At 26.9% G+C, this 54,032-nt stretch carries 70 protein-coding genes; 54 read left to right on the top strand and 16 right to left on the bottom strand.

The window, feature by feature from the left end; all coding sequences use genetic code 11:
- The first annotated feature begins 1,217 nt into the window (after nucleotides 1-1,217).
- The 3 genes from IC213_RS17950 to IC213_RS17940 all read left to right on the top strand — a co-directional run bounded on the left by IC213_RS17950 (nucleotide 1,218) and on the right by IC213_RS17940 (nucleotide 4,115).
- Nucleotides 1,218-1,865 (top strand): hypothetical protein, encoded by a 648-nt coding sequence (locus IC213_RS17950; RefSeq protein ID WP_227863352.1) that lies wholly within the window; start codon nucleotides 1,218-1,220, stop codon nucleotides 1,863-1,865.
- Between the two features lie 420 nt (nucleotides 1,866-2,285).
- Complete coding sequence (locus IC213_RS17945; protein ID WP_227863351.1) at nucleotides 2,286-2,933, top strand: hypothetical protein; 648 nt, start codon at nucleotides 2,286-2,288, stop codon at nucleotides 2,931-2,933.
- 132 nt (nucleotides 2,934-3,065) lie between these two features.
- Nucleotides 3,066-4,115 carry a toxic anion resistance protein gene (locus tag IC213_RS17940; RefSeq protein WP_227836456.1) on the top strand — a complete coding sequence of 350 codons (1,050 nt, stop codon included), beginning with the start codon at nucleotides 3,066-3,068 and terminating at the stop codon, nucleotides 4,113-4,115.
- A gap of 473 nt (nucleotides 4,116-4,588) precedes the next feature.
- Here IC213_RS17940 and IC213_RS17935 read toward each other — a convergent pair whose 3' ends face one another.
- The 3 genes from IC213_RS17935 to IC213_RS17925 all read right to left on the bottom strand — a co-directional run bounded on the left by IC213_RS17935 (nucleotide 4,589) and on the right by IC213_RS17925 (nucleotide 9,415).
- The gene (locus IC213_RS17935) at nucleotides 4,589-6,730 is read right to left on the bottom strand and encodes a diguanylate cyclase (protein ID WP_227863350.1); all 2,142 of its coding nucleotides are present in this window, start codon (nucleotides 6,728-6,730) and stop codon (nucleotides 4,589-4,591) included.
- A 2-nt stretch (nucleotides 6,731-6,732) separates the two neighbouring features.
- Entirely contained in the window at nucleotides 6,733-8,886 is a 2,154-nt protein-coding gene (locus IC213_RS17930; protein ID WP_227863349.1) for a response regulator, read from the bottom strand.
- A 139-nt stretch (nucleotides 8,887-9,025) separates the two neighbouring features.
- The gene (locus IC213_RS17925) at nucleotides 9,026-9,415 is read right to left on the bottom strand and encodes an Hpt domain-containing protein (RefSeq protein ID WP_227863348.1); all 390 of its coding nucleotides are present in this window, start codon (nucleotides 9,413-9,415) and stop codon (nucleotides 9,026-9,028) included.
- 396 nt (nucleotides 9,416-9,811) lie between these two features.
- Between IC213_RS17925 and IC213_RS17920 the strand changes: the two genes are divergently transcribed.
- Nucleotides 9,812-10,435 carry a TetR/AcrR family transcriptional regulator gene (locus IC213_RS17920; protein ID WP_227845764.1) on the top strand — a complete coding sequence of 208 codons (624 nt, stop codon included), beginning with the start codon at nucleotides 9,812-9,814 and terminating at the stop codon, nucleotides 10,433-10,435.
- 6 nt (nucleotides 10,436-10,441) lie between these two features.
- Nucleotides 10,442-10,810, top strand: coding sequence for a hypothetical protein (locus tag IC213_RS17915; RefSeq protein ID WP_227845763.1), 369 nt, complete (start codon nucleotides 10,442-10,444; stop codon nucleotides 10,808-10,810).
- Between the two features lie 152 nt (nucleotides 10,811-10,962).
- Here the strand turns inward: IC213_RS17915 and IC213_RS17910 are convergent, their stop codons facing one another.
- Together IC213_RS17910 and IC213_RS17905 are read right to left on the bottom strand one after the other, a co-directional pair.
- Nucleotides 10,963-11,169: a helix-turn-helix transcriptional regulator gene (locus tag IC213_RS17910; protein WP_227836451.1), complete on the bottom strand. Its 207-nt coding sequence runs from the start codon at nucleotides 11,167-11,169 to the stop codon at nucleotides 10,963-10,965.
- A gap of 4 nt (nucleotides 11,170-11,173) precedes the next feature.
- Complete coding sequence (locus tag IC213_RS17905; protein ID WP_227863347.1) at nucleotides 11,174-11,482, bottom strand: DUF6442 family protein; 309 nt, start codon at nucleotides 11,480-11,482, stop codon at nucleotides 11,174-11,176.
- A gap of 237 nt (nucleotides 11,483-11,719) precedes the next feature.
- Here IC213_RS17905 and IC213_RS17900 point away from each other — a divergent pair, with 237 nt between their 5' ends.
- Complete coding sequence (locus IC213_RS17900; protein WP_227845762.1) at nucleotides 11,720-12,115, top strand: hypothetical protein; 396 nt, start codon at nucleotides 11,720-11,722, stop codon at nucleotides 12,113-12,115.
- 740 nt (nucleotides 12,116-12,855) lie between these two features.
- Nucleotides 12,856-13,011: a hypothetical protein gene (locus IC213_RS17895; protein WP_227845761.1), complete on the top strand. Its 156-nt coding sequence runs from the start codon at nucleotides 12,856-12,858 to the stop codon at nucleotides 13,009-13,011.
- Between the two features lie 23 nt (nucleotides 13,012-13,034).
- Here IC213_RS17895 and IC213_RS17890 read toward each other — a convergent pair whose 3' ends face one another.
- Nucleotides 13,035-13,403, bottom strand: a complete 369-nt coding sequence (locus tag IC213_RS17890; RefSeq protein WP_227855907.1) for a helix-turn-helix domain-containing protein — start codon at nucleotides 13,401-13,403, stop codon at nucleotides 13,035-13,037.
- A gap of 170 nt (nucleotides 13,404-13,573) precedes the next feature.
- Between IC213_RS17890 and IC213_RS17885 the strand changes: the two genes are divergently transcribed.
- From IC213_RS17885 to IC213_RS17815, 15 genes are all read left to right on the top strand, one after another.
- Entirely contained in the window at nucleotides 13,574-13,735 is a 162-nt protein-coding gene (locus tag IC213_RS17885; RefSeq protein ID WP_227863346.1) for a hypothetical protein, read from the top strand.
- 35 nt (nucleotides 13,736-13,770) lie between these two features.
- Complete coding sequence (locus IC213_RS17880; RefSeq protein WP_227863345.1) at nucleotides 13,771-13,986, top strand: hypothetical protein; 216 nt, start codon at nucleotides 13,771-13,773, stop codon at nucleotides 13,984-13,986.
- Nucleotides 13,987-14,016: 30 nt separating this feature from the next.
- Nucleotides 14,017-14,748 carry a helix-turn-helix domain-containing protein gene (locus tag IC213_RS17875; RefSeq protein ID WP_227845757.1) on the top strand — a complete coding sequence of 244 codons (732 nt, stop codon included), beginning with the start codon at nucleotides 14,017-14,019 and terminating at the stop codon, nucleotides 14,746-14,748.
- Between the two features lie 20 nt (nucleotides 14,749-14,768).
- Nucleotides 14,769-14,906 (top strand): hypothetical protein, encoded by a 138-nt coding sequence (locus IC213_RS17870; RefSeq protein ID WP_227855906.1) that lies wholly within the window; start codon nucleotides 14,769-14,771, stop codon nucleotides 14,904-14,906.
- Between the two features lie 19 nt (nucleotides 14,907-14,925).
- Nucleotides 14,926-15,123: a hypothetical protein gene (locus IC213_RS17865; RefSeq protein ID WP_227845756.1), complete on the top strand. Its 198-nt coding sequence runs from the start codon at nucleotides 14,926-14,928 to the stop codon at nucleotides 15,121-15,123.
- Between the two features lie 12 nt (nucleotides 15,124-15,135).
- On the top strand, nucleotides 15,136-15,450 hold the full coding sequence (locus IC213_RS17860) for a DnaB-like helicase N-terminal domain-containing protein (protein WP_227863344.1): 315 nt from the start codon (nucleotides 15,136-15,138) through the stop codon (nucleotides 15,448-15,450).
- Nucleotides 15,451-15,517: 67 nt separating this feature from the next.
- Entirely contained in the window at nucleotides 15,518-16,468 is a 951-nt protein-coding gene (locus tag IC213_RS17855; protein ID WP_227863343.1) for a DnaB-like helicase C-terminal domain-containing protein, read from the top strand.
- A 381-nt stretch (nucleotides 16,469-16,849) separates the two neighbouring features.
- On the top strand, nucleotides 16,850-17,236 hold the full coding sequence (locus IC213_RS17850) for a hypothetical protein (protein ID WP_227863342.1): 387 nt from the start codon (nucleotides 16,850-16,852) through the stop codon (nucleotides 17,234-17,236).
- Between the two features lie 50 nt (nucleotides 17,237-17,286).
- Nucleotides 17,287-17,991 carry a hypothetical protein gene (locus IC213_RS17845; protein WP_227845860.1) on the top strand — a complete coding sequence of 235 codons (705 nt, stop codon included), beginning with the start codon at nucleotides 17,287-17,289 and terminating at the stop codon, nucleotides 17,989-17,991.
- Nucleotides 17,992-18,048: 57 nt separating this feature from the next.
- Nucleotides 18,049-18,234 (top strand): hypothetical protein, encoded by a 186-nt coding sequence (locus tag IC213_RS17840; RefSeq protein ID WP_227825439.1) that lies wholly within the window; start codon nucleotides 18,049-18,051, stop codon nucleotides 18,232-18,234.
- Nucleotides 18,231-18,608: a single-stranded DNA-binding protein gene (locus IC213_RS17835; protein WP_227845859.1), complete on the top strand. Its 378-nt coding sequence runs from the start codon at nucleotides 18,231-18,233 to the stop codon at nucleotides 18,606-18,608. Before IC213_RS17840 ends, IC213_RS17835 begins: the two co-directional genes overlap by 4 nt.
- Entirely contained in the window at nucleotides 18,586-19,173 is a 588-nt protein-coding gene (locus IC213_RS17830; RefSeq protein WP_227863341.1) for a sigma-70 family RNA polymerase sigma factor, read from the top strand. The genes IC213_RS17835 and IC213_RS17830 overlap by 23 nt, the downstream gene beginning before the upstream one ends.
- Nucleotides 19,174-19,202: 29 nt before the next feature.
- Nucleotides 19,203-19,349: a hypothetical protein gene (locus IC213_RS17825; RefSeq protein ID WP_227855902.1), complete on the top strand. Its 147-nt coding sequence runs from the start codon at nucleotides 19,203-19,205 to the stop codon at nucleotides 19,347-19,349.
- Nucleotides 19,350-19,359: 10 nt separating this feature from the next.
- Nucleotides 19,360-19,599, top strand: a complete 240-nt coding sequence (locus tag IC213_RS17820) for a hypothetical protein (RefSeq protein ID WP_227855901.1) — start codon at nucleotides 19,360-19,362, stop codon at nucleotides 19,597-19,599.
- A 107-nt stretch (nucleotides 19,600-19,706) separates the two neighbouring features.
- Nucleotides 19,707-20,147, top strand: a complete 441-nt coding sequence (locus IC213_RS17815; RefSeq protein ID WP_227831813.1) for an RNA polymerase subunit sigma — start codon at nucleotides 19,707-19,709, stop codon at nucleotides 20,145-20,147.
- A gap of 300 nt (nucleotides 20,148-20,447) precedes the next feature.
- Here IC213_RS17815 and IC213_RS17810 read toward each other — a convergent pair whose 3' ends face one another.
- Nucleotides 20,448-21,179, bottom strand: a complete 732-nt coding sequence (locus tag IC213_RS17810; protein WP_227437222.1) for a hypothetical protein — start codon at nucleotides 21,177-21,179, stop codon at nucleotides 20,448-20,450.
- Between the two features lie 214 nt (nucleotides 21,180-21,393).
- Between IC213_RS17810 and IC213_RS17805 the strand changes: the two genes are divergently transcribed.
- From IC213_RS17805 to IC213_RS17665, 29 genes are all read left to right on the top strand, one after another.
- The gene (locus IC213_RS17805) at nucleotides 21,394-22,530 is read left to right on the top strand and encodes a Fic family protein (RefSeq protein ID WP_227855899.1); all 1,137 of its coding nucleotides are present in this window, start codon (nucleotides 21,394-21,396) and stop codon (nucleotides 22,528-22,530) included.
- A 201-nt stretch (nucleotides 22,531-22,731) separates the two neighbouring features.
- A complete protein-coding gene (locus IC213_RS17800) occupies nucleotides 22,732-22,920 on the top strand; it encodes a hypothetical protein (protein WP_227845852.1) in 189 nt (62 codons plus the stop codon).
- 251 nt (nucleotides 22,921-23,171) lie between these two features.
- A complete protein-coding gene (locus IC213_RS17795; RefSeq protein WP_227863340.1) occupies nucleotides 23,172-23,849 on the top strand; it encodes a Bro-N domain-containing protein in 678 nt (225 codons plus the stop codon).
- 14 nt (nucleotides 23,850-23,863) lie between these two features.
- The gene (locus tag IC213_RS17790) at nucleotides 23,864-24,406 is read left to right on the top strand and encodes a hypothetical protein (protein WP_227863339.1); all 543 of its coding nucleotides are present in this window, start codon (nucleotides 23,864-23,866) and stop codon (nucleotides 24,404-24,406) included.
- 3 nt (nucleotides 24,407-24,409) lie between these two features.
- Complete coding sequence (locus IC213_RS17785) at nucleotides 24,410-25,054, top strand: tyrosine-type recombinase/integrase (RefSeq protein ID WP_227863338.1); 645 nt, start codon at nucleotides 24,410-24,412, stop codon at nucleotides 25,052-25,054.
- Between the two features lie 203 nt (nucleotides 25,055-25,257).
- The gene (locus IC213_RS17780; protein ID WP_227863337.1) at nucleotides 25,258-25,710 is read left to right on the top strand and encodes a helix-turn-helix domain-containing protein; all 453 of its coding nucleotides are present in this window, start codon (nucleotides 25,258-25,260) and stop codon (nucleotides 25,708-25,710) included.
- Nucleotides 25,711-25,930: 220 nt separating this feature from the next.
- A complete protein-coding gene (locus IC213_RS17775; protein WP_227863336.1) occupies nucleotides 25,931-26,488 on the top strand; it encodes a recombinase family protein in 558 nt (185 codons plus the stop codon).
- A gap of 282 nt (nucleotides 26,489-26,770) precedes the next feature.
- On the top strand, nucleotides 26,771-28,510 hold the full coding sequence (locus IC213_RS17770; RefSeq protein WP_227831811.1) for a hypothetical protein: 1,740 nt from the start codon (nucleotides 26,771-26,773) through the stop codon (nucleotides 28,508-28,510).
- A gap of 22 nt (nucleotides 28,511-28,532) precedes the next feature.
- Complete coding sequence (locus IC213_RS17765) at nucleotides 28,533-29,810, top strand: phage portal protein (protein ID WP_227863335.1); 1,278 nt, start codon at nucleotides 28,533-28,535, stop codon at nucleotides 29,808-29,810.
- A complete protein-coding gene (locus IC213_RS17760) occupies nucleotides 29,788-30,543 on the top strand; it encodes a minor capsid protein (protein ID WP_227437242.1) in 756 nt (251 codons plus the stop codon). The genes IC213_RS17765 and IC213_RS17760 overlap by 23 nt, the downstream gene beginning before the upstream one ends.
- A gap of 58 nt (nucleotides 30,544-30,601) precedes the next feature.
- The gene (locus IC213_RS17755; RefSeq protein ID WP_227831809.1) at nucleotides 30,602-31,204 is read left to right on the top strand and encodes a DUF4355 domain-containing protein; all 603 of its coding nucleotides are present in this window, start codon (nucleotides 30,602-30,604) and stop codon (nucleotides 31,202-31,204) included.
- 24 nt (nucleotides 31,205-31,228) lie between these two features.
- Nucleotides 31,229-31,990, top strand: coding sequence for a hypothetical protein (locus IC213_RS17750; protein WP_227863334.1), 762 nt, complete (start codon nucleotides 31,229-31,231; stop codon nucleotides 31,988-31,990).
- A 486-nt stretch (nucleotides 31,991-32,476) separates the two neighbouring features.
- Nucleotides 32,477-33,688: a cell wall hydrolase gene (locus IC213_RS17740; RefSeq protein ID WP_227863333.1), complete on the top strand. Its 1,212-nt coding sequence runs from the start codon at nucleotides 32,477-32,479 to the stop codon at nucleotides 33,686-33,688.
- Nucleotides 33,689-33,744: 56 nt separating this feature from the next.
- Nucleotides 33,745-34,005 (top strand): C40 family peptidase, encoded by a 261-nt coding sequence (locus tag IC213_RS17735; RefSeq protein WP_227863332.1) that lies wholly within the window; start codon nucleotides 33,745-33,747, stop codon nucleotides 34,003-34,005.
- Nucleotides 34,006-34,019: 14 nt separating this feature from the next.
- A complete protein-coding gene (locus IC213_RS17730; RefSeq protein ID WP_227863331.1) occupies nucleotides 34,020-34,346 on the top strand; it encodes a DUF2577 family protein in 327 nt (108 codons plus the stop codon).
- A complete protein-coding gene (locus IC213_RS17725) occupies nucleotides 34,346-34,777 on the top strand; it encodes a DUF2634 domain-containing protein (protein WP_227825467.1) in 432 nt (143 codons plus the stop codon). Before IC213_RS17730 ends, IC213_RS17725 begins: the two co-directional genes overlap by 1 nt.
- Complete coding sequence (locus IC213_RS17720; protein WP_227863330.1) at nucleotides 34,770-35,822, top strand: baseplate J/gp47 family protein; 1,053 nt, start codon at nucleotides 34,770-34,772, stop codon at nucleotides 35,820-35,822. The genes IC213_RS17725 and IC213_RS17720 overlap by 8 nt, the downstream gene beginning before the upstream one ends.
- 1 nt (nucleotide 35,823) lies before the next feature.
- Entirely contained in the window at nucleotides 35,824-36,441 is a 618-nt protein-coding gene (locus IC213_RS17715; RefSeq protein ID WP_227863329.1) for a putative phage tail protein, read from the top strand.
- Nucleotides 36,442-37,527, top strand: coding sequence for a phage tail protein (locus tag IC213_RS17710; protein WP_227863328.1), 1,086 nt, complete (start codon nucleotides 36,442-36,444; stop codon nucleotides 37,525-37,527). It begins immediately after the preceding gene.
- A gap of 13 nt (nucleotides 37,528-37,540) precedes the next feature.
- Nucleotides 37,541-38,179, top strand: coding sequence for a hypothetical protein (locus tag IC213_RS17705; protein ID WP_227863327.1), 639 nt, complete (start codon nucleotides 37,541-37,543; stop codon nucleotides 38,177-38,179).
- 9 nt (nucleotides 38,180-38,188) lie between these two features.
- On the top strand, nucleotides 38,189-38,401 hold the full coding sequence (locus tag IC213_RS17700) for a hypothetical protein (RefSeq protein ID WP_227863326.1): 213 nt from the start codon (nucleotides 38,189-38,191) through the stop codon (nucleotides 38,399-38,401).
- Nucleotides 38,401-38,535: a hypothetical protein gene (locus tag IC213_RS21085; protein ID WP_255619097.1), complete on the top strand. Its 135-nt coding sequence runs from the start codon at nucleotides 38,401-38,403 to the stop codon at nucleotides 38,533-38,535. Before IC213_RS17700 ends, IC213_RS21085 begins: the two co-directional genes overlap by 1 nt.
- Before the next feature lie 107 nt (nucleotides 38,536-38,642).
- Nucleotides 38,643-39,257, top strand: coding sequence for a hypothetical protein (locus IC213_RS17695; protein WP_227863325.1), 615 nt, complete (start codon nucleotides 38,643-38,645; stop codon nucleotides 39,255-39,257).
- A complete protein-coding gene (locus IC213_RS17690) occupies nucleotides 39,258-39,581 on the top strand; it encodes a hypothetical protein (RefSeq protein WP_227829920.1) in 324 nt (107 codons plus the stop codon).
- A 1-nt stretch (nucleotide 39,582) separates the two neighbouring features.
- The gene (locus IC213_RS17685; protein ID WP_227829919.1) at nucleotides 39,583-39,720 is read left to right on the top strand and encodes an XkdX family protein; all 138 of its coding nucleotides are present in this window, start codon (nucleotides 39,583-39,585) and stop codon (nucleotides 39,718-39,720) included.
- A 128-nt stretch (nucleotides 39,721-39,848) separates the two neighbouring features.
- Nucleotides 39,849-41,501 (top strand): glycine rich domain-containing protein, encoded by a 1,653-nt coding sequence (locus IC213_RS17680; RefSeq protein ID WP_227863324.1) that lies wholly within the window; start codon nucleotides 39,849-39,851, stop codon nucleotides 41,499-41,501.
- A 327-nt stretch (nucleotides 41,502-41,828) separates the two neighbouring features.
- Nucleotides 41,829-43,622, top strand: coding sequence for a hypothetical protein (locus IC213_RS17675; protein WP_227863323.1), 1,794 nt, complete (start codon nucleotides 41,829-41,831; stop codon nucleotides 43,620-43,622).
- A gap of 121 nt (nucleotides 43,623-43,743) precedes the next feature.
- The gene (locus IC213_RS17670) at nucleotides 43,744-44,010 is read left to right on the top strand and encodes a hypothetical protein (protein ID WP_021382756.1); all 267 of its coding nucleotides are present in this window, start codon (nucleotides 43,744-43,746) and stop codon (nucleotides 44,008-44,010) included.
- Nucleotides 44,010-44,807 (top strand): N-acetylmuramoyl-L-alanine amidase, encoded by a 798-nt coding sequence (locus IC213_RS17665; protein WP_227863322.1) that lies wholly within the window; start codon nucleotides 44,010-44,012, stop codon nucleotides 44,805-44,807. The genes IC213_RS17670 and IC213_RS17665 overlap by 1 nt, the downstream gene beginning before the upstream one ends.
- A 118-nt stretch (nucleotides 44,808-44,925) precedes the next feature.
- Here the strand turns inward: IC213_RS17665 and IC213_RS17660 are convergent, their stop codons facing one another.
- From IC213_RS17660 to IC213_RS17640, 5 genes are all read right to left on the bottom strand, one after another.
- A complete protein-coding gene (locus IC213_RS17660; RefSeq protein WP_227437158.1) occupies nucleotides 44,926-45,291 on the bottom strand; it encodes a hypothetical protein in 366 nt (121 codons plus the stop codon).
- On the bottom strand, nucleotides 45,291-46,097 hold the full coding sequence (locus tag IC213_RS17655; protein ID WP_021382772.1) for a ParA family protein: 807 nt from the start codon (nucleotides 46,095-46,097) through the stop codon (nucleotides 45,291-45,293). The genes IC213_RS17660 and IC213_RS17655 overlap by 1 nt, the downstream gene beginning before the upstream one ends.
- 366 nt (nucleotides 46,098-46,463) lie before the next feature.
- The gene (locus IC213_RS17650) at nucleotides 46,464-46,907 is read right to left on the bottom strand and encodes a hypothetical protein (protein WP_227437160.1); all 444 of its coding nucleotides are present in this window, start codon (nucleotides 46,905-46,907) and stop codon (nucleotides 46,464-46,466) included.
- Nucleotides 46,908-47,359: 452 nt separating this feature from the next.
- A complete protein-coding gene (locus IC213_RS17645) occupies nucleotides 47,360-48,064 on the bottom strand; it encodes a DUF4367 domain-containing protein (protein ID WP_227863321.1) in 705 nt (234 codons plus the stop codon).
- Nucleotides 48,057-48,599, bottom strand: a complete 543-nt coding sequence (locus IC213_RS17640; protein ID WP_227437164.1) for an RNA polymerase sigma factor — start codon at nucleotides 48,597-48,599, stop codon at nucleotides 48,057-48,059. Before IC213_RS17640 ends, IC213_RS17645 begins: the two co-directional genes overlap by 8 nt.
- A 291-nt stretch (nucleotides 48,600-48,890) precedes the next feature.
- Between IC213_RS17640 and IC213_RS17635 the strand changes: the two genes are divergently transcribed.
- Complete coding sequence (locus IC213_RS17635) at nucleotides 48,891-49,403, top strand: nitroreductase family protein (protein ID WP_227437166.1); 513 nt, start codon at nucleotides 48,891-48,893, stop codon at nucleotides 49,401-49,403.
- Nucleotides 49,404-49,566: 163 nt separating this feature from the next.
- Here IC213_RS17635 and IC213_RS17630 read toward each other — a convergent pair whose 3' ends face one another.
- Together IC213_RS17630 and IC213_RS17625 are read right to left on the bottom strand one after the other, a co-directional pair.
- On the bottom strand, nucleotides 49,567-49,749 hold the full coding sequence (locus IC213_RS17630) for a hypothetical protein (protein WP_227437169.1): 183 nt from the start codon (nucleotides 49,747-49,749) through the stop codon (nucleotides 49,567-49,569).
- A gap of 27 nt (nucleotides 49,750-49,776) precedes the next feature.
- Complete coding sequence (locus tag IC213_RS17625; RefSeq protein ID WP_227437171.1) at nucleotides 49,777-50,388, bottom strand: hypothetical protein; 612 nt, start codon at nucleotides 50,386-50,388, stop codon at nucleotides 49,777-49,779.
- 153 nt (nucleotides 50,389-50,541) lie between these two features.
- Here IC213_RS17625 and IC213_RS17620 point away from each other — a divergent pair, with 153 nt between their 5' ends.
- Both IC213_RS17620 and IC213_RS17615 read left to right on the top strand, forming a co-directional pair.
- Nucleotides 50,542-50,787 (top strand): nitroreductase family protein, encoded by a 246-nt coding sequence (locus IC213_RS17620; protein ID WP_227437256.1) that lies wholly within the window; start codon nucleotides 50,542-50,544, stop codon nucleotides 50,785-50,787.
- A gap of 92 nt (nucleotides 50,788-50,879) precedes the next feature.
- Complete coding sequence (locus tag IC213_RS17615) at nucleotides 50,880-51,191, top strand: hypothetical protein (protein ID WP_227437173.1); 312 nt, start codon at nucleotides 50,880-50,882, stop codon at nucleotides 51,189-51,191.
- A 1,324-nt stretch (nucleotides 51,192-52,515) separates the two neighbouring features.
- Here the strand turns inward: IC213_RS17615 and IC213_RS17610 are convergent.
- Both IC213_RS17610 and IC213_RS17605 read right to left on the bottom strand, forming a co-directional pair.
- Nucleotides 52,516-52,665 (bottom strand): type I toxin-antitoxin system toxin, encoded by a 150-nt coding sequence (locus IC213_RS17610; RefSeq protein WP_227437175.1) that lies wholly within the window; start codon nucleotides 52,663-52,665, stop codon nucleotides 52,516-52,518.
- A 204-nt stretch (nucleotides 52,666-52,869) separates the two neighbouring features.
- The coding region (locus tag IC213_RS17605; protein ID WP_227863320.1) for a replication initiation protein at nucleotides 52,870-54,032 on the bottom strand (1,163 nt) is incomplete at its 5' end.

Here is a 54,032-nt window from a genome sequence, read left to right as displayed (position 1 = left end):
CTTGAAGAATAATTCCTCTTTTGAATTATTTCAAAAAGCTTATAAACAAATTTCTGTTCAGAAGCAGAAAGAGTATATTTTCCTTGTATAAGATTATTGTGTTTTACAAGACTATTGTAGTCTTTAAATATTTCTTTTTTATCATATTTATTATAAATGACTCTTTTTACATTACCCATATATCTTAATGTATTAAGCTAAAAGTTAATACATTCCTCCTTCTTTAGTTTCTAATAAAACAATAATACATTTTTAGTTACAGTTATATATTAACCTATTTTTCACGAAAAATATATTATTTTTCGTTTTTAGTCTCCCAAATACTCGTTTCTTCATTTTTTGAAATAATTTCTTTGAAATTAATTATTAAAAATTTTTCTTTAAATATGCCAAAATATTGAAATTTAAAGGTTTTATAAGACTTTTTATTTTTTATATCTACAAAGATTTTATTTTTTACACTTTTATTTTAAATTCATAAATTCCCAAACACTCGTCATTAAAAACTCCCAAATGCTCGTTGTTAAATTCCCAAACACTCGTCGTTAAACTCCCAAATACTCGTCGTTAAACTCCCAAATACTCGTCGTTAAACTCCCAAATACTCGTCGTTAAATTCCCAAATACTCGTCGTTAATTCCCAAATACTCGTCGTTAAATTCCCAAACACTCGTCGTTAATTCCCAAACACTCGTCGTTCAACCTCTGTACATAAGTAATTTCAATGCTTCCAAATCGCCTAAAATAATAAAATATAAAATAAATAAAATGTTTTTAAAATAGAATAGAATAGTAAAAGGGAAAACGTGAATACTTTTCTATTCTGTACTGCTTATAAAAAATACAAATACCTTTCTTTTATAAATTATCAAGTTATATAAATAATATATAAATTCTTATTACTTATAAAAATATTTTAGATAAAAGATGCATCTCTTGAATAAATTTAAAAGGGCTTTTTAAAGAGTTTAAAAACGGCTGTAACGCTTTTAAATAATAAATACAATAATTTACTTTATGATAAGGACAAACTACCTTAAAATGGCAATAAAATGGAATACATAATCTATTAGAAAATTCAAAGCTATATTTAATTAATTTAATTAGTCTATTAATGAAATAGTTAATAATTTTAAAAAAGGATATGTAATTGAAAAATATTAAAAGATATAATAGTATTTTATCTAAGGATAATTTGAAAAGAGAGGGGAAAAGTAATGCATGGATTATTTGGGGGATTCATTAAGATATATAAATATCAAATGATTTTGGTTATTTTAGTTTATATTTTATTTTTTATACAAAGTAGATTTAAGTTTAAAAATAAATCTTTAAGATTTCTAAAAGATAATAATAATGTATTAAGTTTGATGAATTCATGGGAATGTTTTTTTACATTTTGTATCCCATTTATAGGATATTTAGGTTTTGCATTAGCTATTTTAGGAATGCTTCTTAACTTAGGAGGAGATTTTGAAAAAGAACATGCTAAATATTTGTTAGATGTAATTAAATCTATTTATGATAAAGAAGAAGATATTAATAAGCAATACAAGAGAGAATTTAAGAGAATAGAAAATATTTTATCTGATATTAAAAATCCCTACCACAAGATAGTGGTAGAAAATGCAGTTGTTCTTGATTCTTTTATAAATGAATACAACAATATAAAAGACTATCTTAAAACTGAAAAAGAAAAGATTGATATGTATAATGAAATAAAAACATCTTTAATTAATTTTCTAAAATTTACTGATAATATGGTTAATAATCCTGAAAAAAAAATAGCTTTAGATGAAAAGGAAATATTATTAAAAGATATTAAGAAATATACTAATATGTTAAAAGAATATATGAAGATATAATATATATAATTAATACTTAAGATTTAATAACTTTAAGGTAATAAAAATAACAGTAGAAGAAAAGATTGGAATATATTAATAAAAAATTTTAATTATATTTTATGCTAATTAAGTGAGTAACAGAGTAGTTCTAACTACTCTGTTTTTTGTAATTTAAATTTTAAAATAAATTATTTTTAAAATTAATATATAATTTAAAAAATAATTTAAAAAATAATTTAAAAAAAAGTTTGTTTATAATGTTTAAAGAACTTAAAAAACAATAAAATGGAATAACTAATCTATTTAAAAATTCAAAACTATATTTAATTATATTAATGGAATGGCTGATACTTTTAAAAAAAGATATGTCATTGAAAAATATTAAAAGATATAATAGTATTTTATCTAAGAATAACTTGAAAAGAGAGGGGAAAAGTAATGCATGAATTACTTGAGGCATTAATTAAGGTATATAAATATCAAATGTTTTTTGTTGTTTTAGTTTTTTTTCTAGCTTTTATACAAAGTAAATTTAAGTTCAAAAATAAATCTTCAAACTTTCTAAAAGATAATATTAATGTATTAGATATAGTAGGTTCATGGACATACTTTTTTGTATTTTGCATACCATTGCTGGGGTATTTGGCTTCTGCATTAGCTATTTTAGGAGTGCTTCTTAACTTAGGAGGAGATTTTGAAAAGGATCATGCTAAATATTTATTAAATGTAATTAAATCTATTTATGATAAAGAAGTAGATATTAATAGACAATATAAGAATGAGTTTAAAACAATAGAAAGTATTTTATCTGACATTAAAAATCCTTACCACAGAATAGTCGTAGAAAATGCAGTTATCCTTGACTCATTTGTGAATGAATACAACAATATAAAAGACTATTTTAAAACTGAAAAAGAAGAACTTGATATATATAACGAAATAAAAATATCTTTAATTAATCTTTTAAAATTTACTGATAATATGGCTAATCGCTCTAAAAGAGAAATGGTTTTAGATGAAAAAGAAATATTATTAAAAGATATTAAAAAATACAATAGTATGTTAAAAGAATATACAAAGCTATAATATATATAAGTGGATATTTTAAACTTGAATAGTATTAAGGTTTCAAAGAATGTTAAACAAACATATAAAAAATAGTATCAGTAATGAAGATTTTTTCTCATTTAAAGAGATTATTAAGGGGTTGTTATTTTAGTGGATTGTTTAGAAAAAATAAAAGAAGAGTATGATTATATATCTATAAAAGGCAAGGATAAAATAAATTTTAATGATAAATATGAAATTGATTTAAGAGAAAGTGAAGAAGTAAAAAGTATATTAGAAGAAATAAATATAAACAATATAGATAATATACTTAAATTTGGAAGTACATCTTCAAAGAGTGTTACAGAAATATCTGATGGACTGTTATATTCATTGAAAAATTATTATGAAATTGATATAAATGAAGTATTAAATAAATTAGACAAAGTAATAAATGAATTTGATTTTGATGAACTAAAAGAATCTAAGAAATCAAATTTTTTTAAGCAAATATTTAAAAAAAATAAATATAAATTAGATAAACAAATAAGTAAATATACAGTGATAGTAGATGAAGTTGATAAAATCTATTTTATATTAAAAAAATATGAAATAGATTTAAGAGATCAATTAAAAAAAATGAACATGTTATACGAATCAAACTTTGAATATTGTAGTAGCTTGGAAAATTATATAGCAGCAAGTGGAATTGTTTTAGAGAATTTAGACAAAGAATTGTCCATAGAATTAGAAAAAACACAGTCTTATGAAAAAGTGGGATTTTTAAAGGAGAATAAAGAAATCTTAGAACAAAGAATTTATGATTTAAAGATAGCTCGAAATATATCTTTGCAGAATATAGCATTAATGGAGCAAATTCAAAATTATAATTTTGATTTAATAAATTTAATAAAATCTTCTCTTATAATTACACTACCTATTTTTAAGCGATGTTTAACAAACTCAATAATATTAAAAAAACAGGAAATTTTGTCAATAGGAATAAATAGCGTGCAAAAGTCAACAAACAAATTTTTTATGAAGAATAAAGTAAGCACATCTAAAAATAATTTGAAAATAATTGAGAATCAAACTGACTTATATTCACTATATAAAAAAATAATGTGTGGCATAGAAGAATATAAGAAAATAAAAGTGGAAAATAATATTGAAGATAGTTTTTTAAAATTAGAAAATTTAAAAGAAGAAATGAAATATTAATAATTTTAAATCAATAAAAATAATGGGAGAATAAAAAAATAGTTATGTATCAAGATAGGAGTTTAAATTATATTTTATATTAACTAGGTGGTATGTAAATAAAAAAGAAAAATATGAAATAGTTGGAGATATAGCAACTTTATATTAACTAAGTGGAAAACAGAACAGTTTGAAACTGCTCTGTTTTTTATTTGAATTAAAAATAGAAACATAACTTAAATAAAAAATATATAAATAATTTATAAAATAACTTATATATATAATTATTTATAATGTCTAAATTTAAAAACGAGTAAAAATAATTTTCTTTGATTATTTCTATTACTATATTAAAAATTTGTATTGACTTGTAATTAATTGCACAAGAAAGTTAGAAGTAATCAGAATTGATTTACTTCTATTTTTCTTTTCTTATAATTGATACGAAGTGTTTACTCATATTATATGCAATAACTTAGTATCAATGTTTTTTATTATTCTGTAATATTATTTACCATTAGTTCACTTTCAATAACTGATATTGTTGAAAATATATCTTTCATTGAATCATCATAAAGACGAAAAATACCTCTTCCAGCAGATTTTGCTACATAAAGAGCTTGGTCTGATTGTTCAAAGAGTATATCATATTGATTGTTTGCTTTTTCAGTAGTAGATATACCCATACTTACAGAGATTGAAAAACCCTCATACTCCCCACAAATAGATTGGAAAATCTGTTCAACAAATTCAAGAAGGTTGTCATTATATTTAAAAAAAACAAGGAATTCATCTCCTCCTACTCTTGCGATAATACCATTATTACTCAAGCAATTTTTCAGACATTCTGCTGTATAGCAAAGTATTTTATCTCCAAACATATGCCCTCTACTATCATTAACCTGTTTAAAATTATCTAAGTCAAGTATAATCAAAGCAAATTTACTGTCTGGCTCATCTATAAAGCTCTTTTGTATCTGCTCTTTTGCACAAGAATGAGTTAAAAGCTGAGTTAGAGAATCATGTTGTACCAGATGTTGAAGTTTTATAAGCTGACTATGCTCCTCATTAATGTCAATTACTTTTCCAACTGCTCCCATATACTGAGGAGTATCTTCAAGTAGCCATGTGGCATGACAAATAAAATGATACCATCTCTGCTCATCACCTATCTGAATCTGAAAATCATGATGGATGTCTGGAGATTCAGGAGTTGTATTACGTAGTAATCTATCTAACACTCTTAAATTGTTTATACCTATAATATGTTGAAGTTCAGAACTATGATATGGATCTATTGCGCACTTTGTTAAACCCAGTTGTTTGGTACCCCAGTCTGAAAAAGTTACTATATGCGTTGCTTCTATGTATTCAAATTGAATTTCTCTAGACATCAAAGCTAAAAACTGATACTTAGTACGCTCATTTTCTAGTAGTTGCAATGTACGCTCAGATGCCAAAAATTCCTTATGTTGTAGTATATTTGAAGAAATATTGTGATGTTTTATTGGATCGGTAGTCGCTAAAGGATCATTTTTTAACTTATCTTGAATATGGTCAGAAATATCTATCAGACACTCTAGTAGAAGTGGATTAAATGCTCCACATTCACCATTCAAAATCATTTCGATTGCCTCTTCATGGGGAATTGCTTTTTTATAAACCCTATCACTTATTAATGCATCATATACATCTGCTAGAGCAACTATTTGTGCAGAGATTGGAATTTCATCTCCTTTAAGAGCATCTGGATACCCTCTTCCATCATAACGCTCATGATGCCAATGACAAATTTCATAGCTAACTTTGACAATTGGTTCATTTTTGTAAAAGGGTAATGTCTTCAGCATAGATGCTCCTGCCACAGAATGCGTTTTTATCACTTCAAATTCTTCTGGTGTAAGCTTGCCAGGTTTGTTTAGAATTTCATCTGGAATAGTGAGTTTTCCAATGTCATGAAGAGAGGACGCTGTGCTGATAAGTGAAATATCTGAATATGTTAAATCATATTGATCTGTTTTTTCCACTAAACGATTAAGTAGCATATTTGTCAACGTATAAATATGCAGTACATGCAGTCCACTTTCTCCATTACGAAATTCAACAATGTTACTTAAGATATTTATCATAATCTTGCTTTGCTTTTCATTTTCATAAATCTGATCTGTTACCATCTGAGCTAATTTTTTTTGCTTTCCATAAAGCATAAGAGTATTTACAACACGTCTGCGCACTATTGTTTCATCAAAAGGACGATTGATGTAATCCGTAACTCCAAGTCCATAAGCTTGATTTACATAAGAAGAGGCATTTTCAGCTGAAATCATAATAACTGGTACATCTTCAATCCAATGGTATTGGTTCATTATAGTTAATACTTCAAATCCATCCATTCTAGGCATCATTATATCCAATAGAATAAGGTCAATTTCTGTATCAGTATGCAATATATCTATAGCATGAATTCCGTCTTCTGCTTCTATGATGATATATTCATCTTCTAACATATCAGTAAGGATTGCACGATTAATTTCAGTATCATCAACAATTAATATTTTTTGTTTTCTTTTCATTTGAGTTTCTTTAAATTCATTATTTATCATCATATATCGCCCCCTTTGTGACAACACAATCATTTTTATAATGTTGATTTTAGATATTTTTTAAAACAAGTGTTAAGTTTTTCAAGTTCAATAGGTTTGGTAATATAGTTATCCATACCACAAGCATAGCCTTTGTTAACTTCTTCAATGAAAGCATTTGCGGACATAGCCACAATAGGGAGGTGGTTCATATTATTTTCTTTTTCTAACTTACGGATTTGTTGAGTTGCCTCATAACCATCCATTTTTGGCATCTGTATGTCCATAAAAACTAAGTCATAATATCCTGGCTCAACTGTTTTAATACGATCAACAGCTTCTAATCCATTCCATACCTTTTCTGTGGTTACACCAAAATAACTAATAAATTCTTCTGCAATATCCATATTTATTTCATTATCTTCAACTATAAGGACACGACCTGAATAAGTTTTCTTACTTTCAGCTACATTCACATTGGCTGCTTCCTTTGTTTTTTCACTTGATGTTAAGTTACTCATGATGTGATATAAACGGGATTTGAACACTGGTTTTGATAAAAATGCATTAATGCCAGCTGCCTTTGCTTCTTCCTCAATATCAGCCCAATCATATGCAGTAAGAACAATAATTGGTAATTCATCACCAACTATCTTACGTATCTGACGCGTTGTTTGTAGACCATCCATGACTGGCATTTTCCAATCTATAATAACTACATGATAATCTTGGTTAATTTCATGGGCCATTTTTGTTTTCTCCACGGCTTCAATACCACTAAGTACCCATTCACAATTCATGCCAATTTCCTGTATAATTCTTACTGTGTTTTCACATGCAATTTCGTCATCATCTACAACTAGCGAACGCAAATCGTATAATTTACTATAATCAAATGTTTCTTCTTCACAGGTCTGTAATTTAATAGGAATAGTTACTATAAATGTGGTACCTTTACCAAGTTCACTTTCAATCTGAATTTGACCACTCATCATATCTACAATATTCTTTGTAATGGCCATACCAAGTCCTGTACCTTCTACTCTACTTTTTGTGGAAGTCTCTGCACGCTCAAAAGGTTGGAATATCTTTTTTATAAAATCTTCAGACATACCAATTCCTGTATCACGCATTATAAACTGATAACTGCCATAACCTTTTGTAGTTGGTGGCAACTCTCGAATAGTTAAACCAATTTTACCACCAGGTTGTGTAAACTTCAATGAGTTACCTATAATATTTGTCATAATACGATTAATTTGTAAAGCATCTCCAATCACTTTTTCATGGGAGATATCACTAACATTGATTTCCATTTGTATATCTTTCTCAATAGCTTGTGGATATGTAATACTAATGAAATCATCAATTAGCTCAGGGAGTTTAAAATCTTCGTCATTTAGTGAAACTTTTCCACTTTCAATTCTACTCATATCTAAAACATCATTAATTAGTCCTAACATATGACGTGAAGATGACAATATTTTGGTTAGACAGTCTTTTACTTTATCCTTCTTATCAATATCCATGGCTGCAATTACAGTAAGACCAATAATCGCATTCATTGGAGTACGAATATCATGAGACATATTAAATAAAAATTGAGATTTTGCCAAATTTGCACGTTGTTCTACTTCAAGTTCAGCTAGAGCAGAATTCATTTCTTCTTCAGACTTGTATTTAAGTCTTAGTATGTATTGATAAAAAATAATAGCAATTAAAACTGATACACTAAGAATACTACCCATTATGACCATTACTCTTTTAGAACTGGTAACCAATTCGGAATATTCATTAAGTTTTCTTCCTGCACCTTCTGTGATAGTAACAGATAATGCATCCAGCTTATCTAGTTTTGGTTGTATTTCTTTTGAAAAGTATGCTTCTATATCCTCCTGCGTATTGTTCTGTGATTCCGCCATTTTCAACATCTTTATCTGGTCATTATACAGTTGAGAATAAAGTGAACGCATTGCTGGCACACTTTGTTTATCAGCTAGGTAACGATCATCTAAAAGATTAATTAATTCTGTCATTGACTTATCAATAGAACTGTAATGTGTTTTTATCCCAGTTATTACATCAGAAGTTTGGGAGTAAGATAAACGTTCTGGTAATGCACGCAACAATGTCAGATTAGCTTTGACATCACCTATTGCAACAGACACAGTATATGGATGTTCGCTGACTATGTTCATTTGTTCATTCATAGTATTAGAACTATATATAGTTATTACATAGTATATAATAACTATCACAAATATGATGCCTGACATTATTTTTGATAATAGGTTTATATTCGTTTTTATTAGTTTATGAAACATATATTATCTGTTCCTTTCTTAAAGTTTAAGCTCTATTAGTAGAACCTTGATATTCCTTGATAGAAGCAACTACTGTATTGTAATCTTCACTTACCTGTAAAAATAATGAAGTAGCTTTAATAATGTCTTCTGTACGAAGTGCTTCTGTAATCAAATGAGATGATTCTTCTAATATGTTGAATCCAAGATTTTGAGAAACTCCTTTCAATGTATGTGCAGACCTGAAAGCATCTTCAATATTACCTGTTTCTAATGATAATTTAAGTGTCTGAAAAGACTGATCCTGTAAAAACTTATTAATATATTTTTCTATGCGTTCTTCTGAGCGAAAACGGTTAAATATATCCTGATAAGCTCCACCAAAAGATTGATAACATTCTTTAATTGTCATAATTTCACCCCCCTCTATATTCATATTACTTTATATAATATTATAATCGAATCTAGGCGACAAAAGTATTATATTTAGTTAATAAATCGAAATTTTCATTAGATAATTTATCTTATAATAAATATATAAATTTTCAGTGTACAATATTTTAAAAAGAAATAATGGAATGCTTGAAACAACTAGGTTACAAGGTGTTCCCTAAAAACATAAAAAGCACTACTTGTCGTTTAATGAAATTATTAAAAATACCCAATTTATTTTGGGATTTTATATTAACTAAGTGGGATGTAAATCAAAGTTCAGAAATGCTCATAAATAATAGTGTGAGAATATAATTTAGTCCCCTTCTTGACAAGTGAACAGTTGTTAACTATCATTATAGTTAACAACTGTTCACTATATTTATTAATGGAGGTTATTATGCAAAAAAAAGAAGTGCGAGATACAAAGAAAGTTATTTTAAAAGTTGCACTAAAATTATTTTCTGAACGAGGCTATGATGGGGTTGGTATCCGCGACATATCAAAAGAAATCGGAATAAGGGAAAGTGCACTTTATAAGCATTACAGTGGAAAGCAAGATATTTTTGACTCAATTCTCAAAGACATTGAGCATCGTTATCAAGAAGAATTTTCTACTATTCTCCCTGAAAACATGACCAATATTTTCTCAGAAGAAAATGATGTAAGAGAGGAATTATTCCGTATTAGCATTACAATGTTTAATTTCTATCTCAAAACGGAGTATGGTTCTCAACTGCGTAGAATGTTGACATTAGAACAGTATAGAACTTCTGAAGCAGGTAAGTTTTTTAGGGAATTGATAATAGATAAAGGTTTAGATTATATATCAGGTGTGTTCACTAGTTTAATAAATGATGGAGTTTATATTGATGCTGACCCAATGGTAATGGCCTTGCAGTTTTATTCACCTTTATATTTGTTGTTATCAAAATACGACAATCAGCCTGAAAAACACGAGGAAGCTATATCCTTTTTAGAAAAACATATTACGATATTCAATAAAATCTATTTGAAGGGGTGATAAACGATGAAAGGAATTGGAATATTGATAGCAGAGTGGTTTATAACTGGCCTAATTGTTTATGCAGGACTATCTGGTAAGCAAATATTATTCATTAATGGTTCAAGATCAGCTGTCATCATTTTGGGCGTAATAGGATTTGCAATCTGTATGATTATGCCAACAATCGGTAAACTTATCAGCAGTTCACCTGCTCATCCCCTTACAATTATGGGGTACATCTTTGGTACAATCGCATTACTAACTACAATGACACAAATATTTAAATGGAATATTCCTATCATCTATGACCCTAAAACTGCACTTTTTGTAGTTGCTGGTTGCATTGTCATAAAGTCAATCATTGCCAGGTTTGCACTGTTGATAGTTAAATAAAAAGTGTATATATAATTTATATAATAAGTTTAATAAAAATGTAGACACAAGTTTAAATCTTTATGGCTTAAAACAGAACAACGTAAAACTCCTATATAATTATCTTCTAAATTATATAGGAGTTTTAAAATACTGTAAAAACTTTAAATTCATTAAAAGTAGAATAAATCTTCAAATTTTTTGTCTAGAGCAATACACAAAATAAGTGCTAATTTTGCAGTCGGATTAAACTGACCTGTTTCTATTGAACTTATAGTGTTTCTTGATACTCCAACCATTTCAGCTAATTGAGTTTGTGATAACTTTTTCTCTGCTCTTGCTGTCTTTAAGTGATTTTTTAAAATTAGTTCATCATTCATATATTTACCTCAATGATGCTGAAACAAAATTAATTAATGAAGTAATTGTTACAATTAAACTGAAGGTTGCAACAAAAATATATTGTTTTTTACGTGTAAATTGATATTTTGCAATACTCTCAGCAACTATAAATGTCCAAAATAAGGCTGCTACTGTATAGCTTTTTTGGCCAATAAAGGCGTTAAATATTACAATGAAACAAAATACACATGTAAAAGCAATATAGCCTATTTTTCGACCCTTATTTTCAACATACTCTAATCCTTCATCTTTCGATTGGCGACTTTTATTTAGAATTTCCTCTTTATTCATTCGGAGCACCTCCTATTTAGATGCAAAGTTTACTTGGTATCTTTATTATATCATGCCAAGTTTTATTGTCAATAATTTTGAAAAGAAAACTTGGCAAAAATATGCTATAATGAATGTATAATATGTAATGTGCAACATTAAAAAAATAGTTAGAATGGTTGAAAATACAGATTCTAATTTAGGGATTTATATTAACTAAGTGGTATATAAATAAGGTAATTATAGGAGTGGTTTTCAATGTTAATAAATTATTACGATAGAGGTTATTTCAAACAAATTTATATTACAAGTATTCTTGTAATAATATTTTCGATAATATGTGCATTCAAGGCAACATTTCTATTCTTATTACTCGCAGGTTTTTATCTTGAACAAACATATAAATTTTTAATAAAGTATAAAAATAAGCTTTATATTTCAATTACTGATGATGATATTTTGATTGATAATAAATATATTTTTAGAGGTAAAAATACTAAAAATCATATCAACTTTAAAGATATAGTAGGTATAAATAAACAAGATAATATTATCGAAATTTTTACTAATGAAAACTCTTATTGTATATATCTAAAAGCCTTAAGCATTGAGAGCGAAGAATATCTAATAAGTAGACTAAAATCATTTTGTTGATTTCATATATCTTATAAGTAGAAAACAGAGTAGTTAAAACTGCTCTGTTTTTGCAATTAAAATTTAAAAATACACTATAGATAAAATGCATATATACATTATGAAATAACTTATAAATAAAATTATTAATAATGTTTAAAAAAAGTTGTTTTCTATATCTAATTTAATTAGCAAACTGAGATTCTTATTAGATGAATTATGCTATAATATGCAGTGTGCAACATTTTGAAAAAGGATGTTGTAAGGATTGTAAATACTGAGTTGCAACGTGTTTTTAAAAAATACCAAAAAACACTATTTGTGACTCACTGCAATTTTTAATATTTTATATGACTGAAAGTATTGAAAATGCCCGATTTATTTTGGGGTTTTATATTAACTAAGTGGTAAACAGAGTAGTTCTAACTACTCTGTTTTTTATTTGTAAATTTAATAAAATTAAATAAACGGTAAAAATTGGAAATTGATTATTGCAAAAATAGGTACTATGCTTGTAGTATAAAGAATATATATATCGAAATGATATATATAAAACTACGTATAAAAAATACTTTTAAAATAATCACAATCTTTACTTTAATATTAAACTCATATTAGGATATGACATATTAAAGCAAAAAATATAGATTATATTAGTTTTAAAAAACTTAAAAATCGAAGAGGAGAGTCTGTTATTATTCAGAAGTTGGGTAATTACAAAAATATAAATCAGAATATTTTGAAAATGAGGGGGCGATTTTATGGGAGAATTAAAATTTGAATCAAAAGTGAATTACATTAAGAATAAGAAAAGAGTTGCTACATCTATACATCAAGTGAAAGAAATCTCTAAAAAAGATTATGACTTTTTGACAGATTGCATAGAAACATTTTATATAAAAATAAAAGAGGTTTGATAAAGTTCAAGCCTCTTTTATTTTTACTTATTTTTCTTTTGTAGGAGTTCTATCATTTTTAAGATAGCATCTCTATCTTCTTGTTCTAATTCATAAAGCTTGTTAGTTATTTCTTTCACATCATCATCAATTTCTAAGTCAGCTAGACAATCTTTATAAATTTCACCCTTTCCATTTCTTAGCCATTCTTCGTTTACTTCAAATTCTCTACATATGTCATTAATACTTCTTTCTGTCAAAACTCTTTTTCCTTTTTCTAGCAAAGAAATTTGATCTTGTGATAAGTAAATTCTTTCTCCAAAAGATCTTTGAGAAAGTCTTTCAAGAGTTCTTAGTTCATTTAACCTTTTTCCAATTTCTTTAGATTTTAATTCTTTTGAAACTTCTTCCATTTTTACAATCCTCCCTTGTAATTATTATACTATAAAACCACGACTTTGTCATTGAAATAATAATAATAACGACAAAATAATAATAAAAATAAAAAAATATTAATTTTTGACGATAAAGTAGTTATAATTAAAATAAGTCGGACGACAAAGTAAGCATAGGGGGATGAAAAATGATTTGTTCAAACAAAGAAAAAGTAAAAACAGCTTTGATGATAGACTATTTAAAGAAAAATGAACCCAACAAATGGAGAAGCATAGAAATTTTAATTTCTAGTACATACACATTGAGTAATTTTAAAAAAGGAAATAAGAATGTTATACATCAGAAATAACAATTAACAGTGAATATTTAAAAGGAGTGACAAACTTGAAAATTTCAGATTTTAATAAAGAACATGTAAGCAAAGCAATTCAACTGCAAGAAACAAGATTTAATACCAGCATAGATTTTATTATTACAAAAGTAGAAAAGAATGAAATACTAGTCATGTATTATGAAAAAGAAACAGAAGAAATAACATATAAAACCCTAACTAAAGAAGACCTAATGTTTAATGATTATAAGCTTAAACTATTATCTTAAAAAGGGGCTTCACGAAAGGGGGTGATAAATTTGGAACTCTTAAAGGATGCAAGAAAAAAAGAGTGGTTTTGGTTAGAAAATGACTTGATTGATAGAGAAGATTTGACCATTTATGAAAAAATGATTTATATAGTGCTCGCAAGATATTCTGATGATAATAGTTGTTGCTTTCCAAGTTACAGGACAATTTCGTTAAAATGTGGGTGCAGTGAAAGACAAGCTAAGAATGTAATAAAAATCTTAGAAGAAAAAAGGCTGATTAAAAAAGAAAATAGAATAAAAAGTAACTCAAATGAAAAAGAGAGTAATATATATTTTATTTTAACAGCTAAGTTAGGTAGTGAATATGATGCACAACAGGTAGTGAATATGATGCACAACCCTAGTGCACCTCATGCACAACAGGTGGTGCATGAGGTGCACAGTAAAAAGACTTATAATAAAAAGACTTATATAAAAAGTAATACCACTCCACAAAAAGAACCTAAAACTGATTATTTAGACTTATCATTCTTGGACCTAGATATAGAAAAAGTAAAACTAACTAAAGAGGAATATGACAAACTTATAAGCAAGTTTGGGAAGAAATACATACATGATAAAATTGTTAGTTTAGAAAACTATATCGTTAATGGGAAAGGGAGTAGGTATAAGAGCCACTACAGGGCTTTGTTAACTTGGGGAAATGGAGATGTTAGCAAAGGTATAGTATCAGAGGTTACAAAGGCTAAGAATCCACTTGCTGGCTTCAAAGAACTTTAAAAACTAAATAGACAGGAGAATTGATTATAAAAGATGAAAAGTTAGAACTTACTGAAAAAGACTTGCACTGTATTGCAAGGTATTTGCAAAATGAGGTAATGCAAGTAGCATTTAAAGGAGATAGAGAAGCCCTTAATTGTAACATTTTAAAAATATAGGTTTAGAGGTGAAGTTTGCATGCATGAAAAAACTAAAAGAGTAAAAAGAAAATTATCTGATATTCTGCTTATTTTAATGATAATGAGCCTCTTTGGTGACATTTACTTTATTCATGAAGTTAAAAGTAGAATTAAAGAAATAGAAGAGGTAAAAGAAATTATGCTTGAGGATCTCCAGACAATAGAGAAATATATGGATAAGTTAGAAATAGATTAGGAGGGTGATTAAGTGAATTACTCTTTAGAAGCAGAGCAAAACATTTTAGGAAGTTTTCTTATAAATGACTCAATAACATACAAAATAAGGGAACTAAAAGAAAATGATTTTTACTTTGAATCACATAAAATTATTTTATCTTGCATGAAGAAAATAATTGATTCAAATAAACCTTTAGATATTTTGCTTTTAAAAAATGAATTAGAAAAAATAGATAAATTAGTAGATGTTGGAGGAGTTAGTTACATTACCAGTTTAACAACTATAGTCATAACTACTTCAAACATAGATCACTATATAAAAATCATAAATAGAGAAGTTACTTAAAAGACAAATTTCAGAGTTAGCAAATGAATTAATTAATAATTCAAATTCAGATACAAGTATAAACGAATTGATTGTTGATATAAACGATTTAAAAACACTTGTGACGACGAGCAGTAGCGCAAATGATAATTATATTGATGCATCAAAAATAAAACGTGAAAAAGGCGTACACAAGTCCATAGATACAGGTTTTAATAAATTAAATAATGCTCTAGATGGATTTAGGTATGGAACTCTTACAATTCTGACTGGTAAACCTGCATCTGGAAAATCGACTATAGTTAATCAGTTTATAGCAGAAGCAATTGCGAATAAAGAAAAAGCCTTTTTATATTCTGGAGAATTACCTGCTTTTATGGCTATGGATTGGTTTAGAAAAACTGTGGCTAATGATTATCATATAAAAGAATATCAAAGCGTTTATGGAGGCGCATACACAGATATTCCAAACTATGCAGTTGATTTGATTGCAGACTGGATAAAAGATAAATTTTTTCTCTATGATGAAGATGCAATAAGCGATGAAGTAAACCTATTAAACACCATAGAACACTTGTATTTAAAAAAAGGGGTTAGACTCTTTGTTCTTGATAATCTAATGACAATAAAAACTGGCAATAAGGCAGAGAAATATGATAGACAAGAACAGATAGTAGGCAACTTAAAAAATCTCGCTAAAAAATACAACTTAGTAATAATTTTAGTTGCACATCCTAGGAAAAATATGGGTGACATGAAGCCAACTATGTATGATGTATCTGGAGCAAGTGAGATTGTCAATTATGCAGATTATATTTTATCAACTTACAGAGTTATTGATGAAGAAGAAAAGACAGACGACACTTATTTATTAATTTTAAAAAATAGAATAACAGGAAAACAGAATATAAGTTTTAAAATGAATTTTTCAGAAAGAAGAAAAAGACTTTACACAACCAGTGAGGAGTTAAATAGAGATTACAAATATGATTTAGATAAACAATATGTCCAAGCAGAAATTCCAGAAGATTTATTTTAAAAAGAAAAGAAATTAAGGAGAAAAAATAGGAAATTTAATGAAGTAATAAATTTGAGTAAAATTCAATGTTGAAAAATTTAAAAAGTCAATATTGAAAAAATACCATTTTTCAATATTGAAATTAAAATTTGACAAAGTATTGAAAACCAATATTGAAAAAATTTAAAGAATATAGTAATTGCAATAACTGTAGAATGTGATTGCATTACGCAAAAAACACAGGTTTAAAGAAGTTGTCAAAAACTATTAAAAGATGGTAATGATAGAGAGGAAAAATAAAATTAAAAATTTTGCCAAAAGTGTTATTAAATTATTGCTAAAATTTGTTAATTAATTTCCTCGTAGAAAAATATTATTTCAAATAAATAAAGGAGTGATTTTATGATAGCATTAGAAAAATTTGCAGGTGGAGTTCTGAAAGAAAAGTTTAATACAGAGTTACAAAAAGTTTTAGATAATATTGCAGATCCAAATACAGATTTTAAAAAAACAAGAAAGATTAGTTTAGAGATAGTGTTTAAAGCAAATGAAGATAGAGATCTTGCAGAAGTAGATATAAAATCCAAGGCGACTATAGTAGAGGCAAAAGCAACGACAACTAAAGTTTTAATAGGAAAAGACTTGGAAACAGGAAGAGTTGAGGCATCTGAATTTAAAAATCAACTAGCTGGTCAGTTGTCTCTGGATGTTTCAGACAGTAATGAAACTGAAGAAACAGAAGAAAATAGTGCTGGCATAATTGATTTTAGAAATGTAAGTTCAAAGTAATTTAAGAGAAGTAATAAAATATAAATTTAAATAAAAAGGAGAATAAAAAAATGATAAAAAATGCAATGGAATATTTAGTTAAGTTAGGAAAAAGAGAAACAGTATGCGTAGATGGATTTAACTACACAACAGATAGATTAGAAATAATAGAAGAGCCAAGGGCTAATGATTTAGAAATAACTACATTAAGTGGGCTAGTGGACTATATAAAAAGTGGCATAGATCATAAAGAGGATGAGCTTTTATTAATACAAGTTCTAACTCCAAAAAAAGTTCTTTTAAGATCTGCTTTAAGAAAAAATAGAGATAGAGAAACATACATTGAGTGTGTTGCGCTACTTCCAGATAAAAGATTTGATAGACCTTTAGATTTAGACACTTTTAACATAATGCTACAATCAGCATTTATAAAAAATAGTGATAGAGATACGCTTTTGAAAATTGCAGGTAATATTCAAGAATCTACAGTAAAAAATGTTGGAGATGATGGAGTTTCTCAATCTGTAACAATAAAAACAGGTGTTGCTAGTGTATCAGAAGCAATAGTTCCAAATAGAGTAAAGTTAATTCCTTATCGTACTTTCCAAGAGATAGAGCAGCCAGAAAGTGAATTTATTTTTAGAATGAGTACTGGACCAGCAGCAGGATTATATGAAGCAGATGGTGGAGCATGGAAAAATCAAGCAATATTAAATATTAAAGCGTACTTACAAGAAGAATTAAAAGATTTTAAAAATGTAAATATAATTGCTTAATTGAAAGTCTAAGAGGGCTTATTATAAGTCCTCTTAGTAAACAAGGGAGGGGATTAGATGAAAAGGATTTGTCATATGAGTATTTTAGAGAGAGCTGAATTTACAGATAAAATAGCCAATGCAATCATGTATACAGATGAAAGTATTGGAAAGGGAGATGCTTTTGTTGATGCAATTGAGGTTGTAAAGCAGATGGAGAGAAGAGAAAACGAAACATATGAGAAAGGAGACATTGCTATATGAATAATACGGTTTTAGTTGGAAGATTAGCAAGAGATCCAGAGTTGAGATATATTCCAGGCTATGGCACTCCAGTTGCCACTTTTGCATTAGCAGTTGATAGGGGCTATGTAAAAAAAGATGGAACTAGGGAAGTTGATTTTATACCAATTGAAGTTATGGGAGGATCAGCAGAATTTTGTGCTAATTATCTAGCGAAAGGAAGAATGGTTTCAGTTCAAGGTCAAATAAGGATAGAGAAATATGAAAAAGATGGAGAGAAAAAAACTTTCACAAAAGTAAGAACAAAAATTGTTAATGCACTTGATCATAAGCCAAAGGATGAAGAAAAAGAAATTGGTTTTCAAGTTCTAGATGATGAAGATATTCCATTTTAAATTGGATGGTGATTATATGAGAAGTTTAGAGGAGAGAAATAAGTTAGTTGAAGAAAATATAAATTTCGTATGGTTTATTATAAGAAGATATTTCAGAGTATTTATTTCAAAATATCCATATCTTCAAGATGATACATTTTCAGAAGGATGTATTGGATTATGTAAAGCAGCGGATTATTTTGATAGTGAAAAACGTATTGAGTTTACCACTTTTGCAGCTGTATGTATAAAAGGTCAAATATTTAAATTCGTAGGTAGATATGTTAAAAAACATTACAGAACAGATATAGATAGTTTTGAAAAATGTATCTATAAAAATACTCATGGTGAAGAAATAAGGATAGAAGATAGGTTGGCTGGTAATGACAATGTAGATATAGAAAATGTTCATGTTATTAGATCTTGTATAAAAAGAAGTAAAATAGAAGATATAGAAAAAATAACGTACTTAAGAGAAAAAGGATATAGTCAAAAAGAAATAGGCGAAATGCTTGGGACTAACCAAATGGCAATATGCAGGAGACTTGGAAAATTAAAAGCTGAAATTAATATACTAGGAAAATAATATAAGTATTTAAGTTTATTGGAGGTAAAATGAAGATTAAAATAGTTGGTGGTAGGGAAAATGAGTGCCCAATATGTGGTGGCAATGTATTTAAACTTGAAACTAATATTGGAATAGTTTGGCAATGTAAAGACTGTGGATGTATGTATCAAGACTTTGAATGTAAGAAAAATTAAAGGAGAAACAATGTTAGATTTATTAAAAAAATTAATAATTGAAGAATTGATAAAATCAAATATAAAGATGGATATTTTAGATACAAAAGAATTTGAAAAAGAAGTAAAGGAATTGGACATAGGAATATTAATGAGATTGTATGAGCCAATGGTGCACTTACATTGTATGAGAAATGGGAATAAGGAACTTGAAAAAATGAAGGTAGAAGATTTTTTAAGAAATGCTGGTGCAGACATAGAGGAAAAGTAATCTTATTCAAAAAGAAAAGAGGAGCCTTACTTCACGCTCCCGTTTGTCAAAACTCTAAAACTGTCATCACAAAATCATTATAACATAAATGGGAGTGTGAAGTAACATTGGCCAATAAAAAAGATACTTTGTTCAGTAGTACAGAGGGCAAATTATATAGTTATAAAAAAGCAAAAGCAGAAATAGAGAAAATAGGTATCGATATAGAAATAATAAAAAATGACTATAGAGGATGCAGTAGTATTGAAATTAAAGAGAAATCAAGTAGAACATATAACACTAAAAGTGTAGTTGAGATAGAAGTTGAAGAGAAAGAAAGGAAAGTACTATTAAAAGAAAAAGAGAAAAGACATAAGGAATTATTAGTTGAAAAAATAGATAATGCAATGAAGATATTAAGTGAAGAAGAAAAGAAAATAGTCCAATATAAGTATTTTTCAAATAATAGGACATCTTGGGAATATGTCGGTAGAATGATTGGATTTTCAACAAGTAAGTGTAAACAGATGAGAATAGAGATTATAGATAAGATAAAAGGATTACTTTGAAATACATTATTTATAATTAGTAAAAATAAAATTTATAATATAGATAATTAAAAATAATATAAAAATTTATTATTGCTAGTTATGATTTTATATCAGTTGAAGGATAAGAAAAATGCTCAAGATTTATGTAAATAAGATACTTTTGTAAATCTTGAGCATTTTAATGTTTATAAATTAAATGGAAGAAGCTATTTATAGTGACTATATTGTGTAAATAGTCTTAAGATTACTAGAAGAAGTAAAGAAATACATCTTATATGTACTAGAGTATAAAAGAGATTGGAATCAAAGTCGAGTAAATTAATTAGAATTATTTTTATTCATATTTAAACTATTCAAATTGTTTTCCCAGTTTTTTATCTCCTTTTTAATTTCTTCACTTAAAGTATTACTTGAAGACATTTTCTTTAATTTATCGTTCAAGGATTTCTTTTGTTCCTCTGAAAGATCTGTTTTTATTGTAGGATCAATAATATCTATTACATCTTTTACATCAAAATCAACAAATTTGCACAATTCTTCTAAATGATCAATTAGAAAATCTAGACCTTCATATGACCATTCTTTATAATTTTTCCCGTTCTTTAATATGAATTCATTAACTTCATAACTTTGATTTGCTAATTCAAAGAATGAACCTGAAGGATCCATTATATCATTTATAGAGTTTTCATAGTTAACAATATTAATTTGTCTTATTAATTTCTCTTTTTCTGTTAAGTTACTATAATTCTTGTTAACAAAAGCAACTAATCCAAATTCAAAATTTAAAATTGAATCTTTACGCTGTTTTACTGAATCTTCTCCAAATTCTCTAAGACCTTCTAAATTTTTATCAATGGCCTTGTCTCTAATCTCTATTAATTGTTCTATACTTAAATCTTCTAAGTTTTTAGGCACTATTTCTTCATTATTTTTAGTAACTTCTTTTAATTTATCATTTGTATTTCTATTATTGAAAACAAATATAGCAGTGAATAAACTTAAAACTATTACCAATATAATTAAACTTATGTTTTTCTTATTTAGCATATTAATCCTCCTTTATGGCAATGTATATATAATTATAACGAAGAATGAATTGATTTTTAGACACTTTTATATAATCTTTAAAAATTTTATATATTAAGTAGGACTTGATTGCAATTAACAGAAATAAAACTATAACTTATAAAATAAACAATCAAAAATGGTGTAAAAACTAATACTTTTTGTTAATATTAATAGATAAAGATAAACTAAGGTGGTGATTAAACTGACAATAGAAGAATACAAAAATAAATACTCTACTGGAAATAAGATTATACTTTCCTTAAAGAGTTTTGATGATAAAGAACTATACTATCATGAAACTTATAACATATTAAATTCAATAGATGAAATAGATAGATTAACATCAAGCAAGATATTTAAAATAATAGAAGATAAAAATGATTTAGCCTTAGAGTCTTATTATTCTAGTGTAATTGAAGGTGCCTTTTCAACTAGAAAGATTGCAAAATCTATAATTAGAGGAAAGATGAAACCAAGTAATAAAAGTGAGTACATGATTTACAATAATCATAGAGCCTTAGAATATGGATTAGATAATTTAGATAAGTTATATAGTCACAAATTTATATATGACTTACATCATATATTGGGTGAAAACTGCTTGGATTCAGAAGAATATGAGTATAGAACTGAAAAAGTATATGTATGTGATTCAAAAGGTGAAATTATACATACAGGACTGGATCCTTTGGAGATATATAATTTTATGGATGAATTAATAACTTTTATGGAAAATAGTAAGGTAAATGATTTAGTAAAGAGTGCAATAATTCATTTCTATTTTGTATATGTTCATCCTTTTAGTGATGGTAATGGAAGAACATCAAGAGCCTTATCTTATCTATATTTAATTGATAAAGGATATGATACTTTCAAGGAGTTTTCAATATCATATATGATATCTAAAAACAGAACTAAGTATTATAAGGCTATACTAGATGTAGAGAATAAGGGATATAATTTAACTGTATTTATAGAGTTCATGTTAAAGTCCATAATACAGTCTATAAATGAAATGAGAGACATGCATGATAGAAAGTCTTTAGAGAGTGTATTGAAAGAAGAGTTATTTGAAAATGATATTACTCTATCAGCAACAGAAGAACATATATTAAAATATATCTGTAGTAAAGATAACTATTCTATGACATTGGAAAACTATATTAAAAAGAATAAAAGTAGATACTTAAAGGCTGGAATAAAGGAAATTGAATTAGTTGACCAGTTGATGGAAGTGCTTAATAATCTTGAAGAAATAGAACTTTTATCAAGAGAAAAGGACATATATAAAGTTAATGAGAAGTACTTAAAAATGCTTGAAATAAGTTAAATTGATAGTATATAAAAATAGAAAATGTACATGGATATATAATAATAAACCCTCTAAGAATGAGTTTTCTTAGAGGGTTTTATTTTTTACTCTTAAAATAAAAAAGATTTTTATTTTGTCCAAAATTCATTTTATTATGCGTTGTATATACTGAAAGAGTAGGAGATGGTATAAAACTAGCAAATAACTAGGAGGAAATATATGAATAATAAGAAAAAAGCATTCTTGATTTCTGGCGCTATAAACGTAATTTTATTAATCATTGTTTTTGCATTGTTTAGTTATAACATTATAGAAAATAATACAAGAAATATGATAATAACTGTAATCTTAATTTTTATTTTTGAAATGATAAAAATAAAAATCATAGAGAAATATTATAACCTATAAATAAGAAATATTTTTCCTAAGAGCATATTGTAAAGTATGCTCTTAATTTAGTTATATAGATTTAAATGTAATAATGTCTTTTTTGTAGACGATTTATGTACGATTTATGACCGATTTGTGTACGATTTATGTCTTTTAATCATGATAATATTGTATTATGAAAAAATATATTTAATAAAAAATGGCTTGGAATCTATATTCTAGGTCTTTTTTTATATAAAAATTCAATCATTAGATTAGGAGGGCGTAGTATGTTGAAAGTTTTGCAAGAGAAAAATATAAGAATGATATGGTCAAAGGATGGTAGTGAGGTTTGGTTTAATGCAAATGATGTAGGAGAAGAATTAGGCATAGTAAATATTCGTGATACGTTAAGAAATATAGATAGAGAATATAAAAAGAAATTTAATGAGTCTACTGTCGGAGATTCCGACACTAGAAATTTTAAAAGCAAATTGCCAAACTTTGGTACTATCTTCATTACAGAAGAAGCAGTATATAATATGTCATTTAGAAGTAATAAACCAGAGGCAAAACTATTCACAAAGTGGGTTTCTAAAGTACTTAAACAAATTAGAATACATGGTTATTACATTGCTACAGAAAAGGACCAAGAATGGATAAATATAAGAACAGAAGGTAAAAAAGTAAGAAAAGATTTTACAGATGAAATACAAGAGTTTGTTTATTATGCTATTAACCAAGGTAGTAATAATCCTCAAATGTATTATAAACATTTCACTGAACTTGTAAGAAAAAAACTAGGAATACCAAAAGATGTAAAAAGAGATGAATTAAATCAAAGTGAATTGTTTGATATACAAGCACTTGAAAGAGTCATATCTATGAAGTTGCCTAAGTTAATAGATAAAGATATGAACTATAAAGAGATATATAGGAAAATTAAAGAGTTAATAGAGATAATTTAATGCTATCTATATAGATGGTATTTTTTTATGCAATAAAACAAGTATTTTTAAAAGAGGTGTTTGAAATTAAACGAGATATAACAGAGGAAATTTTAAGTGCAGCATATGTACCAGATAATCTAAAATATTATGACAATGTAATGAAAGAAACTCCTGGTATGTACGGAAGAGAATGTTCTTTAGATTTTATAAGGAAAAAACAAGAAAAACTCCTGAAACTAAAAAAGAAGGTTAAAAGAAATTATAATTTTAAGATTGATAAGTTAGACTTATATCTAAAAATTCTAGAAGAAAGTATAATTGATGAATCTGATCATGTTGAATTAGTTACATTTAAGTTATATTTACAGTTAGAAAATGTAGTAAAAGTAACTAGAACTATAAATGACTTAGGATTTAGAATAAAGACCAGTACTTATTCAAAAGAAAGAAGATACACCACAAATGATATAACCTCTATAATTACAGATTCTTTTGCTAATGTAGACGAAGATTTAAAAATGTTAGTTCAAGAGAGACAAAGAAAAAATTATTATGGGAATAAGGAGTGTTTTTAATGAATGGAAGCACATAAAGGACAAAAAATTAATCCTATAAAAGATATTGAAGATGTATTTAGACTTTTAAATTTTTTAGAGGAATGGAATGAAAGAAATTACTTATTAGCTCTATTTGGAATGTGTACTGGACTTAGAATAGGGGATATATTAGCACTTAAAGTTGCAGACGTAACAGATGTAAAGTTAGATAAAAAAGGGAAGAAGATAAGAGTATCTAAGGATTGGATTAGAGTTATAGAGGAAAAAAGAGACTATGATAGAGAAGTTTTCTTATCTGATGTAATAAAGGGGGCTATAGAAAACTATACTCAAGATAAACCTGGAGAGGAGTTCTTATTTAAAAGCGGTAAGAGAAAAAAGTTTAATAGACCTATTCAAACAAGGCAAGCAGGAAGAATAATAAAAGGAGCAGCAAAAAAGGTAGGAATAAAAGAAAATGTTGCAACACACTCTTTAAGAAAGACATTTGCAAGACATATTTATGATGAGGAAGAAAATAAGACTTATGCTTTAGAACTTATAAGAAAGATTTTAGGACATAAGACTATAGAAGTAACAAGACGATATATTGGAATAGATAAAGAAGAAGAAATAAAAGCAATAACTAAATTTACTAATAAATTAAAGAAAAGAAAAAGATATTAACATTATTATAAATTAGCTCTAAATTTCATATGTTACGTTTTTCAGCAATAGGACATTACAAAAGTGTAAAGGCCTTTAATAATAGAATTTCCAAAGAATAGAATAGATTTATTAAGAAGTCTGAAAATGTATATTGAAGGTCATTTTTAGAGAGATTAAAACAAATGTATATGTAATAGATATTTAAGTAAAGGAGTGATTTCTTGAGTGAAAAAGATGTTGATATAGTTAATACAGGATATAGAAGATTAGAAGAATTAAATCAAGAAGAATCAAAGTTAGTATCTCTCTTGATTTCAGGCTTTAACGTGACAGATGCTGCTAACTTAATTGGTATCAGTAGACAAACTGTTTATAACTGGATGAATAGGGAACATGTTAGGAAAGAAATGGACAGGCGTAAGCAAGAGCTGGCAAGCCAAGGAAACTCAATGATATTAAAAGATATAGAATCCTATGTTAATAATATTAAGGCATTGGCCAAAGATAATAGTGATAAGAGAGTAATGTTAGCTGCCAATCAATATCTTATAAATCGTATTTATGGTAATCCTACAAGCACAGTTATTCAAGAAGAGAATGGTAATGGTATGGAAACTGGTGAAACAGAAATAGAAGCAGCCATAGCTAAGATAAGAATAAGAACAAAAAAATAATACTTAATAAGCATTATTTTGATTAAAAACTGCCATTTTACAAATATTTATTGTAAAAATAAAGCATGGTACAAATTTACATTATAAACTATCTATTTTGGTGTAAAAATAAGGTTAAAATCTTAATTAATTTACAAAAAGCACGATAAGTCTTTGACTCTAATTTTACATTTATGCTATAATATTATTTATAGAGTAAACATAGGTGGAGGGGTCAAAGATGGTAGTAGGTTATATGAGAGTTTCAACAGCAGAACAAAATGAAGATAGACAATTAGTTACAATGAAAAAGCATAATGTAGAAAAAATATATCAGGAGAAAATAAGTGCCAAAGATACTAAAAGATCACAATTAAATGCAATGTTAGATTTTGTAAGAAAAGGAGATACAATAATTGTACATGATTTTAGTAGACTTGCTAGAAGTACTAAAGACCTATTAGAAATAGTTGAGCTCTTAGAAAAGAAACATGTAAAGTTAATTAGTGATAAAGAAAATTTAGATACAAGTACACCTACAGGAAAACTTATGCTCACAATGCTTGGTGCAATATATGAATTTGAGAGAACAAACATGCTAGAAAGACAAAGAGAAGGTATCGCTATAGCTAAAGAACAGGGTAAATACAAAGGACGTAAAGAAGTTAAGATAGAGAACTTTGGTAGTTATTATGATAGATATAAAACTAGAGAACTTAATAAGACTCAATTGGCTAAAAAATTGGGAGTAAGTAGACCAACATTAGATAGATTAATAAAGAGCTATGAGAGTAACTAAGAAGAGCAATATATATGCTTAAGTTAATTTTAGTGGGGCAAATTCATAGAATTATGCCCTTTAATTATGTCTGAAATAATTATAAATAACTGTTTTTAAGTATAGGGGGTATCCTTCTATTTCAAAAAAAGTATTTTTTATAGAAAATGAGTTCTGGAAATTTTCTAGCAAAATTTAAAAACCAGAGATACATCTTGAAGAAGGTGATTTTATTATAGAGAAAATTATATTATTAGCTGAACCTAACAAGAAAATAGAAGAGATAAAAGGATGTAAATACAAGTGGATAATTTAGAAAGAAATATACAACTTATATTTAGTTATCTAGCAAAGACTTTTATAAGAAATGGAGCAACTATAAAAGACGCTGAAAAAGAAGCTAATGAGATTATAAAAGCTAATTCAAACAATCTTTGGGGAGTTAATGGTCTTGCCTATCAACTTGGGAAAATAAATTTAGAATTTTTCTGTATGTACTTTATGCAAGATACCTATCTACCAAAGGAAGATAATGCTGCTGCACCTATAGCTAAAGTTCATCATGAGTTATGGGAAGATATACAAGAATCTATAATTGGAGATGGATCACAACAATTGGGAAGAATTTATCCAAGAGGTACAGGTAAAAGTGCATTTGGAGATTTGGCAACAACTGTATGGTCACACTGTTATAAACATAAAATGTACACATTAATTTGTTCAGATATAGGTTCTACAGCAGAAAAATTTGTGAAAGATATAAAGAATGCTTTACTTGAAAATGAGTATATCAAAAAAGCATTTGGAGTACTTTTAAATGACAATGATAGAAAATACATTTGTAATAGTACTCAATTAGAATTAACTAATAAAACCTTTATTGAAGCAATATCATCTTCATCACCAATGAGAGGAAGAAAATACAATAATAATCGTCCTGATCTTATCATACTTGATGACTATCAATCAGAGGAAAATGTTAGAACAGAAGATGCTAGAGAAAAAAAGTTTAAAAGATTTTCTGATGACGTAAAATATGCTGCACAAAAACCAGTTATAAGAAATGGTAAAACTATAAAAAGAGGAACAACTTTTATAGCATTGGGAACTTTGCAACATAAAGAATGTTTCTATAGTAGGCTAAAGAATTTACCAACATGGAAGTTTAAATGTGAAAAAGGAGTTTTAGTTGATAATGTAGATGAATTATTTAACTCTGGATTATGGCTAAAATTCAAAGAACTATTATTTGATTTTAAAAATACAAATCATCTTGAAGATGCTAAAGAGTTTTACTGGGATAATGAAAAAGAAATGAAATTTCCTATATTGTGGCCAAGTTTTTGGGATTGTTTAGATATGGCTTTAAGTTATTATGAAAATCCAACCTCTTTTAAACAGGAAGTACAAAATGATGTAAATTCAATAGGTGAAAAATGGTTTAAAACAGTAAGAACTGAATCTAGGGAATGTATTGAAACACATAACTTCAAAAAGACAATGCTATTATGTGATCCAGCATCTGCTGGTGGGTCTAAACATGACTATAGTGCTTTTCTTGTTGGGAGTGAGTCAGATAATGGTTTACTATATGGGAGATTAGCAGAACTAGCTAAAATAAATGCTAGAACTGATTTTGATAAATATATAGACCATATGATTTATTTATTAAAAGTGTATCCAGATATAACACATGTTTATATAGAAAAAAATACATTTAATGGTGCAGATGCTAATCAATTAGAACTTAAAATAAAAAATGATGATATTCTTTACTACAGAGATATAGAAATCATTAATGAGCACCAAAAGAAAAATAAGGATGATAAGATATCTACTTTAATACCTGTTTTAAATAAAGGTCAAATGATTTTTGCAGAAGAAGATAAGGAATTTACACAGCAAATCCTTGATTTTACAGGACAAAAGTACTCTCTACATGATGATGCACCAGATATATCAGCAGAATTTATAAATAGGATTTTTAATATTAAAGTAAATGAAAGTATTACACTATTAGATAGAAGAAATTTAGGTCTTTGATTGTATGGAGGTGATACATTAAGTGAAAATAGATTTAAATTTATTAAGAGAGATATATGATGATTGGAGTTTAAAAAAGCAAGAATACAACACTATGTATAAGTATTATAAAGGTGAAACAGATGCTATTAGTAACTATAAAATGGTTACCAAGAGGTCTAATAATAAGATAAACACTAATTTCTTAAAAAAGTTTATTAATGAAGAAGTCGCTTATTCTCTTGCAAATAAAATTACCTATACAAGCAGATTGGGTGATGAGAAGATTATAAATGATTTAGAATACTATACTTGCCATTGGAGTAAAAAGCATGATTCAGATTTATTGAGATATACACTATTATTTGGATTTTGTTATGAACTTTACTATGTAAAAAACAATGAAATGAAAGTAAGAATAATAAAACCAACAGATGGCTATCATTATGAAAATGAAGATGGAGAGATTATCTATTTTTTTAGAAAATTTAAAAAAGATTTTAAAGATGATATTTATATAGATATATATGATAAAGAATACATATATCATTTTGATTCAAATTTCAAAGAAGTTGAAAGCCCTACAGTAAATAATATATTTGATGGCAATGTGCCAATATCAATTTGCAAAAGAAGTGAAGAACTAGGAAAAAATACAATATTTAATGATATAAAAGGGTTACAAGATGCTTATGAAACTAATTTAAGTGATATAAGTAATGAAATTAGTGATTTTAGAAATGCTTATTTAACCTTCTCTGGATGTAATATTAAAGAAGAAGATTTGCCAAGGATGAAAGAACTTGGAATACTTCAAGTTAATGGAGATGGAAAAATAGAGTGGCTTATTAAAGACATGAATGATACATTTGTTCAAAATACACTATCTTCAATAAAAGAAAATATGTATGAAATTACATCTCATATAAATCACAATGAGAAAATGCAAAGTAATACATCAAGCCTAGCAGTTATAGCAAGATTAATAAGTACTGAATGGATTTGTAGTCAAAATAATGATAGTATTGCAGATACTTTATCTAATAGACATAAACTATTATGTATTTGGCTTAATAAGAAATATGGTTTTGACTATGATTATAAAGATATTAAGGCTAAATTTACCCCTAAGATACCACGTGATGATTTAGTTGTAGCAAATATATTAAGTCAACTTGGAGATAAATTATCTACTGAAACCGGATTATCTCAACTAAGTTTTATTGATAATCCTCACGCAGAAATGGAAAAGTCTAAAAAAGAACAGGAAATAGTTTCAGAGGGAGAGATATTATTAGATGAATCAAAAGATTATAACTAAATTGACTGAAGATATATATAAATCTGCTGAAAATAGGACAAAACCATTTTATAAGTATCAAAGAGAAAACAGAGATAAACTTCTACTAGAAATAGCAAAGATATTGCTAACACATGATATTATCAATGAATATTTAAATATTAATAATAAAGATAAGAAAAATCTAAGGTCAAAACTTAATAAAATTATAAATGAGTATTCTAACAATTATGATGAAGAAGTCAAGGATATAGAAACTATTTTATCTGATTCATCTAAGAATAAATATTCAAATTTGATAATTTTATTGGGAGTAATACTGAAGATAGAAGATATGAACAATAAAGTTATAAATAAGATAGTGAATAATAAGGTTGATGGAAAACATTGGAGTGACAGGCTTTGGAATAATAAAAAAGGTATAGAAGAATCTCTTAAAAAAGAAATAAAGAATTTTTTAAATGGAAAAACTTCTGTAAATAAAATAGAGAAAATAATAAGAGATAAATATTCAACTGGAGCAAGTCAAACAAGAAGGTTAGTAGAATCTGAAGTATCTAGATGCCAAAATGAAGTGAATGAGTACTTCTTTAAAACCCAAGGTATTATAAAAGTAATGTACTGTGCTGATTTAGATTCTAGAACATGTAATGATTGTAGTATGTATAATGGTCTAACTTTTTATGTAAATGAATCAAGACCTTCATTACCACAACATTGTTATTGTAGATGTGAATATATACCTATTCTTTAACACATATTGATTTGATATGTGTATTTGTTATGTTTAAATTTATAAAAAGGAGAAAAATATGCAAAAAAGAGAAATGATAGAGCTATTACAAAATATAGAAGACGAATCAGAGATAGATTCTTTATTAGAGAATTTAGACTTGTTTAAGTCAAAAGAACTTAAAATACCTACGATAGATGAATTTAAATCCTTAATTTTAAGTGATTCAAACTTTAAGTCTTTTATGGATAAAGAAAACAGTAAATATTATAGTGAAAAGTTAGAGCGTTTCAAGAAAAATGATATGCAAACACTTATAAATGCTGAAGTTCTAAAAAGAACTTCTACAAATGAAACAGAGGAACAAAAGGCTATAAGGGAACTAAATGAAAAATTGGATAGATTAGAAAAAGAAAAAAGACACACAGAAATGATTTCTAAATATAAGGATATTCTAGTTGAAAAGAAAATACCTACAAACTTAATTGAATATCTACTATCTGATGATGATGAAAAAACAAATGCAAATATAGATATCTTTGAAAACTCAATGAAAAAATATATTCAATCTAGAGTAGATGAAAGGATTAAAGATGGTTCATATACACCACCTGGAAAAGAAGGCGATAATGAACTATCAGAGGTTAGAAAGCAGATAAAACAAGGTTTAAATAGTTTCTAAAAAAAGAGGAGGAGGATTTTATAAATGGCTAATGTATTACAATATGTAACGCTTTTTCAACAAGAATTAGATTCACAAATAGTGGTAGGTTCAACTACTGGATGGATGGAGAAAAACTCTGGTCAAGTTATATATGATGGAGGTAGAGAAGTAAAGATTCCTAAGGTATCTATGGATGGTTTAGGAGATTATGATAGATCTAAAGGATATGCTCCAGGAGCAATAACACTTGAGTATGAAACTAGAAGAATGGAAATGGATAGAAGTAGAGAGTTTATGCTTGATTCAATGGATGTAAATGAAACAAACTTTGTTGTAAATGCCTCTTCTGTAATGGGATTATTTCAAAAGCAACATGTTATACCAGAAATAGATGCATATAGATACTCAAAGATATTTTCAGAAGTTTCTAAGGTTGATGAACGTGTAAAATATTCTTATGAAGTATCTGCTGCTAGTATTTTAAGTGAATTAAAATATCAGATAGCATCAATTCAAGATTCAACTGGTGATATACCTCTTATTATTAGTATGTCTAGTATAGTGGCAAGTATCTTAGAACAGTCTACTCAACTTGATGATATTGAATTTGGTGATGGAGATATAAAAAGAATTGTAAAATCTATAGATAATGTACCTATAATAAAAGTTCCATCAAAAAGAATGAAAACAGAATATATATTCATGGATGGGAAAACATCTGGTCAGACAGCAGGAGGTTTTAAGGAAGGACCAAAAGCACTAGATATAAGATGTTTATTTTACCTTAAGTTTAAAAGAATATAGAAGAATAAAAATATCTAAGGTCAATGCTAAGGATGGCGATTTATCTTCTAGTATTGACCTACCCATTACAAAAGGATTTGAAACTAAGCAAAAAACTCACAAGGTCATTGAAGGAGATACTCTTTTTAAAATAGCTAAAAAATATTATGGAAATGGTGATCTTTGGCATAAAATTTATGAAGCCAATAAGGATAAAATTAAAAGCCCAAACATAATACAAAATGGATGGATTTTAATAGTTCCATAAAAGGATGGTGATTTATAATTAATAAAATCAAAATACAAGTTCATATAAAAAACGGAAATATATATAATATAACTGATTTAGTAGACAAATGTACCTGGTCTGGAGATTATAGATCACCATCAAGAACACTTGAATTTTCTATAATTCAATCATCATCTGATATTAACTTTAGGCAAATAGATATTCCAGTGGCAAGTACAATTTGTTTCTATATAGATGATAAAGAGATTTTTAGAGGCATGATAATAGACAGATCTCTTGATTCAAGTAATAACAGTATTGATTTTACTGCAAAAGATATGGGTTTTTTACTTTTACAAAGTGAAGTTTCGTATAATTTTAAAGATAAATTAGTTGAAGATATTGCTAAACAAGTTTTTACAGATAATAAACTCCCACTAGGTAATTTACCTAAGACTAATGTTAAATACACTAAGATGTTTATTGGTGTAAATGGATATGACACTATAATGAGTGTTTATACAGAAGCAAGCAAAACAACAAAGAAAAAATACATGATAGAAACCAATCTTGATAAATTTAATGTCATTGAAAAAGGAATTGTTACTCTAGATATTACCTTTGAAGAAGGTTTTAATCTTATTAATGCAACTTTTTCAGAAAGTATGGAGAAGGTTAAAAATAAAGTACTGGTTGTTGATCAGTATGGCAATAAGGTTAACGAAAAAATAAATGACTCTATATTCAAAAATGTTGGAGTAATTATGCAAAAGGTAATACAACAACAAGAAAATGACACTGTAGATATAGATAATGAGTTTAAAGACATAGAAAGAACTTGCTCTTTAAAAGGATATGGTGATATAAGCTGTATAACTGGTAGAGGTGTAAAAGTAAAAGATTCATATACAAAATTAATAGGACTTTTTTATATAGATACAGATAAACATATTTGGCAAAATGGAGATTATCAGATTGAACTTGAACTTAACTTTCAAAATATTATGGATGAAAAATCTGCTGGTCAAGATGAACAAAAAGAAGATGGCAGTTCAGAGTATACTGGAGGAACAGAGTTTCCTGCTGAATTTACTGCTTATTGTCCTAGAAAATCTGAAGGTGGAGATACAGATTGTAGAAAGAAAAAATTAGACCCTTCTAAAAAGACATGTGCAGCCCCTATGGTTGGCGCCTTTAAACAATCTTACTATACAAAAGATTTCTTAGATAAACATCCATTATTAAAATATGGTGATGAAATACAATTAGTTACAGGAGTTTCAAATCGAGATGGAACTTACAAAGTAAATGATGTTGGATCTGCCATAATTATAGACAAAGATGGAACTTATCACATAGATATTTTATTTGGAAATGTAGAAGATATGATGGCTTTTGGAAGAAGAAAAGGAAAAATAGTCATAGGTGGTTATGCTGGAAACATGACAGAAAGAGCAAAAGCAGTAATAGCAGAGGCAAAAAACACCTAGGAAAACCATACAAATGGGGTGGTAATGGACCAAGTAACTTTGACTGTTCTGGACTTATGGTATATTGCTTTAAAAAGGTTAGTGTTAATTTACCAAGAACATCTAGTCAACAATCTAAAGTTGGTAAAAAAGTAGAACAAAGTAATTTGCAAGCAGGAGATTTAGTGTTTTTCCATAATCCAGTTAGTCATGTTGGTTTATATATAGGTAATGGAGAATTTCTACATGCCCCACAAGCAGGTGATGTAGTTAAAATAAGCAAAACAAGCAGTAGTTATTACACTAAAAACTTTTCTACGGCTCGAAGAGTTTTATAAAAAGAGGTGATAGAGTGGCAAATCCAATTAATGAATTTATAGAAATAATGAGAAAAGAAGGTAAATATCATAATCAACCTTCTTTTTTTATTGGTAAAGTTAAAAATAAATTACCAGATTTAAAAATAGAAATAAATAATCTTTTGTTAGAAAAAGAAAATCTTTTGATAGATAGTTGGATACTTAATAGTCAGATAGAAACATTTGAAACAGAAATAAATCAAGAACACAAGCATAATATAAAAAACCCTTTTATTAATAATCTTGAACCTAGAGATATGGTAATAATGTTTAAAATAGGCGATAAATTTGCTGTTGTAAGTAAGTTGGTGAGTTTATAATGAGTACAATATTCCCTTTCATGGGTGTCCCAGAGGATTATACTTCTCCATCCAATGAAGAATTACCTATTTTTAAGGAATTTGCTTGGGATTTTGAAAAAGATGAAAAGATAATTGAAAATGGAGACTTTAAATTAGTTGAAAGAAATGAAGCAATCAAAGTATGGATTTATAAAACTATAAAGACAGATAAGTATGTTCATTTAATATACACTTGGGATTATGGAACAGATATAAAAAATCTGATTGGCCAAAAATATACTAAAGGTCTCACTGAAAGCGAGGCAAAAAGGTATATACAAGAAGCACTTTTAATCAATCCATATATATTAGAAGTTAATGTAACAAATACTGAATTTAAGGATGATAATTTATCTATAAATTTGAATATAAAAACAATCTATGGAGAGGAGGAGATTACTTTTGTATGATAGCCAAACATTTAGTGCCTTAAATAATAGAACTCTAAATAACATAAATCTACCTCTTTACAAAGGTCAAGGATCTTCTCTTTATAATATAGTTTCACCTGTTAATTCAGAACTTGCACAGTTATATATAGAACTTTCTTATATACATAAAAGAGTTTTTATTCAAGATAATTTTGACGATTTTCTCGATAGAAGAGTCAATGAATTTGGAGTATATAGAAAGTTAGGTACAGAAGCAATAGGTGAAGTAACATTTGAAGGCAAAATGGGAACTCAAATACCAAATGGAACAATAGTATCTCACAGTGATTTACTATTTGTAGTTATTAAAGATATTACAATAGATGAAAATAGTAAGTTAAATGTAAGCCCTATACAGGCTTTGGAGGTTGGCGTTAAGTACAATTTATCAGCTAACACAGAATTTAAACTTATAGACAATATAAATGGTGTAACTAAAATTTATAATGAACTGGACCTAAAGGGTGGAACAGAAATAGAAACTGATGAAGAATTAAAAGAAAGGTTCTATAAAATACAAAAAAATCAAGCAACGAGTGGAAATAAAGCACATTACCAGTCTTGGGCTTTAGAGGTTGAAGGTGTTTATAATGCAAAAGTAATTCCTTGTTGGGATGGACCAGGTACAATTAAAATTCTAATTTATGGTCAAAACAATCAATCAGTTGACAATGAAGTATTACAAAGATGTGCTGAACATATAGAAGAAGAAAAACCTATTGGACCTACTGTTACAATTGTTACACCAAGTACTTTTGATATTACTATTAGTGCGACTTTAACACTTGAAAATGGATATGATATTGAATCCATAAAAGTTGTGTTCTTAGATATTATAAATTCTTATTTAATAGAAAATTCAAGAGAGATTATTTATATAAAAATAATGAGTTTATTAGCAAGCATAGAAGGAGTGCATGATATAAAAAATCTACTTATAAATGAAGATATTAAAAACATAATAGTTGATGAAGAAAAAGTTCCTGCTGTTTCAAATGTTACATTTAATATCGAGGTGAGTTAAATTGAAGTTAATTGACCACTTACCAAGTTTTGCAAACAATGAAATTGACATACAAATTCAAGATGCACTTGAAAATGAACTTCTAACATTACTTGATGAAAAGAATGATTTATTAGATCAGTTTTTTATAGATACAGCAACTTGGGGGTTTGATGACTGGGAAGATCTATTAAAAATAAAAACAAATTCTAAGTTGGATTTTAATACTAGAAGAAGTAATATAAAAGCCAAATTAAGAGGTAAGGGTACAACTACAATAGAAGTTATAAAGGCAATCTCAGAAGCTTACACAAAGACTAATGTTGATGTAGAGGTATTTAGTAATCTATTTAGTTTTACACTTAGTTTTATAACAAATAATTGTAGTTATAACACTATCTTGGAGTTAGATAAGAAAATAGAAGAAATAAAACCATGTCATCTTGAACACAAATTTGAGATGATTTTATTCAATAAAAATCACATGTTTGCAGGTTCTACAACGAATACAGGTGAAACAGTTACCATATACCCATATACTCCAACAAACTTTGAAAGTTTTGGAGAATTAACTATAGCTACAGGTAATGATAGGAGTATGGAAAAAGTAACTTTATACCCAAAACAGGAGGTGATATAATTGGCAGAACAAAAATATTATACCCTTTTAACAAAGATAGGTAAGGCATCTATTGCAAATGCTACCGCACTTGGCAATAAAGTAGATTTAGTTAAATTACAACTTGGCGATGGAGCAGGAACAGAATATAATCCAACAGAAGAGCAGGCAACACTTAAAAAAGTAGTTTGGGAAGGTTCTGTAAACAATGTAAAAGTAGATGAAGAAAATCCAAACTGGATAGTAATAGAAACTGTAATACCAGGTAGCGTTGGTGGATTTATGATAAGAGAAGTGGGTATATTTGATTCAAAAGAACAACTAATTGCAGTATCTAAATATCCTGAGACATATAAACCAACTGCTGATAGTGGTAGTGTAAAAGATTTAGTTATAAAAATTATTTTAGTAGTTTCTAACACTTCAAGCGTGAATTTAAAAGTAGACCCAACTGTTATTTTAGCGACTTTAAAAAACATACAAGAGTTAGACACTAAAATAGATACAACTAAAACAGAGTTAATAAGTAACATAGAAACTACTAAGACAGAGTTAAACACTAGAATTGACACAGAAAATGAGAAACAAAATATCAAAATTGACCAGCTAATAGCAGGGGATTCTAATGTAGCATCTACTCAAGCAATAGATATTGATGATTGGGTAGATGATGAAGAAGGTGGATTCAAGGCAACTGTAACACATAACTTATTAACACAAAGAATAGTTGTAAATATTATAGATGCTACTACAAAAGAGAATGTAGTTACAAACTTTAGGATTATAGATGATAATTCTATTGAAATTAGAAGTGAGACAAAAACTGAGTTAAATGTTTATGTGATAAATGGGAATGCAGAGACTCATTTTATTAATGCGACCGTTGATGATAATAGAGTGAGTGAAATGACTACTTATTCATCTAAAAAGATAACTGATTCTATTGGTAATATACAACTTGTAGATACCAGTATAAGTATTACAGATGCTAATAATAGATTTACAAGTAATAAGTTAGATGGGGTATTAGAAGAAATAATGGTAGAAATAAGTGGCCAAAGGACTAAAGGAATTACTATAGTAAATAATTTAATAGATATGATATAAGCGAGGTGAAAATATGACAACAAAGTTAACTGATAGTGCTAGTTTAGAGGAACTTATGACTACATTAGAAAATGTACAAGCTGATTTTCAAACTGGTAAAAATAATATATCTAGTGCATTGGGTAGTCCTTTTATTGGAACAGATAAATTTGGTACAACTAAAACAAAAATAGAAACATTAAAAAATGTATTAGTGGAGACAATTAATTCTAAAAATGTTTCAGCAACATCATCTGAAACATTTACTAATTTGATTGAAAAAGTTAACTGGGTTTTTCAATCAATAGAAGTTTTTTCTTTAAAAAATAGAATTCAAGCTACAATTGTAAACACTCCTAGCATCGTTTACAATGAAGTATCTAGTATAAAAGGCACATTAAGATTCACAGGCACACTTAAAGCGTCTAAAATGCGTGCTGATTATGCAACAGCAAAAATAGAGATACTATGTGGAAGCCGAAAAGAATACTTTTATGTTACTGACAATACTCCTAGTGCATCTTCCGCCAATATAACCTTTACAAAAGATATTATTGTTGAGAAGGGTATGGATATAAAAGTACAAATATTATTAACATCTGTAGGGACAGGGAATTTAGATGGCTCATATGCAGCTCGTGCAGAAATAGAAGAATTAAAAATATTAAGGTAGGAATAAATTATGAAAAAACAAGTATATTATAATTCTTTAGATGAAAAAGAAAAAATAATTGATGAAAACTCTAATTTATATATTATAGAAATATATGAAACTTTAAATGAAAATTATTTAGTATTATCAAGTAGTCCAGCAGAATACAAAGAACTTAGTTATGAAGAATTAGAAAATGAATTATTAATTATAACTAATGAATTACAGGGAGGATTATTATAATGAATATAAACAATGTTGTAGTAAGAATATTAGCAGAAAGGATATTAAACAGAGGATTAAATCCTTTGAAAAATCAAGAATTTCAACTAGATGATGTAACTAATATAGAGTATAGAAAAGCAGTAGAAGATTAATTAATAAAAAAACTGGAGCTGTAAATAGAACTATAACTAATAATTTTGTTGACAATATGTATTTTTATAATAATATTTTATATTGCTATAAAAATAGTACAGCTACTATGATACTAATCAATGCTTCTTCAAATTTATTTAGTATAAACTTAACTAAAGATTGTATTCCTCTTTCTATAAAAAGTTTTTCAGCAGTTGGAAATATAAAAGTAAATAGTGCAGGTATATATGTATTAGTACAAGATAGTTCTGACATAGCATCTATATATTTATTAAATCATAATTTAACTCAGAAAATTGCATCAGCAATTTTACGTGATAGTAATGGAGCACGTAAAATTATGTTATTAAATAACGAAGTTTATGTTTCTTGTAATCGAGGTCTTACAGGTTACCTAGGCGAAGGCTATCTTAATAAATATACTTCAAATTTAAGTTTGCAAATAAAATTATCAGATGATAAATATAAATATTTTATAGGTCTAGATAATGATAGTAATTATATTTATGCAACAAAGAGTCGATATGAACTTGAACACTCAAAAATAGTAAAGTTTTCAAGTAATTTAAGCGAGCTAAACTCATATGAGTTTGAGGGGTATGGTTCTCCAAATATAATTTATAAAAATTATAATATTTATATTAATGGTAATATTGATAATGGCACTATAGCAAGGCTGGCATTAACAAAAAAATTCTATGTGAAAAGGGAGATGTTTTAATTGATTTTTTTAGGTAATTTAAGTAATACAAATTATATAGATGTAAAAAAAGTTGGATTGATAAACTATACACCTTCTGATTTGTCTAGTGAGGAATTAAAGCAAGGAATACTAGTAGATAATATTATGCAAGAAGAACTTAGAGAAGGGTATTACTCTACTTTATACGTAAATACATTAACAAAAGAAACGCACTACAAATATGAATTAATAGTAAAAAGTAAAGAAGAGCTTGAAAAAGAAAACTTAATTAATAAAGTAAATTCTACAGAACAAACAATAGCAGATTTAACATTTCAATTAATGTCAAATGGGGTGATATAATATGAATTGGTATAAGATAATAACAGATTTCTATAGCAATGGGAATTGGACTAAAGATCAAGTTAAAACAGCAGTTGCAAAGACTAAGATAACAGCAACAGAATATAAAGAAATTGTAGGAGAGGACTATATAGCATAGTCTTTTTTTATTTCTAAAAATATATAAATTAATTAACATTTTGCCTACACTTCATATACACTTTGCAGACATTTATAGTTTTAAAATTAGGTACAATGAAACTATAAATTAAGAAAGAGGTGGATTAAATGGCAACAGTTTATGAATTTAATTATACAGGAAGTGAACAAAGTGTTACATTGAAACCTGGTAAATATAGAATTCAGTGCTATGGCGCTAGTGGTGGCTATACATCAAGAGCGGACTTTACACCAACATATAAGCCAAAAGGTGGTTACTCTGTGGGGGAAATTACATTAAAAAAAGATACTTTATTATATGTTTATGTAGGCAGAAGTGGAGAATCCGTTAATAGTCAATCTCGTTTATTTAATGGTGGTGGTTCTGGAGGTTATTCTTGTGGTGGTGCTACTGATATAAGGCTAGTTGGTGGTTCTTGGGATAATGAACAAGGACTATTTTCTCGTATTATTGTAGCAGGTGGTGCTGGCGCTAATGCTGCTTATAACAAAAGTGAGAAAGATAGTTCTGGTGGTGGTCTAAAAGGAGGTAATGGTGGTGGTTCTGGTGGTGAATATACGCCAGGAGCTACTCAATATGATGGTGGTAGGGGTTCTTCTTCTGAATATGATGGTTCATTTGGATTAGGCGGTGGCTCTAATTATTCAAACTGTTTTTTTGGAGGAGGAGGAGGATGGTATGGTGGTGCAGGTGGTCGTAGCTCTGCTTATATATCTGCTTCTGGTGGTAGCGGATATATCTTAACTAAAGACAGTTATAAACCAAAAGGGTATACACCAACATCTGAGTATTATTTTGAAAATACTACCATGAGTATTGGAGGTAATACATCTATGTCTAATGGCTATGCTAGAATAACATTAATCCAATCATTACCATTTTTGAACATATCCTCATATAATTCCACTACAGTAATATTTAAAGCAAACCACACAGACCCTGCATTATTAACTAAAATTGAAGTATTTATTGATGATGTATTAAAAGAAACTATCACAACAGATTTAACAATAGAGAAAACAATTAACTATACATTGGAAGATAATGCGCTGCACACACTTAAAATAGTTGTTACAGATAGTGCTAATGTTATAGCAGAAAAGGTATTAAGTATAAGTAAGTATATAATGCCTTTATGTGATGATGCAAGTTTACAAGACATAAAAACCAAAATTAAAGAAATGAAACATGGTTTAATAAATGGAAAAACTTCTATAATAAATGTATTATCACTAAAGAATATTGAATCAAGTTTAAATAATTCTTTAGTGGAGTTGTCAGAAAAGATAAAGGGGTCATTTGATAGTTCAGATGCAAGTGTACAGGATTTACAAAATCAATTAATAGAAAAGAACAATACTATAAGTAATTTACAGGATTCTTTAAGAGGAAGCATGAAACTTTATTCAGGAACTGCAAATCTTATAAGCCCTTCTTCATATAAGAAATTTGATACTTATGAGAATGCCACAGTTGTTCAGTGTAGTTACATTTCAATTAGTAACATTACTTATAACCCTGTGATATTTATTGCATATAGTAGTATTGAAAGTGGAACTAATGACACACGCTCAACTAATGCTACAGCTATTTACTATAGTGGCCATTTTTTCTGTTCTTCCAAAAATACTGCACTTGGAAGACAAGTCTCCTCTTATCTTTGGAGTCTTAGCGAATTTAAAAATGGTAATACTATAACGTGTCCTATCATTGGAAGTGGAAGTAGTAAAATTAATTGGATTGCTTTGGCTTATAATTAATTTTATATTTTAGTACAAATAAGGTGATTTTAATGAATAAAGAACTTTTAAAAAAATATGTAATGACGCGAAGTAACAATAAATAATCATAATAAAGAGATAGAAGAATTAAAGATAAAATAATTGTTTTCGAAAAGTTCTGCAGTTAATATACAATTTAACATAATGCTACAAAAAGAGAACATATATTATAATAAATGTTCTCTTTTATCCCTAAAAATATATAAGTTCACTCACATTTTTCCTAAACTCTGTCTACACTTTGTAGATTTTTATAGTTTTAAAATTATGTACAATAAAACTATAAATTAAGAAAGAGGTGATTAAATGTCATATCCAGGTTTAAGAGTTCCATCGCTTTTTTTAGTAGAAAAACCATCTACTAAGACTACTATAAATGCTTGGAATTATGTAAAAGACTACCAAAATGATTCATATGGCTCGTATCGTATAACCAGTTGCTCATTAAATGATGGAAAGTCAACTATTTATGGAGAAAGGGCAGTTTATGATTTATATCCAGGTAATAGTTATAAACTTACTTATGGTTATTTCTTTACTCCAAATGGAGAAATAAATGGAATTAGAGATTCTGATACTTTCTATATACAGTGTCAATATAAGTCAACAACTCCAAGCATAAGTGGTGTAGACAGTTCTTTAGGTTCTAAAAGTAAGGGGTTTGATATAAATTATACAATAACAAATGAAGATAGTTACACATATACAGTAAGAGCATATCTAAATGATACTTTATTTGATACAAAACAAGCTGTAAAGGATACACAGTACACTATAAATGTGCCAGATTCACTAGTTTTTGCATTGCAATTAAATTCTAATAATAAGTTAAAAATAGAAGTAACCGGAGGCTATGGTATAAGTGCAATATATAGAAATTATACATTCATAAAATCTAATAATCCTCCTACTATAAGTGGCATAAACGAAGATATAGGAAATAAAAGCAGAGGATTTTCTTTAAAATATATAGTTAATGATTTAGATTATCAGGATACTGTAAATGTTACTATTAAATTAAACTCTATAATTTTAGAAAATATTACAAATATAGAAAAAAATAGAGAAAAAGAACTTATACTAACTGATGATTATATACTAGCACTTCCAATTGATTCTACTAATAATATAAGTATCATTGCTACTGACAATAATGGCATAAGTATAACAAGAACATACACATTTACTAGAACAAATAATCTGCCTACTATAAAATTAAATGAAATTAGCACTAATAAAGTTAAATACATTGTATCTGATTTAGATAGCAACTTAAATAAAATAGAAGTGTTTTTAGATAATGTATTAAAAGAAACTATAACCACAGATTTGTATTTAGAAAAAACATATAATTATACATTAAATGATAGTGCAATACACACAGTTAAAATTAAAGCTACAGATATGCATGGATTAAGCGAAAAGTTAATAAGTGTATCAAAAGAGATACAACCACCACAGGATGATTCTTCCTTACAAGAAATTGAAAGTACAGTATCTACAATGAAAAATACCTTTATAAATAGTAAAACACATATCATTAATAAACTAGCATTAAAAAATATAAATGCTACATTAAATAATACGTTGATAGAAATGGGAGAGATGATAGGCACAGCATTCAGTTCAGCAGATGCTAGTGTGCAAGATTTGCAAAGTCAACTTACAGAGAAAAATAATACTATCACCCAGTTAAATGGTACTATAAGTAATTTGCAAGAAGAGGTAAATAGTCGATTAAAAATTTACACATTTTCAGGATATATTGAAACTGGTGATTCTAATAATTTTGGCGGATATGGTAATAGCAGAGGACATTGGTATTTTCCTTTACCTTTTAAACCTAAATTTTTTCTTGTTACTGGTGTTCCTGGTACTTTGCCAGGTAACAGTTATAAACCTGCTAAAGTTGAAGGTGCATATAATTCTTTAACAGAAATGAGATATGCATATATAAACAATTCAGACTCTAGTGTTTATTTTAGTTCTTTGGTTAGCGACCAAGCTATTAGCCTTGGTCAAAATATTTTCCATGCTTATATTTCTACTAAGACTATATATACTTATTATACTACTATTACTGTTTATGCTATTGGATAATATAAATATATAATTAATTATTCATTACATTTAAAAATATAAAGAATCTTTTACAATTAAACATTAAATAAAAGAGACTTAGTTTGAATCTAAGTCTTTTTTAATATAAAAGGAGGTTATTATGGAAGAGCTAGTAACACAATTAAGTAGCCTAGGAGCAATAGGCATATTATGTGCTCTACTATTTAAAAATACAATGCAAGAGAAAAAAGAGGATAGAGACATGTATAAAAAAACTGTAGAAAACTTTATTGAATTATCCACTCAACAACAGGAAATAAATAAAAATTTACTTATGGAAATGGGTGTAATGAAAACAGATGTAGAAGAAATAAAAGAAGATGTAACAGATATAAAGGTTATGCTACAAAAAGAAGGTGATAAATAATGAAAATAGCAATAGTCCCAGGGCATACCCTAACAGGAAAAGGAACAGGAGCAGTTGGATATATAGATGAAGGAAAAGAAAATAGAATCCTAACTGATTTAATTGTTAAATGGTTAAAACGAGGAGGAGTAGCTGTATATACTGACAAAGTAGACAGTTCTAATGACTACTTGTCAGAACAATGCCAAATAGCCAACAAGCAAGATGTAGATTTAGCAGTGCAAGTTCATTTCAATGCAAATAGTACAACCCTAAACCCAATGGGTACAGAAACAATATATAAAACTAGTAATGGCAAAATGTATGCAGATAGAGTAAATGATAAATTAGCAACTGTATTTAAAAATAGAGGTGCAAAATCAGATGTAAGAGGCCTCTATTGGCTTAGCCATACAAAAGCACCAGCAATATTAATAGAAGTATGCTTTGTAGACAGTAAAGCAGATACAGATTATTATATTAGGCATAAAGATATAGTTGCAAAATTAATAGCAGAGGGTATTCTAAATAAGAAAATAGATAGCGAAGAGGTAAATAAAATGTATAAACATACAATAGTTTATGATGGAGAAATTGATAAAATACCTGCAACTGTGGTTGGTTGGGGATATAATAATGGAAAAATATCAATATGTGATATAAAAGATTATATTCCAGGAAGAACAGAAAATTTATATGTTATAGGAGGAGAAGCATGTAATAAAATAATGAATATAACTAAAGAAAAATATACTATCATAAAGGGAAATGATAGATTTGATACTCTTTATAAAGCACTGGAATTTATAAAGAAATAACAATGTTAAATTAATATAAAATGTATTATATCAGCTATATTATACATTTTATATTAAAGTAAATAATAACTTATTTTTTAAGTTATTATTTACTTTAATATATATATTATATAGTAACTTATTTTTTGGGTCCTTTATTTCTATTTCTTTTATCATATTCTTTTGAGATTTTATCTATGTTTAATTCTTCTGGTAAATGACTTTTAGTTGCCCTTACATTAGCTCTAATAAATTCATTTATTACTTTATTTAAGGTAGTTTTCTTAAGATGTGCTATAGTTTTCAAAACTTTTAAATCTTCATCATCAATATATAATGTAACTTGTCCTTTTTTAGTCTTTTTATTTTCTTTTAAATCTAGCAAGTTTATCCCTTGAAGTTCTGTGTGTTCATTAAATTTATTTTCAATTTCTTTATTGATTTCATTTTTATAGTCTTTTTTAGGTATAGATATTTCTTCTTCTTCTAATTCAAATTTACTCATTATAATACCCCCTTATTAGTAAGCTCTTCTATTAAATCATTCAATTCTTCTCTAACTTTATGAGCCTTTTTTATCTTCCTACAATAGTCATCTATACTTAATTTATTTAGCACACAATTTTTTACTATAGTGCTTTCACTTATTTTTACATCTGATAAATCTTTTTTTATACTATCAAACCTATCTAAATAATCCATAAATATATCTCCAGAAGTTAACTTTCTTGAAGTAAAAGAATTTATTACAACTGCTCTTTTTGCCTCATTAGTTTCTCCCATATCTTCTAGATCTTCATTGTATTTTTGATAAAATAGTTCACAACCTCTTATACTTGCTATATCTTGAAATTCAAGAGGAGTAATAATACTATCTGAAATGAATAAGAAATTTCTAGCAATCAAATCATATGAAGGAGATAAATCTATTAATATATAATCATAATTTTTAAGAGTAGAAATATTTTTCTTAAACCACTTAAAAGCAACTTTCTCTCTACTAGTTTTTATAGTTAAATACTCTGATAAAACAGATAAAGATAAATCACTTGGTATTAAGTCTACATTTGGATAATCTTTTAATGGAGATTTTATTATTAATTCTTCTGCACTTATATCATCCTTAAATGCATCTAGAATTGTTTTTTTATTATGTACTATTTTATATATGAATTGTGTAAAGTTTGCTTGGGTATCTCCATCAAGTATAAGTATTTTTTTGTCTTTTTTTGATAAATTAAGAGCCATTAGATATGCTAATGTAGTTTTCCCAACCCCACCTTTTACATTAAATAAACTTACTATTTTCATTTTAATCCTCCTGTGAGTTCTATTGATATATGATATTATATCACACTTCCGCCTACATTCGGGTTTTTTGTAAAAAAATTATATAAAACTTATAAATAATTTATCATATAATTTATAAAACAATTTATTTATAAGTTTTACTCAATTACTCAAAGATAACACAAATATAAAAGGAATAGATAATATCTATTCCTTTTATATTTGTGTTATATGTAAAATTACCTGAAGTTTATTACTTTTTAAAAATATCAATTACAAGTATAAGTATTATTATTAATAATAGAAAATTAGCAGACTGAATTAATATAATTGGCCATTCAAGATATATTATTTATAGTCACCTCATCTTATGTATGCAATATTTTTTTAATATCTTTTTTCACTACTTACTATATTTTTGCTTTCAGAATTTGCTTTTATTGTAGAATGAACTCTGTAGTATCCTCTTCCTATAGTTTTTGATTTAGAAAGAGTACATGAACTATTTCCTGAAGCATTCCAAGTTTGAATTGTTGACCATGTTTTTCCATTGTCATTACTTTTCTGTAACCTAGCAATAATTGATGTACTTTTCACATTTGATGAACCTCTAATGGAACAGATTACTCTCGCTGTGTTTCCTGAAATATTTAAAGTACAAGTACCAGACTTAATATAAGACATTTTTACCATAGTATCATCTATATAGTCTACAGCTGAATATTGTTCAATATTCTTGTCTTTATATTCATCAGCAAATATAGGCATCGCAATTGCTGATGAACATATTAAAGCGCACATACTACTTATAATCATTTTTTTCCAAACCATAAAATCACCCCTTCATTTGCTTTTTATTATTTTTTACTTAATATATAACGAATAAAGAAGTGATTTCTGGACACTTATATAAAATTTTTTATTAAATTTTTATCATAATTACAAAATAGATATTCATAGCTATAATAGTTATAAATACCTAGAATACTATATATTGTAACTATCCCCCAATAAACATATATAAACTTGTAATTATATTAATAAATCATAAATACCCAATTTAGATCAGGTTTTACTAATAAATAGGTTCTTTGAGTTTTAAATCATTTTTCTAATATAAAAGGCTTATTGCTTTGTCTTGTCTTAGTTATAATAGCTAAGATATATTTGTATTTGACTTACATTCCATTTTTTAAACTATAAAAACCACCTCTTTTTCTTATAAATTTTTATAACATCAAATATATAACGAATAAAGAGATGGTTTTTGGACACTTAAGAAATTATTTTATGCTTTTAGCCATTTTTGATAAAATATTTTTATATAATTCTAAATCCTTATTATTTTGATAATCTACATTTAACAGATATATAAAGTTGTTGTCATTCCAAAATACTTGTAAGAAAGTTTCTTTTTCTATATATTTTGCCTTATACCCATTTATAAATATATCTTTAACTTTTGCATTTTCTGTATCTAATATAATAGAATTCGTATCAATTTCAGTACTTGTATATTCTATTCTTATACCTTTTTCATTTTCATATGCAATCATAAAATTATCAACCCTATCTGCTTCTTTGAATCCTTCTGGGATGTATCCTGGTTCTTTAATCTTAAGGTTTTTGATTTCAATATTTTCCTTATTTGAAAATACAAAAGAAGTTAAATCTTCATATACTCTTATTACCAATTCATATAAACGTGTACGCAATGCCTCACTACTCATAGTAATAGTAAATAAACTAGCTAAAACTATTAAAAATACAATAGCTGTTCGTTTTGAATAAAAAATAATCTTATTTGTAAGACTACTTCTTTTTTGCTGCTTAATAAGTTTTTTCATCTTTCGTTCAAAACCTTTTGAAAAAACATGATTTAATTCATCATCTGAAGGAAGGCTGTCAAGAATAATTTTTGTCGCGATTGGGATACTTTCTTGAAGCATATCATCTGTAATATCAAAATCATCTTTTTTATTACTCAATATTTCCAACCTCCATTTCTTCTAATATTTCTTTTAATTTTTTCCTAGCACGTTGAATCCTCTTATATACATTCTCCTCCCCTAAATTTAATGCATTTGCTATTTCTTTATTTGAAAAACCATACTGGAACTTTAAAGAAAGTACTTGAAAGTAACTTTCATTAAGTTTTGCAAGTGCTATAGCTAAATTACTTTCACATACTTTATCTTCTATAGAAAAATTTATCGCCCTGTTTTTATACTCTTCTTCAATATCAGATACTTTTTCCCTTTTTCTTTTTCTGTAAAAGTCTATAGCAATCCTTTCTACTATTATAACGATAAAAGCCTTCGTTCTTGGACTATCTACTTCATCAATTTTATCTATATTTTTAATTATTCTTAGAAAAGCATTATGTACAGCATCTTCTGCTAAATGATCATCCTTTAATATTTTATTGGCCACATAAAACATTATCTGTCTATATTTTTCATATATCTTTTCAAACTTGATTTTATCTTCTTCAAACTCAAGCATTGATAAATAAATTAACATTTATAATTCCTCCAAAGTAAATATCTCGAATCAATATTTTAGAGTCTAATTATAACATATATGCATATATAATTCTATTTAAATAGAGTATTGTTATACCTGTATTTAGAACTAATATTACATGTTTTAAATTATATATTAACTTATAAAATAATTTATTTTTTATATTACTTTATAAATTCTATTATTCTATAAAAAAATAGGTGTTTATTTTTTTATAGAATCTATAGATTGAATTTAAAGTAATGATATTATATAAATATAAATAATTTTATTTAAAGGATAATCTATATGTTGGAAGTTATAAAAAATAGACGTTCAATAAGAACCTATATAGGTAAAAAAGTAGAAGAAAGCAAAGTAACTGAAATACTAAAATCAGCTATGCAAGCACCATCATCAAAAAACGCTCAACCATGGGAATTTATTGTAGTAGATGATAAATACCTCTTAAAAGAACTATCAGAGTCACAGCATAGAGCAAAGCATATAGAATTCGCACCACTATGTATAGTAGTACTTGGAAATAGAGATAGATTCTTGAAGCCTGGTAAATGGATGCAAGATTTAGGTGCTTGTACACAGAATTTATTGTTAGAAGCTACAAATCAAGGATTAGCTGCTTGTTGGATAGGTGTTTTTCCTAAAAATAAAATAGTAAATAAGGTTAGACAAACTCTAGATTTACCAGCAAAATTAGTACCTTATGCCATAGTATCTATAGGATATAGCGAAGAAAAAAATGAATTTATAGATAGATTTGATAAAGATAAAATACATATAAATATATATAAAGATAGATAATATTTAGTAATATAAATGAAAATACATAGTAAAAATACCCTTAAAATCTATTTCTTTGGATTTTAAGGGCATTAACTTTATCTGGAATGAGTAAGTACCTAAACATCCATTTTAGGATTAGTTACTTTTTACATTTATTACATAAATTTAATTCTATAAAAAATCAATCTTTTTTTATTTTAATATAATAATATATAAATAAAAGTACATATGCTAAAGGTATTAAAAGTAATATTTTTAAATCAATGTCAAATGTATTAGTATAAAATGATAATGCAAGTGATAATAATACAATTATCAAATTCGGAATTGTTTTTAAAAAAACTTTATAAAGCCTTTTTTTCATATTATTCCTCCTAAAAAAGCATATTTTTTAAGTCTGATAGAACCAATGATCATATCTATAAGTATATGTTGCACCTTGGAAATTCCACTTATCCTCTATATATGATAAAACAATTCCATAATTAGTATTTATACCATTCATGTTAGTAGTTATTATCTTTCCAATAACTACTACAGCAAGCCCTACCCAAAGTTTTGGTAAAAAGCCTCCAAAAGTAGATGCAATATCTGCGCCAGCTTTTATTTTCTTTAAAGTTTTCCCACTTACATAAATATATAAATAGTTTTTACCATTTTTGACAAAGGTTCTGTACTTGTTGTATCCATTTATATACTTTACACGAGAATTTTGATTGATTTTCTTAACATAATCATCAACTTCTTGATTGATTTTATCCAATTCCTCTTGAGTAAATTGACCAGTTTTAATTAACATTTCATCAATTTTTTCATCTGAAAAAATTTTATCTTCAGGCCAGTAATTATGTAACTCCTCTACTTCTTTGTCAGACAACTCTATTTTTACATTATTATCTGATTCTGTCTTTTCCATTGCATTTGCTGTAGTGACAAGCGGTAAAGATATTATCACAGTTGCCATTGTTGTGGATAAAATACGATTAATTCTTTTATTCTTCATTTAAATCCCCCTAACTATAGTGACTTTAAGGTTTTAAAATTAAACCTTTGCATATATAACGTATCCAAACTCAATTTTTGGACAAAAATATTTATATTTTTAAAATTAAATCTTCTAGAAACCTTAATGGTACAGTAATTTAAATGCAAATGGATACAAGACTTTAGTTCTTGTACACAAAATTTATTATTAGAAGCTACTAATCAAGATCTAGCTGCTTGTTGGGCAGGAGTGTTTCCTAAAAATAAAGTGGTAAATAAAGTTACACAAGCTTTAGACTTACCAGTAAGACTAGTGCCTTATGCCCTTATATCTATAGGATACAGTGAAGAAAAAAATGAATTTATAGATAGATTTGATAAAAATAAAATACATAGAAATGTATATAAAAATAGATAATATTTAGTTGGAAAATTATTCATTCATATTTACAATATAAGAAAGTTACTAGTTATACACTGTGAATTGTATAATAAAAAGGGGGGCATTTTATGAAGAAAACACTGTCTATAATATTACCAAGTATGATAATACTTGTAATAACTCTATGGGGCAGAGCTGAAAAAAACATATTACTTGGATTATTTTTACTGTTTCCAATCATCTTTGTTATACAAGGGATAATGTATTCAGATTTCAAAAATGAATTGCTTCTAGGGTTCATTTTATCATCTATAGCATTTATAGTACCTGTAAATTTAATGTATAACATAGGAAATTGTATAGATTTATTAATAGTTTATAATATGTTGGGTATTGGAAGTTTCTTACTTAAAAAGAAAATATCTTCTAGGCATAGTTAATCCTTTTTAAATTGATTTTTACTAATTTTAACAATAGTCTTTCATGCATGAATTTCACTTTTATAGATTGTATTTTTTATCTTATCTATAAAATTAATTCTAATATTGTTCAGTTTTTAATTGACTTCATAAAAAATAGAATACAACTTATTATATAAGTTATATTCTATTTTTTATAATAATTTGTTTTATAATTTTAATTATAAATTGTTTTTAAATTCATAATATCTTCTTTCATCACATTCAATTACTATTTTTTCTTTAAATTTATAGTTTCTTCATTTCCATTCCAAGATATAATTACTTTATAACTAGATTCTCTATTTGAATAAAGACCTGGTCTTTGTATTTTATTTCCAATTCTGATCGTTCTTCAGTAGTCACAAACTTAGCTGTCCAATGTTCAGACTCTCCAATAAAAATATTTTCATCATCTGTTTTACTAAATATAAAAAATAGAGAGATTGCAAAAACTATAAAAATACCTAAAAAAAGTTTTTTACAATGTCAATCCCTCCTTTAAATAATTACTTGTATTATATCATTAAAATGACTTATTTTTAATATTTTTCTTAATATTCTAAATATTTGTACTTTTTTATTTTATTACAATGAAGTCTATGATATAATTTTAAAAAGGGGTATTTTCCAATAAAAAAGTTATTTTAAACCTATTATTAAAATTTTGAAAGTTGTTGATGATTATGAATAAAAAAAATATATTCAACGATATGTTTCTTATTATTTATCCAATTATAATATTAATAGCTATGTTCTTTAACTCATTATTACATAAGCAGATAATAAGATTTAATATTAATAAACTTCAATTTATGGTTTTTATATTAGTTTATTTTTTAATATTTGCATTATTTATATATAAGTTTTTTATAAAAAAAGAGAGTTTTCATATAGTATCTTTGATTATAGGCATGTTTTTGATAATAATCATACAAATCCCACAAGTTTTATTAATGATTTCACATAATTTATTCAGTATTGTTTATGGTCAACTTCAATTAGAGATATTTATGTTTGGAACACTTTTAACTTTGTATATAGTTATGATTATAATGTATCATAAAAAAAATCATAAAAAAACAAGAGGTTAATACCTCTTGTTTTTTGTTAGATACAAAAACGAACTCTATTATAATTTATGTTATATTGAAGTTACAATTATTATAAGTAATCTTGATTTTTTTGTGTGAATTTTAAAATTATGTAAAATTGTATCTTATTATTAATTTTGTGATATAATAAAAGCAAGAAGAACTACAATCTATTTCGCAGTAGAGTGGAGTTCATAATTTTAAAATTAAAACTATTTTTTGCGGAATTTGATTTTTAAATCAAATTCCCAGCCACTCTTTCGCACAGAGTGGCTTTTTACTTTCGCAAATATTTTACTATTTAAGTAAAATATCCAACTAGCAATAATGCCAGCAATTACATTAAGTAAAAATTCATTCATACCAACACCTCCTTTCTTCTGGAGGCTATATCTTTCGTTCGTATGAACTCCACTCTATAGATTATATATTTTCTTCTTGCTAAAATTTATTATACCATAATTTGATACATAACTAACTTCATTTTAATAATGATTAATAAGTTATATATCAATTATATTTTAATTTATTATATAATTTAATTAATAAATTAAAATATAACTTGTTTAAAAAGTTATTCTATCTTTTTCTTTTTCACATTTATCATAGACTACTTTGAATGCCTTGTATTTTTTCTCATCAGGTTTAATTATTCTTTCAAGAAAAGTAACAGGATTCATATCAAGTATTTGCATTTCTTCTAACTGTTCCTCGGTTAAACTCATTTCTATAAGTTCTACTTCAATTGCATTTTCTTTTGCTTTTAAGTAAGATATTTTATTTCTTAAAATCGAAGAAAATAACTCATAATTTGTTGCAACTATTTTAGAAGAGTTGTCCTTTTTTAAAGCAATTTCTTCTGCTTCTAATAATAGTTTATAATATTTTGGTTCACTAAAATTGTATTCTCCAAATTCTATCTTAAATAGATTTTTCAGTTTATCACTCAGAGAGATTTCTTCTGGTATAAAAAACTCTTTTTTATTTAAGTTTATATTTTTATTTTCAAGCCTTTTTTCAATAACATCTTCTTTATTTTCATATGATGTTTCTATATTTTCCTTTTTCTCTCTTATGGAAAATTCTATTGATTCAACACTTCTACCTTTTCTTATTGGTTTATATTCAACAAATATATCTGATTTCTCATTAATCTGTTCTGTACTCTTTTTTAATACATATTTATCAAGATCATAATATCTTTTGTATTTATCTTGTATTTCTAGAAGTTCTTTAAAGTAATCTAATTTAAAAACTATTCCTTGCCTTGTCCCACTCCACTGTTTCAATAATTCATAAATTCTCATAGCAAAAAAGGTTGTGAAGGAATAAATACTAGCAAAATCTAATTTAGTGAAATTTTCTTCTATTGCTTGTATGTATTTAAATATGTGCTCATCTATTATTAAAGTTATTTCATTATAATCCAAATCCCCTTTTATAGCGTACCACTGTGTCCTTATAAACTGATCTCCTATAATTACACGAGGTTGATTATTCTGTATTCCTTCAATTAAATTTTTAAACTCCTGTTTAGTTATATTCTTATCTACTATTCCACTATAGTCTTTGTATATAGTATCAAATTTAAAAGAGATCTCTCTTGAAGAATAATTCCTCTTTTGAATTATTTCAAAAAGCTTATAAACAAATTTCTGTTCAGAAGCAGAAAGAGTATATTTTCCTTGTATAAGATTATTGTGTTTTACAAGACTATTGTAGTCTTTAA

It is taken from the genome of Clostridioides sp. ES-S-0049-02 (assembly GCF_020658465.1).
GTDB lineage: Bacteria > Bacillota > Clostridia > Peptostreptococcales > Peptostreptococcaceae > Clostridioides.
The sequence above is the reverse complement of the archived record's forward strand: the minus strand, read 5'-3'. Positions and strand labels throughout refer to the sequence as shown.

Bases quoted from the DNA above. Each gene is read 5' to 3' on its own strand.
- IC213_RS17950 (WP_227863352.1), top strand. From the start codon at position 1,218: ATGCATGGATTATTTGGGGGATTCATTAAGATATATAAATATCAAATG.
- IC213_RS17945 (WP_227863351.1), top strand. From the start codon at position 2,286: ATGCATGAATTACTTGAGGCATTAATTAAGGTATATAAATATCAAATG.
- IC213_RS17935 (WP_227863350.1), bottom strand. From the start codon at position 6,730: ATGATTGTGTTGTCACAAAGGGGGCGATATATGATGATAAATAATGAA.
- IC213_RS17930 (WP_227863349.1), bottom strand. From the start codon at position 8,886: ATGAATGAACAAATGAACATAGTCAGCGAACATCCATATACTGTGTCT.
- IC213_RS17925 (WP_227863348.1), bottom strand. From the start codon at position 9,415: ATGAATATAGAGGGGGGTGAAATTATGACAATTAAAGAATGTTATCAA.
- IC213_RS17920 (WP_227845764.1), top strand. From the start codon at position 9,812: ATGCAAAAAAAAGAAGTGCGAGATACAAAGAAAGTTATTTTAAAAGTT.
- IC213_RS17915 (WP_227845763.1), top strand. From the start codon at position 10,442: ATGAAAGGAATTGGAATATTGATAGCAGAGTGGTTTATAACTGGCCTA.
- IC213_RS17910 (WP_227836451.1), bottom strand. From the start codon at position 11,169: ATGAATGATGAACTAATTTTAAAAAATCACTTAAAGACAGCAAGAGCA.
- IC213_RS17905 (WP_227863347.1), bottom strand. From the start codon at position 11,482: ATGAATAAAGAGGAAATTCTAAATAAAAGTCGCCAATCGAAAGATGAA.
- IC213_RS17900 (WP_227845762.1), top strand. From the start codon at position 11,720: ATGTTAATAAATTATTACGATAGAGGTTATTTCAAACAAATTTATATT.
- IC213_RS17895 (WP_227845761.1), top strand. From the start codon at position 12,856: ATGGGAGAATTAAAATTTGAATCAAAAGTGAATTACATTAAGAATAAG.
- IC213_RS17890 (WP_227855907.1), bottom strand. From the start codon at position 13,403: ATGGAAGAAGTTTCAAAAGAATTAAAATCTAAAGAAATTGGAAAAAGG.
- IC213_RS17885 (WP_227863346.1), top strand. From the start codon at position 13,574: ATGATTTGTTCAAACAAAGAAAAAGTAAAAACAGCTTTGATGATAGAC.
- IC213_RS17865 (WP_227845756.1), top strand. From the start codon at position 14,926: ATGCATGAAAAAACTAAAAGAGTAAAAAGAAAATTATCTGATATTCTG.
- IC213_RS17850 (WP_227863342.1), top strand. From the start codon at position 16,850: ATGATAGCATTAGAAAAATTTGCAGGTGGAGTTCTGAAAGAAAAGTTT.
- IC213_RS17845 (WP_227845860.1), top strand. From the start codon at position 17,287: ATGATAAAAAATGCAATGGAATATTTAGTTAAGTTAGGAAAAAGAGAA.
- IC213_RS17840 (WP_227825439.1), top strand. From the start codon at position 18,049: ATGAAAAGGATTTGTCATATGAGTATTTTAGAGAGAGCTGAATTTACA.
- IC213_RS17835 (WP_227845859.1), top strand. From the start codon at position 18,231: ATGAATAATACGGTTTTAGTTGGAAGATTAGCAAGAGATCCAGAGTTG.
- IC213_RS17830 (WP_227863341.1), top strand. From the start codon at position 18,586: ATGATGAAGATATTCCATTTTAAATTGGATGGTGATTATATGAGAAGT.
- IC213_RS17825 (WP_227855902.1), top strand. From the start codon at position 19,203: ATGAAGATTAAAATAGTTGGTGGTAGGGAAAATGAGTGCCCAATATGT.
- IC213_RS17820 (WP_227855901.1), top strand. From the start codon at position 19,360: ATGTTAGATTTATTAAAAAAATTAATAATTGAAGAATTGATAAAATCA.
- IC213_RS17810 (WP_227437222.1), bottom strand. From the start codon at position 21,179: ATGCTAAATAAGAAAAACATAAGTTTAATTATATTGGTAATAGTTTTA.
- IC213_RS17800 (WP_227845852.1), top strand. From the start codon at position 22,732: ATGAATAATAAGAAAAAAGCATTCTTGATTTCTGGCGCTATAAACGTA.
- IC213_RS17795 (WP_227863340.1), top strand. From the start codon at position 23,172: ATGTTGAAAGTTTTGCAAGAGAAAAATATAAGAATGATATGGTCAAAG.
- IC213_RS17790 (WP_227863339.1), top strand. From the start codon at position 23,864: ATGGTATTTTTTTATGCAATAAAACAAGTATTTTTAAAAGAGGTGTTT.
- IC213_RS17785 (WP_227863338.1), top strand. From the start codon at position 24,410: ATGGAAGCACATAAAGGACAAAAAATTAATCCTATAAAAGATATTGAA.
- IC213_RS17775 (WP_227863336.1), top strand. From the start codon at position 25,931: ATGGTAGTAGGTTATATGAGAGTTTCAACAGCAGAACAAAATGAAGAT.
- IC213_RS17760 (WP_227437242.1), top strand. From the start codon at position 29,788: ATGAATCAAAAGATTATAACTAAATTGACTGAAGATATATATAAATCT.
- IC213_RS17755 (WP_227831809.1), top strand. From the start codon at position 30,602: ATGCAAAAAAGAGAAATGATAGAGCTATTACAAAATATAGAAGACGAA.
- IC213_RS17750 (WP_227863334.1), top strand. From the start codon at position 31,229: ATGGCTAATGTATTACAATATGTAACGCTTTTTCAACAAGAATTAGAT.
- IC213_RS17740 (WP_227863333.1), top strand. From the start codon at position 32,477: ATGATAATAGACAGATCTCTTGATTCAAGTAATAACAGTATTGATTTT.
- IC213_RS17735 (WP_227863332.1), top strand. From the start codon at position 33,745: ATGGTATATTGCTTTAAAAAGGTTAGTGTTAATTTACCAAGAACATCT.
- IC213_RS17725 (WP_227825467.1), top strand. From the start codon at position 34,346: ATGAGTACAATATTCCCTTTCATGGGTGTCCCAGAGGATTATACTTCT.
- IC213_RS17705 (WP_227863327.1), top strand. From the start codon at position 37,541: ATGACAACAAAGTTAACTGATAGTGCTAGTTTAGAGGAACTTATGACT.
- IC213_RS17700 (WP_227863326.1), top strand. From the start codon at position 38,189: ATGAAAAAACAAGTATATTATAATTCTTTAGATGAAAAAGAAAAAATA.
- IC213_RS21085 (WP_255619097.1), top strand. From the start codon at position 38,401: ATGAATATAAACAATGTTGTAGTAAGAATATTAGCAGAAAGGATATTA.
- IC213_RS17695 (WP_227863325.1), top strand. From the start codon at position 38,643: ATGATACTAATCAATGCTTCTTCAAATTTATTTAGTATAAACTTAACT.
- IC213_RS17685 (WP_227829919.1), top strand. From the start codon at position 39,583: ATGAATTGGTATAAGATAATAACAGATTTCTATAGCAATGGGAATTGG.
- IC213_RS17680 (WP_227863324.1), top strand. From the start codon at position 39,849: ATGGCAACAGTTTATGAATTTAATTATACAGGAAGTGAACAAAGTGTT.
- IC213_RS17675 (WP_227863323.1), top strand. From the start codon at position 41,829: ATGTCATATCCAGGTTTAAGAGTTCCATCGCTTTTTTTAGTAGAAAAA.
- IC213_RS17670 (WP_021382756.1), top strand. From the start codon at position 43,744: ATGGAAGAGCTAGTAACACAATTAAGTAGCCTAGGAGCAATAGGCATA.
- IC213_RS17665 (WP_227863322.1), top strand. From the start codon at position 44,010: ATGAAAATAGCAATAGTCCCAGGGCATACCCTAACAGGAAAAGGAACA.
- IC213_RS17660 (WP_227437158.1), bottom strand. From the start codon at position 45,291: ATGAGTAAATTTGAATTAGAAGAAGAAGAAATATCTATACCTAAAAAA.
- IC213_RS17655 (WP_021382772.1), bottom strand. From the start codon at position 46,097: ATGAAAATAGTAAGTTTATTTAATGTAAAAGGTGGGGTTGGGAAAACT.
- IC213_RS17650 (WP_227437160.1), bottom strand. From the start codon at position 46,907: ATGGTTTGGAAAAAAATGATTATAAGTAGTATGTGCGCTTTAATATGT.
- IC213_RS17640 (WP_227437164.1), bottom strand. From the start codon at position 48,599: ATGTTAATTTATTTATCAATGCTTGAGTTTGAAGAAGATAAAATCAAG.
- IC213_RS17635 (WP_227437166.1), top strand. From the start codon at position 48,891: ATGTTGGAAGTTATAAAAAATAGACGTTCAATAAGAACCTATATAGGT.
- IC213_RS17630 (WP_227437169.1), bottom strand. From the start codon at position 49,749: ATGAAAAAAAGGCTTTATAAAGTTTTTTTAAAAACAATTCCGAATTTG.
- IC213_RS17625 (WP_227437171.1), bottom strand. From the start codon at position 50,388: ATGAAGAATAAAAGAATTAATCGTATTTTATCCACAACAATGGCAACT.
- IC213_RS17615 (WP_227437173.1), top strand. From the start codon at position 50,880: ATGAAGAAAACACTGTCTATAATATTACCAAGTATGATAATACTTGTA.
- IC213_RS17610 (WP_227437175.1), bottom strand. From the start codon at position 52,665: ATGAATGAATTTTTACTTAATGTAATTGCTGGCATTATTGCTAGTTGG.